The following is a 56,814-nucleotide window of genomic DNA, read 5'->3' on the forward strand; positions in this document are numbered from 1 at the left end:
ACCTGGGTAATGAGCTGGAAGGTCTTTTCCGCCGCCCGGAAATCGGGCATGTTCAGGCCACCGTCGGCCCACACCACCCCGACCAGGGTGACATGGGGAAAGTGGTGGCCCTTGGCGATCATCTGGGTGCCGACCAGGACATCGATCTCCCGGTCGTGCATCGCCCGCAGCAGCTTCAAAAAGACCTTGCGGTCGGCGGCGGTGTCGGAATCGAGGCGGGCGATCCGGGCCGCCGGCAGCAGCAGCCGCGCCTCCTCCTCGACCCGTTCGGTGCCGAACCCGACCGGGACCATCGCCCCGGTCGACCGGCAGTGACCGCAGATCACCCGCTGGTCGATGCTGTAGCCGCAGTAGTGGCAGACCAGTCGGCCCTGGGCCCTGTGCAGCGTCAGGGCCACATGACAGTGCAGGCATTCGACCGGGGAGCCGCAGTCCTGGCACAGCAGGACAGGGGCAAAGCCACGGCGATTGAGCAACAGCAGGCTCTGCTGTCCCGCCGCCAGGTTGTCCACCAGCGCCTGGCGCAACTCCCGGCGGAACAGGCCTTTTTCCCCGCCGCCGCTCTTGCGGCTGAGGTCGACGACCGTCACCGCCGGCAGGCTCCGGTCCCCCACCCGTTCCGTCATCTGCAGCAGCGTGTACTTGCCGGTGCTGGCATGATAGTAGCTGGTCACCGACGGCGTCGCCGAGCCGAGCAGCACCACCGCGTCGTGGCAGCGACCGCGCAGCACCGCGAGATCGCGGCCGTTGTAGCGGAAGGCGTCGTCCTGCTTGAAGCCGCTGTCATGCTCCTCGTCGACGACGATCAGGCCGGGGTCGGCCAGCGGCGCGAACAGCGCCGAGCGGGCGCCGATGACGACCTTGGCCCGGCCGCTCAGGGCCAGATGCCACTGGTCGAACCGCTCCGCCCCGGTCAGCCCGGAATGGAGCAGCACCACGGTATCGCCGAAGCGGGCCAGGAACTGGGCCTCGATCTGGGTGGCCAGGGCGATCTCCGGCACCAGGACCAGGACGTCCCGCCCGAGGGCCAGGGTTCTCTCCGCCGCCCGCAGGTAGACCTCGGTCTTGCCGCAGCCGGTGATCCCATGGAGCAGGAAGGTCCGATAGGTCCGGGCCGCCAGGGCCGGTTCGATCACCGCCAGGACCTCCTCCTGCCCCGGCGTCAGGTGCTCCGGCTGCGGCGCCGGCGGCAGCGGCTCACCGAAGGGGGTGCGATACACCCGCCGGCTCAGCCGTTCGACCAGTCCTTTCTCCACCAGCAAGAGCACAGCCTTGCGGGCGCCGGCATAGCGCGTAAACAACTCCCGCGCCGGAACCTCGCTCGCCCCGGATTCGTCCATCAGAGCGGTCATGGCGGCCAGGGTCTGGCGTTCGCTGCGTTTGAGATCGCCCGGAAGAACCTGGCTCCAGTCGGCATCATCGAGCCCCGCTTCCGTTCCATGACGTTCAAGATCGGTCCGGAGCTGAGGCGCCAGGGAGAACAGGGTCTCGATCTTTTCCCGGACCGCATCCGCCTCGACCGTTTCCTGCAGTTCGAGCACGCCTTGATCGACCAGCCCCTCGATCCGCAGCCGCGTCGCCTTCACCCCCAGCAACCTGCCGCTGGCCGCCGCCGGCAACCGCCTCCCGCCCAGCAGGTCGCTGACCCAGGGCGGCGATGCCGCGGCGAAGACCTCCCGCAACTCCTGCTCCCGCCCGGGCGCCAGGAGGATCTCGCGCCCCGACTGCGGGGCCATCCCGGCCGGCAGGGCCGCCTTGATCACCTGCCCCAGCGGGTAATGGTAGTAGGATGCCGCCCAGCGGAAAAAGGGCAGCATATTGGAATGGAAGAGGGGACTGCGATCGAGGATCTTTTTCACCCGCCGGACGGTGTAGGCCGTTTCTTCAATCGCCACCACCGCCAGGACGTAGCCGGTGACGCCGCGCCCGCCGAGCGGCACCAGCACCCGCAGGCCGACCGGATCCGGGGCGGTTCCGGGCAGCGCCGGCATCAGCTCGTCATGAAGGTCGTAGACCAGGGGCTGGTCAAGGGGGGCGGCAACGGCTACTTCGACGCGAATCATGATGCTGACGTTTCCTGCTGCGTTGACTTCAATCTTTGAACTATGGTGCCGCCAATCCGTACTTTGGCGGTGGCGGCAGTGATCCGGATATGGTAAGATTGCCGGTTTCGGCCTCAGGAGAAATACCACAGATCCATGCCCACAGCCATCGTTTCCATGCAGATCCACTACCCGGAAAATCTCCCGGTCACCGCCCATCGCCGGGAGATTATCGATCTCCTGGCCGCGCACCAGACCATCATCGTCGAAGGCGACACCGGCAGCGGCAAGACCACCCAGATCCCCAAATTCTGCCTCGAGTTTGCCGGGCCGAAAGGACGGCTCATCGGCTGCACCCAACCGCGGCGCATCGCCGCGATCACCGTCGCCGCCCGGGTGAGCGAGGAACTCGGGGACATGAGCCGCCTCGTCGGCTACAAGATCCGCTTCCATGACGAGACCAGCCGCGACACCCGGATCAAATTCATGACCGACGGCGTCCTGCTCGCCGAGTCGCGGTCGGACCCGCAGCTGCGCCGCTACCAGACGATCATCATCGACGAGGCCCACGAGCGCAGCCTCAACATCGATTTTCTCCTCGGCTACGTCAAACAGCTGCTGCCGTCCCGTCCCGACCTGCGGGTCATCGTCACCTCGGCGACGATCGACACCGCCGCCTTCTCCCGCCATTTCGACGGGGCGCCGATCGTCCGCATCGCCGGCCGGACCTACCCGGTGACCGTGCGCTACCAGCCGCTCGAGGAGGACCCGAGCGAGGACAAGGACGGCTACATCGACCACGCGGTGCGGGCGATTACCGAACTGCACCACGGCGAGGGGCCGGGCGACATCCTCGCCTTCCTGCCGACCGAAAAGGACATCCGCCTGTGCTGCGGCCTCCTCGGCGAGCAGCTCAAGCAGGCGATGGTGCTGCCGATCTTCGGCCGCCTCCAGGCCGCCGACCAGAAGAAGATCTTCCAGAACTTCAAGCAGCGCAAGATCGTCGTCGCCACCAATGTCGCCGAGACCTCGATCACCGTCCCCGGCATCCGCTACGTGGTCGACACCGGCCTGGCCCGGATCGCGACCTACAACGCCCGCGCCAAGACCATCGGCCTGCCGGTCAGCAAGATCTCGAAGGCGGCCTGCGACCAGCGCAAGGGGCGCTGCGGCCGGATCGGGCCCGGCGTCTGTGTCCGCCTCTACGCCGAGGACGATTATCTCGGCCGGCCGGAATATACCCTGCCCGAGATCCAGCGCTCCAACCTCGCCGAGGTCATCCTGCAGATGATCGCCCTGGGGTTGGGCGACCCGGCGGTCTTTCCCTTCATCGACCCGCCGCACAGAAGCGCCATCCGCGACGGCTACGCCCTGCTGCGGGAACTGGGGGCGATCAGCGACCGCAACCATCTCACCGCCCATGGCAAGATCATGGCCGACCTGCCGATCGATCCCTGCATCTCGCGGATCATCCTCGAGGCCAGGGACAACAACTGCCTCAAGGAGATCAAGATCATCGCCACCGCCCTGGCGATCCAGGACCCGCGCATCCGCCCGGCGGAAAAGGAAAAGGACGCCGATGCGGCGCACAAGCTGTTTGCCCACCCTCACTCCGACTTCCTCGCCCTGCTCAATATCTGGAACCTCTTCCACCAGGTCCAGGACCAGGTCAAATCGTGGTCGCGGCTGAAGAAATTCTGTGCGACCCACTACCTGTCGTTCCAGCGGATGCGGGAGTGGCTCGACCTGCACGAGCAGCTCGGCCGCCTTCTCGACCAGCACGGCGGTTTTGCCGACAACCAGACCGATGCTCCCTATGACAGCATTCACAGATCGCTGGCCACCGGTTTCCTCCGCAATATCGCGATGAAGAAGAAAGAACGGCTCTACCAGGGGGCCGGCAACCGCGAGCTGATGATCTTCCCCGGCTCGCACCAGTTCCTCACCGGCGGCCAGTGGATCGTCGCCGCCTCCTTCCTCGAGACCAGCCGCCTCTACGCCCTGACCGTCGCCACCATCGAACCCCAGTGGCTGGAGGCCATCGCCGGGCCGCTCTGTTCCTATTCCTGGAGCAACCCGCACTGGGAGAAGAAGAGCGGCCGGGTCATGGCCGAGGAGCGGGTGTCGCTGTTCGGACTGCCGATCCTTCCCGGGCGCCGGGTCGACTTCGCCCGCAGGAGCGTAAAGAATCACGCCGAGGCCCAGGCGATCTTCATCGAGGCGGCGCTGTTGACCGGCGAGATCATCGGCGATTACCCCTTTCTCCGCCACAACCTGCAGCTGATCCGGGAATGGCAGGAGGCCGAGCACCGATTGCGCAAGCGGGATCTCCTGTGCGACGACTCCACCCTGCGGCAATTCTACGCCGACCGGCTGCCCGCCGATGTCTTTGACCGCAGTTCGCTCAACCGGTTGTTGAAAACACGCCGGGACCAGGGCTTTCTGATGATGATGACCGAAGACGACATCGTCCACCGCCGCCCCGAGGACCGGGAACTGGCCGATTTTCCCCCGACCCTGACGGTCGGTTCGTACGAGCTGCCGCTGTCCTACCATTTCGAACCGGGGGCCGACACCGACGGCATGACCGTCTCGATTCCGGTCGACCTCGCCGCCAGCCTCCCGGCCCAGGCCTTCGAATGGCTGGTGCCGGGGCTGTTGAAGGAAAAAAGCGCCTTTCTGCTCAAGGGCCTGCCGAAAAACCTGCGCAAGCGCCTGGTGCCGCTCAACAGCGCCATCGACGCCATCCTCGACGAACTGGCCACCAGAAGGGGCGCCTATCTCCCGGCCCTCGAGGCGGCGATCCTCAAGCTCTTCCGGTTCACCGTGCGCCGTTCGGACTGGCCGTCACCGCTGCCCATCCATCTGCAGCCCCGCTTTACGATCGTCGATGCCCAAGGCCGGGAGATCGCCGCCGGCCGCGACCTGGCCCTGCTGGTCGCCCCCGGTGCCGCCGGCGGCGATCGTGCCGTTCCGGCCGCCCTGTCGCCGGCCGATCGGGAGATCATGGCGCAGTGGCGGCAGCAGACCTTCACCACCTGGGATTTTGCTGACCTGCCGGCCGCGCTGACCCTGCAGACGCCCGGCCATGCCGTCGCCGGCCACCTCTATCCGGCCCTCGTGGCTGCCGGCACCGCAGTCGCCATCACCTTCGAGGCCAACCCGGAACGGGTCAGGCAGCTGAACGACGAGGGCATGGTGAACCTCTATCGCCTGCAGTTCGCCGATCACTGCAAATCGCTGAAGAACTTCTGCACCACCTCCCTTTCCGGCCCTTCGGCGCTGTGGCTGCTTGACAGCTATGCCACCCGCAAAGAGGCGGTCGACGGTCTGCTGGCCTTCGTCCTGCGGCAGATCTTCGGCCCCCTGGACGGCACCATCGCCAGTCGGGAACGGTTCGGCGAGGTCGTTGCCCGGGTGAAAAAGGAGGGTCTGTACGCCGGAGGACAGGAACTCTGCACCCGGATCATGGCCCTGCTGCGCCGGCGGCGGGAGGTCCAGGAACAACTGCAGCGCCTGATCGCCCTCGACCGCCGTCGGGCCATCTTCACCCCGCCAAAGCAGGAAGAGCTGGAGGGAATACTGGCTTCGATCATCCCCCCCGCTTTCCTCCGCACGATGGACAGCGCCATGCTGGAGGACTGTGACCGCTACCTGCGCAGCCTGCAGATCCGGCTGGAGCGGCTCCATGCCAACCCGGCCAAGGACGAGGCCAAGGCAACCCGGATCCGGCCGCACCTGCATCACCTGGCCGATCTGGCCCAACGACTGCCGGTCCCGCTGCCGGACGAACTGCGGCCGCTGGTCGAGGAATATCGGACGATGATCGAGGAATACAGGATCTCCCTGTTCTCCCCCGAGATCAAGACGAAGATGGTGGTGTCGGCGAAAAAACTCGAGCAGCAGTGGCAGGCCATCCATCAGCTGTGCTGAGTGAAGGGTGCAGGCGCTCCGTCTCGGATCAGCGGCACCGCTGTTCGTGGCCGGGCCGGGATCGCCCCGACTCCCCGGCGAACACCGCCTCCCGGAAAAAGGAGATGATGTTCTTCCGTCTCTCGACCATCTTCTGCTGCTCGGGGATCAGGTCGGAGCGGCGGATCTTCATGATGCTCATCTTGTACTCGATATGGCTGGCGAGCCGGTTGTCGAGGTACCAGGCGTACATCAGGCCCATGAACAGACCGGGAGGGGTGAACCCCTCCCGGCCGTTGACGAGCCGGGTGAAATGGCGGGGATCGTCGGTGGCCTGCATCCGGGCCAGGGCCAGGTAGCGGCGCAGGTCCTCGGGGCTGAACAGGCAGGTCCGCTCGCCCTCCGGCCTGAGGCGGAGATGGTAGACCTTGCCCAGCCGCAACCCGTCCATGACCACGTCCTCCACCCGCTTGTCCGCGGCGTAATCACCGAGCAGCGATTCACCGAGGGCGATCAGGAAGGCCACTTCCAGCCGTTTCGGATCGGCGAACTGGTCACGCCGGATCATGATGGCCCGACTGGGCGGATCGAAAAACGAATAGACATTGTCCCAGCGCTGATCGCGGCGCCATTCCTCTTCATGGACACAGCGGATCGAGACGAAGAAGCGGAGATGATGAAGGGGGATATCGCAGTGCCGCCAGATGATGTCGCCGATCTCGGACCGGATCTTCAACGGGTCCAGCCGGCAATCGCAGATGCCGTGATGCTGCACTGCGATTTTCTGAAGCTGGTCGTTGATGTTCCGATATTTGACACATGGAATCAGCGGCTCGCGGCCAAATCCGAAATTCTCGGCCAGTTCCTCTTCCCTCGGTCTTTTGTGGCCGTTTTGCCTCTCCCTGACAAAGCTTCCGGCCAGGTGCACGGTCTTGATCGCCTGGGCCAGAATCGCCGGGTCGTGCTGGATGACGCCATGCTCGATCAGGGCCTCCTTCGAAAACAGGCCGCACTCCAGCGGCACGAAGCCCTGGTCCTTGACCACCTGGCGGTCGAGATAGATCGGGACCTTGCCCTCGACCGCATACCGCTGCAGGACCGAGGCCGGGACATCGCGCAGGGACAGGCACAGAACCTCGTGGAACAGGCCGGCGATACCGCCGGGGATGTTGCGCTCATAGGCCCGGATCATGTCCGAGACATGAAACTTCCGCTCGGGATCGGCGATGCTGAAATCGGTCTCGCCGGCCTGGACCCACAGGTTCGAGACCAGGACCTTCAGCGCATGGCGGTTCCGGCGGACGCAGTCGGCCAGGCCGGGGACGCTGAAGATCGGGATGATCGAACTGTAAAGACTGCCGGGGGCCAGGACCAGGATATCGGCCTCACGTATCGCGCGAAGTATTTCCTTATAGGTCCGTGGTTCATCGTGAAAATCAACAAACACCCGGTCAACCGGCACCCCCCTTCTGGCAAGGCCTGATTTATTCTCGCCCCGGATCTGCACGCCGTTGGTATAGATGAGCCGGAGCTGGGCCGGCGTGGAGGTGCAGGGCAGAACAGCCTGATCGGCCGCCCCGAGATGGGATGACAGAGACTGCAGCCCGGCAAGCAGGGCCTCATGCAGCAGTTCCTGGCGGGCACTCAGGTCGATGTTGTCGAAGGACGGATCGATCTCCCGGTAGACGGCCGCGGCGAGCAGCAGATTGCCGAGGCAGTGCGGCCGGCCGAGGACCCGATCGAAGCGGCGGTCAACGAACAGATGATTGATCAACCCATCGACAAAACCCCTGAGCGGCGGCGGCAGACGGAGCAACGCGTCACCACAGCCGCGCAGCAGGTCGGCGGCGTCGGTCGGGCGTCCGGCGAAGCGGTAATTGAAGATCGCGGCGAGGGCCATGGCGGTCTCACAGGCCGCATGGATCGACAGCGCGTACAGTCGCTGCAGCCGCCCGAGCTGGATCGACGAGAGGAGGACGTGGCGCAGGTCGCCGAGGGCAACCAGGGGCAGGTCCTTCATCAGTTCGCCGGTCGAACCGCCGTCATCGGTGACGCAGACCACCGAACGGGTCAGCGGGAAAATCTCCTTCAGGCCGCTGAACGGGCGGCGCTGCCAGGTCTCGCGGCGGCTGTCGCCGCCGATGATATTCGACAGCCCCGTGCCGCCACCGAAAACAACGACCTTCGTTTCATCGACCGAATGATCGGCCAGTGATTTCCGCAACTGGCTGAACAGGGTCGCGGTCTCCCGGTCGCACCCCCGCGGCTGGCCGTTGAGGACAAGATCGACGAGCTTTTCGCGGAGGTCCTCGTGGGGGAGCAGATCAAGGGGGGAAATGCGCCGCGCCGAGAGATCGGTCAGATGCCTGCCGAGGTCCGCTCCTTCGTTTTTCCGTGTGCCGCCGTGCTTTGCCATCGTCGCCTTCAGTCCCGGAGGCCGGGCGTTCACCCGTTCCGCCCGGCGAGAAACGCCTCCACCCGGAGCAGCTCCTCGGGGGTGTCGACCTCGATCGAATCATGCTCGGTCAACACTACCCTGATCCGGTAGCCGAATTCAAGGGCGCGCAGCTGTTCGAGCTTCTCGAACCGCTCCCACTCCCCTTCCGGCAGGGCGACGAAGGTCAGCAGGAACCCCTTGCGGTAGGCGTAGAAACCGAGGTGCTTGTAATAGGTCGGGGTGATGCCCTCCTCGGGGTTGCGCTGGAACGGGATCGGCGAACGGGAGAAATAGAGGGCGTTGTGGTTGCGATCGAAGACCGTCTTGACATGATTGGGGTCGTTGATCTCCTCCGGCCGGACGATCTTGTAGATCAGGGTCGACATCGGCAGCGACGGGTCGTCGAGCAGGGGCCGGGCGACCTGCTCCACCACCTCCGCCGCAAACAGCGGCTGATCGCCCTGGATATTGACGACGACATCGTGCTCGGAGATCCCCAGCCGTTCCGCCGCCTCCGCCAACCGGTCCGAGCCCGACACATGGTCGCTGCGGGTCAGCACATATTCGCCGCCGAAGGATTGAACACAGTCGCAAATTCGATTATCATCGGTGGCAACGATGACCCGGGAGAGCAGTTCGACCTGCTGAGCCCGCTCGACCACGTGCTGGATCATCGGTTTACCGGCGATTGCGGCCAGCGGCTTGCCCCTGAACCGGTTCGACTCGTAGCGTGCCGGGATGATGGCGATGACCTGCGTCTTCTGGTGCTCCATATCTCAGAATTCCCTGGTGGTGGTTCACGTACCCGGCACCCTGCCGGTATATTCTCCCGATAGCCTCAGGCGTCCATGGCAGAAGCACCGACTCTCCCGCTCTCATGTACCGCAAGCTCCGCCGCTTTGCTACAAAAAGCCGCGACGCTGGCAAAAAAGCTGCAGATCCCCTGCCCACCGGGGCCGGCGGCGCCGCCCCAGCTGGTCTACACCGAGCGGGGACTGGAACTGCGCCTGCAGCTCGGCGGACCGGACACGGTCGGAACCAGCGTCCTCCATATCGATTTCATCGGTGGCCGGTCGGGCTACCGCCACGCCCGCAACTGCACCATCAACCAGCCGCTGGCGCGGGCGGTCGGTATCAGGCCGGGGGTGCGGCCGACCGTCTTCGACGCCACGGCCGGGATGGGCGCCGATGCCTTCGTCCTCGCCTGCCTCGGTTGCCGCGTCACCATGAACGAACGGTCGCCGGTGGTCGGCGCCCTGCTGGCCGATGCCATCGACCGGGCGCTGCAGGACCCGGACATCGCGCCGATCTTCCGTGACCGGATCCGCCTCGTCATCGGCGACGCCCAGGCGGCGCTGCGGACGATGAGCGATCCCCCTGATACGATCTATATCGACCCGATGTACCCCCACGGCGGCACCTCCGCCCTCAACAGCAAGGAGATGCGGATCATCCGGGCCATCGTCGGCGACGACGTGGATGGCGGAGAACTGCTGGCCCAGGCCCTGCTGACGGCAGCGCAACGGGTGGTCGTCAAACGCCCCAAGGGGGCGCCGCTCTTGGGCGAGCGGCCGCCCAGCCACCAGGTGCTGATGAAGAACAGCCGCTTCGACGTCTATCTCCGTCGTCACTTGTGATACTTTTCCCCGGCCTTGATGGTGTAGGCGCGGTACAGCTGTTCGAGCAGGAGCAGCCGCACCATGTCGTGGGTGAAGGTCATCCGCGACAGCGACAGCAGCAGATCGGCCCGCCCCAGGACGTCGCCCGAGTGGCCGCAGGGCCCGCCGATCAGGTAGCAGACCTGCTTGATCCCCCGCTGTTCCCAGCCGCTGATCAGGGCGGCGAACTGCTCCGAGGTGTACTGGCCGCCGCCGGCGTCGAGGACGACGACAAAGGCGCCGGGGGGGACGGTCTTGAGCAGCAGCCGGCCTTCGCTCTCCACCAGATCCTCGCTTCGGCCCCGGGTTTTGCCCGGGTCCTTCAACAGCCGCACCGACAGGGTGGTATAGTGGCGCAGCCGCCGGCAATAGTCGTCGATCCCCTCCCCCAGCGCGGCATCCTTGGTCCGGCCGAGCAGCGGCAACTCATGAATCATGCAGTGTTCTCCGAACGGTCTCCCTGGCGTCGACCCCTGCCGGCGACGGTCGCCGGACCGGCCGATATCGGCAGAGATCCGCGTCCCTGCCGGGAAATATCACTTTGGAATTGCACCCGAGTGGTGTATTACTAGTCGCGAATTTGCAGGCCCGCTTCCGGCCCCTGCCGGCCGAACAACTTTAGCATCAAAGTCCCACATGACAAACAAGGAAATTCTGCGCAGGATCTATGCGGTCATCCGGCCCTACCAGTCACGGCTCTTCATCGCCATGGTCGGGATGATCTTCGTCGCCGCCCTGACCGGGGCCCAGGCCTATCTGGTCAAGGATCTGCTCGACAAGATCTTCATGGAAAAGAACGTCTTTTTCCTCAACGTCCTGCCGCTGGTCATCGTCCTGATCTTCCTCCTCAAGAGCCTCTGCTACTATGCCTACTACTTTCTCCTCGAAAAGGTCGGCCAGTCGGTGATCCGCGACCTGCGGGTCCAGGTGTTCGAGCACATCCACCGCCAGCCGCTGTCGTTCTTCCATTACATGCCGACCGGGACCCTGATCTCGCGCATCATCTCCGACATCACCCTGATGCAGCAGGCGGTCTCCAACGCCCTGGTCGGCACCCTGCGCGACTTCTTCCAGGTGATCGTCCTCCTCGGCGTCGTCTTCTACATGAACTGGAAGCTGGCGATGTTCTCCTTCATCATCCTGCCGATCGCCGCCTACCCGATCGTCAAGTTCGGCCGGATCTTCCGCAGTCTGAGCACCAGGACCCAGGAGGAGACCGCCCATGTCACCAACATCCTCTACGAGACCATCACCGGCAACCGCATCGTCAAGGCCTTCGGCCGCGAACAGTACGAGGGCCGGCGCTTCCGCGACCGGATCGGCACCCTGTTCGCCGTCATCATCCAGGACGCCCGCTTCCGCAGCATGCAGCACCCGCTGATGGAGTTCATCGGCGGCGTCGCCATCGCCCTGATCATCTGGTTCGGCGGCAACGAGGTCATCCACGGCGGCGCCACCCCCGGCACCTTTTTCGCCTTCCTCACCGCCCTGATCTCGGCCTACGAGCCGGTCAAGGGGGTCAGTCGGATCAACTCCACCATCCAGCAGGGCATGGCGGCCGCCACCCGGGTCTTCGCCCTGCTCGACATCGAGCCGGCGATCGCCGACCGGCCGGGGGCGACGATCCTGCCGCCGTTCAAAAAGACGATCGAGTTCAACAACGTCACCTTCAGCTACGACAACGAGGGACCGGTCCTCACCGGTATCAACCTGGTCGTTCCGGCCGGCCAGGCCCTGGCCATCGTCGGCCCGAGCGGCGGCGGCAAGACGACCCTGACCAACCTGATCCCCCGCTTCCTCGACCTCAGGCAGGGGGCGATCCTGATCGACGGCGTCGACATCCGCGATGTCACCCTCCAGTCGCTCCGGGGCCAGATCGCGATGGTCACCCAGCAGACGATCCTCTTCAACGACACCGTCCGCAACAACATCGCCTACGGCGATCTTGACTGCAGCGAGGAGGAACTGATCCGGGCGGCGACGGCGGCCCATGCCCTCGACTTCATCACCAACCTGCCGCAGGGGTTCGACACGGTCATCGGCGAGGGCGGCGCCCGCCTCTCCGGCGGCGAACGCCAGCGGGTATCGATCGCCCGGGCGATCCTCAAGAACGCCCCGATCCTGATCCTCGACGAGGCGACCTCGGCCCTCGACACCGAATCGGAACGGGAGGTCCAGAAGGCCCTCGAAAACCTGATGAAGGACAAGACCACCTTCGTCATCGCCCATCGCCTGTCGACCATCATCAATGCCGACCGGATCATCGTCATCAAGGACGGCGCCATCGTCGAGGAGGGCACCCACGACCAGCTGCTGGCCCTCGGCCGGGAATATGAACAACTCTACAACCTGCAGTACCGGTAGGACGGCGCGGAGGAAGGCCGGCAGATGACGCCCAAGCGAATACAGGCCGTATGCCTCAGGTGGGGCGGGTTCGCCGTCATCGCCACCTGCTTCTGGATCCCGCTCTCGACCTCACTGATGGATCTGTGCTCGGCCCTTGTCGTCCTTCTCTGGCTTGGCTCGGGCCGGGCGACGGTCGCGCTGCGCCTGCTGCGCCAGCATCCGGCTGCCGCGCTCGCCGCCCTGCTGTTTCTGTATTTCCTCGTCGCCGTCAGCTATTCCCCGGCCTCTGCGGGCGAGGCCTTCCCGGTCCTGATGAAATACCGGGAACTGCTCCTGCTGCCGCTGGTGCTGTCGCTGGCCTTCGACGACCAGGCGCTCATCCGGCGGGCGGAGAACGGGTTTGTCGCCGGGGCCGTGGTCCTGATGCTGGTCTCCTACGCCATGGGCCTGGCTCTCATCCCGGCCGCCAAGTACGGCAACTCGCTGCTCTTCCACATCACCCACAGCTTCTTCATGGCCCTGCTGGCCTTCTGGGCCCTGCAACGGGCGATCGACCGGCCGCGGCAGCGCCTCCCCTGGGCGGTCGTCTTCCTCCTGGCCACCGCCAACATCATCTTCATCGCCCCGGGCCGCACCGGGATGTTCACCTATGCGGTGCTGATGGGGTTCGCCACGCTGCAGCGTCTCGACCTGAGGAAGAGAATCGCCGGCTGCCTGGTCTTTATCCTGCTGCTCCCGGCTGGTTTCATGATCTCGACCAACATCTCGTCGCGCGTGCAGCAGGCGCTGCAGGACATCATCCATTACGAGCCGGGGACCTCCCGTTCGTCCCTGGGGATGCGGCTGGACTGGTGGGGCAACAGCATCGACCTGATCAGGGAACGACCGGTGTTCGGGCACGGTACCGGCTCGTTCGCCGTCCGGCAGCAGCAGTTGATCGCCGGCGGCGACACCATGCCGAGCGACAACCCCCACAACGAGTACCTGTTCATCGGCGTCCAGCTGGGGTTGACCGGGCTGGCCCTCTTCCTCGCCCTGCTCGCCAGCCAGTGGTTGGCCGCCGCCGGCCTCAACCGCCACAGCCGGTTCCTGCTGCAGGGCATCGTCCTGACGATGGCGACCGGCTGCCTGATGAACTCCTTTCTCTTCGATTCCCACCAGGGCCATTTCTACGCCTTCCTCTCGGCCCTGCTCCTGGCTTCCCCGCCTCAGCACCCGGCTCAGTGATTTCTGTGCTCCAGGATATGGCGGTAATAGGCACAGTATTGCTCGACAATCAACGGTAAGGAGAAATCAGCCCTTCGACGATCGGCAATCACCGCGAAGATGTCCCGGTAGCGATCGTAGTCGGCATGGACCTCGGTGATCCTCGCCGCCAGCCTGTCCTGCTCGACCTGCAGCATCGCCGGCAGGACCTCCGGCACCGCCCCGACCGGGGTGGCGATCAGCATGTCGGCACAGTACAGCGCCTCGATCATGACCTTCGGTCCACCCTCCTGATACGAGGAGATGACCACGAGGTGGGCCCTTTTCATCCACCGGGGGATGTCGTCATGGAACCCCTCGAGGCTCACCTTGCCGTCCAGCCTCCTGGCCTGGATCTGTTGCTCCAGATGCCGCCGCTCCGGCCCTTCGCCGACGATCCGCAGCCGGAATTCGAAGGGCAGACGGGCCACCTGGTCGATCAGGACATCGAATCCCTTGATCCGGTCAAGGCGGCCGACCGCGAGAATGGTGAAGATCGTATCCTTCTCCGTTGAACCGCAGTCCTCGACGGTGACTCCGTTGTGGATGACCCGGACCTCCGCCCCCGGGCGAGGCAGGACCGAGGCCGCAGCCTTCTCCGACACCGCGCTGACCCAGCGGAGATGATTGAAGATCCGCCCCTTTCGGTCGTTGTGCTTGGTGCCGAGGTGGCAATAGCCGAGCAGGCGGTTGACCCGGGCGACCAGGGTCGTTCCCTTGGCGGCATGGGTGTGGATGATGTCGGGGGCGATTGTCTTCAGCCGGGAATACAGTTCGATATGGAGGAAGGGGTTGTTGCTCGTCGGGTGAGAGCGGAGCGTGACCTGCCGCACCCGCGGCGAAAACCGCCCCTGGATGACGGCATCGCGCAGCAGCAGGACGATCACCTCGTGCCGTTCGGCCAGGGCGTTGGAGAGTTCGATCAGCACCTGTTCAGCCCCGCCATATCCCTCCGAGGCCATGAACTGTACGACCCGCATCCGCTTGTCGTCGCCGGCTTCGCCCGACAGGGCCGGCCGGCCGGGGACCTGCCGCCGCCGCTTCATCCCTGCCAGGCCGGCAGCGCCACGACCACCGTCGTCCCCTGGCCGGGGGTGCTGCTGATGTCGATGCGGCCGCCGTGCTCCTCGATGATCTTGACCGACATCGCCAGGCCGAGACCGGTGCCGCCGCTCTTGGTCGTCACATAGGGATCGAAGACCTTCGGCAGCAGTGCCGCCTCGATGCCGCAGCCGCTGTCCTCGATCCGGCAGAGCAGCTGGGCCGGTTCGCGGACGGTGGCGACCCGCAGGGTGCCGCCGCTGTTCATCGCCTGGATGGCGTTGAGCAGCAGATTGAGAAAGACCTGGCTCAGCTTGTCCTGATCGGCATGGACCAGATCCGGCTGCGGACTGTACTCGGTCACGATCGCGATCCCGGCCGCATCGGCATCGACCTTAAGCAGCGATATCGCCTTATCGACGATCTCGTTGAGCGAGACCTTTTCCTTCTCCAGGCGATCGGGCCGGGCATAATCCAGCAGCTCGCCGATGCTGCGGTTGAGCCGTTCCACCTCGCGGACCAGGATATCGGCGACCTCGCGATCGGATGAGCTGTCGGTGAATTTCGATTTCAGCAGCAGCGCCAGGCCCTTGATCGAGCTGAGCGGGTTCCGCAGTTCATGGGCCACCCCGGCGGCCATCTCCCCGAGCGCCGCCAGCCGCTCGTTGCGCTTCAATTCCTCTTCGAGCTGCTTGACCTCGCTGACATCCTGCATCAGCAGCATCGTCCCGGCGTGCCGCTGCTCGCCGTCGATCACCGCCAGGGCGGCAAGGACCAGGGACCTGGACCGCCCCTCCCCTCTCTCCAATAGCAGGTCACGCCGCTGCGGCCGATCCGGCTCCGCCTCCGATTGGCCGATCAGGACTGCCAGCGGCGGCGGCAGGACGTCACCCGGCCGTTTGCCGACCAGCTGTTTCTCGGTCTTTTCGATGAGTTCCTCCGCCGTCCGATTGCAGAGCCGGATCCGGCCCTCGCTATCGGTGGCGACCAGGCCGATCGGCAACGATGAGACCAGGAGATCGTTGAAGGCCCGCATCCGCCGCAGACTCAGCTGGCTCCCCTTGTACCCCTGCAGGGTGAACAGCGACAGCCCGCCGCCGGCGCCGACCAGCAGCAGGACGACGGAAAGTATGACGATCTGCAGTAGTTGCCGTTTGACGGCGGCGTTGTACTGGTCGATCTCCAATTCGACCAGCAGGACGTATCTCGCCGCCTGCACCTGCTCCGCCACCTCCCGCCACCTCCGGAACCCCTGCTGCATCTGCAGCATGTGCTCCCGCATCCCGCCGTTGCCGCGCCCCATCCGCATCATCGGCGGGTGGCCGTCGCCGGCCGGCCCGCGCGGCCCGAGCGGGGCATAGTAGGCGGCTATCTGAAATACTTCGCTGTCCCCCCTGGCCTCGCGACCGATCCGGTAGATGACGTTGCCGATCTCCTCCTGTTGCAGCGTCCCGAAGAAGGAATCGGTCTCCTTTTCGACCCTGCCGCCGATCTTTTCCCGGTCCGAACTGACCAGGATCTCGCCGTCCCGGTTGACCAGCATCGCCAGATGAATGTCCGGCTGCTCGGTGGCATGGTCGAGGGTCTGCTGCACCTGTTCCATCCACTGCAGCTCCATGCCGGCAGGACTGTCGGGAGCGGTGCGGAATCGGGTACGCGGACCGGCGTTGATGAAGCGGATGATGGTGATCCCCTTCTGCAGCAGGATCTCCATCATCAGCTGTTTTTCGCGATGGTAGTTGTTGACGGCGAAGACGGCGATGATGATGGCGAGGAGGGAACAGGCCGCGGCCAGAATCCACGGCGACACGTTGACCAGTCGGAATTTCATCGGCATGAACCTATTCCGGGTAATTGAGGATCTTCTGCAGGATGACCTTGGTGATCATGTAGGTCGGGACGATCCCCTCCTCCCCCATCGGCCCGGAGGCGAGGGTCTGGCCGCTCTGCAGCGGATTGTCGGAGGCATAATAGGCGTACCGGGTCTTCATGTCCATCGGGATATGGCCCTGGATGATGGCGGCGCTGATCGCCCGCTGGTAATGGCCGCCCTCCATCTCGAGCCCGACCGCCTTCCAGCTCGACGAATGAAAGCGTTCGAGGACGTCGCGGTTCTGCAGCGAGGTGCCGAGGACGGTCACCATCGGGCCGCAGTAGACGTTGACGCCGGGGTCGAAATCGTCGACCGTCAGATCGTTGTTGACGATGTAGTTGTGCGGCGTCCCTTCCATCACATGCGCCGTGGCCAGCATGATGTCGCCCTTCTTGCCGGGCAGTATTCCGGCCTTGCCCATGACCGAGATCGATTCGATGCTGAAGGCAATGACCTTGTCCTGGATCTGGCACGGGCACAGCAGCTCGTCCATCAGCTCGAAGGCCTGGGTGCCGAAGGCGTAGTCCATCACCAGCAGCACCGGCTGCTGCTGCTTGATCAGCTCAAGGTTGAAGTGCAGGGATGGATGAAGGGTGGCGGCATCGATTCTGCTCGTGTCGATGATGTTGACGTCGATGTTCGAGCCCGAGGTATCCTTGTGGAAGATGTAGCCGAATTTCTCGGCGTATTCGCTGATCTTGCGGCCCTGGCTGCGGAGCTGCCCGACCATCTCGTAGAGGTCGGCGGGAACCGGCTCGCCCTGCGCCAGCAGCATGCCCGAACCGTAGAGGATGTTGCGGACGGAGTGCATGTTGGCGCTGATGACGTGCACCGGCCGGTCCTGGAAGCCCAGATCGTACAATTTCTCCTTGATCGAACCGGCCCACAGGGAGGCATACTTGTGATGGCCGATCATTTCCTGCAGGGAGGGGGTGAAGTAGATGGTGAGTTCCTCCTTGGCCGAGGTCTGCTCTTCGATCATCCGCCTGCCGAGGGTGTGGATGATGTTGAACAGGCCGCTGTTGGCGTTGTGCAGGCGCCGGTTTGCATCGAGATAGTCGTAGGTGTTGCGGGTCTCCTTGTAGGTCCGGCCGAGGATGATCGACAGGTTCCACAGGGCCTGATCGAGTTCATCGTCCTTGAGCTCCGATTCCCGTTCGATGATCCGTTCGAGCTCGATCCATTCGGTGCTGGTGCCGTCGACCCGGTTGCTGATCTGCTGCAGAATCTTCTGCGATTCGATGGTGAGAAAGGTGATATGGGTCAGGATATCGTAGATCTCGCTCTGCCCATGGGTGATGACGAAGCACATCTCCTTTGCCGAAACGGCATACGACACCCGGCGCCGTTTCAGGGGGATGATCTCCTCGAACGAGGTGTCCTGGAAATCTTCCTGGGCGGTGAGGATGATCCGGTTGCACTTCTCTATCCCCCGGGGCATCCGGTCGATCACATACTCCAGCCCCTTGAGCTCGACGATCCTCGGGTCGGCCATCGAGCCGTAGATCTCGGGGCTGAACATCTTCAGGGCCTCGGCCAGTTTCTCGCCGGCCTTGCCCGACGGCTTGTAGGAGCCTTGCAAGGTGAGGGCGTCGGCCAGGATCTTGAAGGTGCGGATGGCGTTTCTCGCCTTCTGCGATTTCGACAATTCCTGCATGGTCTTTTCTTCCGACTGGACTTGAAAAATGAAGGGGCGGTTGAAATCAGGATCCGGCACCAGATGAATGATTCATGGATTACGGCATGACAACCGGGACAATGGCCGTGGCATCTGCTGCTGCATTGTACCAGTTCACTGGAATTTTACTAAAAAATTATTTCAGGACAGACAGTGATGGCGCAGTGTTGAAGGATATGTTGTCATCTTCCGGAACAGGGGGAGGACCATGTCGTTTTCGACTTCGCCGGTTGTGTTTTTTCAGTATCGATCGAGGGTTTCAATCGCGGCAATAAGATCACCGTCCTGCAAAAGAAGAGAAAATTCACAGGGGATTCGTCGCATTCACCGCGCGCATCTCCCATCATTACGTTTTTAAATACAACGACAAGGCAACCGGCCGGCCTATGGCAGGTTGACGTCTGGAGGGTTGCCCAACCAAGCGGCCGGGATCATGCGATGATCGTCGATCTGCGCCTGCCCGGTATCGACGGCAATGAAACCATCGCGAGGGCGCATGGACTGCGGCCATCGATCCGTTTCTTCATTCACACCGGCTCGATGGACTACCATATCCCGGCTTTGCTTCGCGAGATCGGGATTGATCAGGCTGCCGTCTTCCTCAAGCCCCTGCCCGACCTCAGGCTCCTGACGAACGCCGTCCGCAGCGGCTGCAGTCGACAGCGGCCGCCCGAACAGGTCGGCGAATCCTGAGGCCCGGGTCTATTTCAGGGTTGCAGCAGAACAGCACAGTCCCTTGCGGGACAGGATTTCGACAATTTCCGCCGATGTCAGGCGGGAATCCCTGTTTTTCGCCACATACACCAGACAGTCCCTGCAGATATTGAAAGCGCAGGGGTCATGGGAACCGATGATTTCCCAGCACTCCACCGCCGGGTTGTCGTCCTTCGCAGGGCACCGGATATCCGGATCGCACTGCATTATCTGCCAGCATCGCCACTCTGCAATAAGCGTCATTGTCGCCCTTCACAGTTATCCCCCTTGCACGGGGGACCATTGAAAAACCTTGTTGCGGGACTGTCATCGGATCCTCAACCTTGTTTCTGTCCATCCAGAAAAGCCGCCATTGCCCGTAGCAGCTCTTCCCGCCCTTGCCCGGTCTTGGAGGAAAACAGCACCCTGCTCCCAGCCTGAATATCATGTCCACTGTCGAGCAACCGCGCGTTGTGGACGCGTTCGTTGCCGGACAGCTTGTCCATTTTCGTATACACTGGCAAATACGGTATCCCCTTGAGTTTCAACCAGGAAAGCAGTTGGGTGTCCTGGGTCTTGGGGGCATGCCGGATATCAATGATCACCACGACACATCGCAGCGTTGACCGGGTCTCAAGGTAGGACGTCACGAGGTCCTGCCATCCGTCCTGCATCGACTTGGACACGCGGGCAAAACCATAACCTGGGAGATCGACCAGGTAGAGGTCGTCGCCGGCCAGGAAATAGTTCAACCCCTGCGTCTTGCCGGGTCGGCCACTCACCTTGACGAGGGCCTTTCTTCCAATCAAGCAGTTGATAAGGCTTGATTTTCCTACATTCGAGCGCCCGGCGAAGGCGATCTCCGGCAGACCCGGGTCGGGAAGCTGCTTCAGAGAGTGAGCGCTTAGAATAAACTGTACCTCGGAAAAATTCATCGCCTTTTTCAGTCGGAGCAGAAGAGAGCGGTGGCCGAGGGCCCCGGCAACCGCAGAAAGTGAAGAAAATCAGACCGTAACCATGATCCCGGCCTGTTCAGATAACCTTGTTGAGCGAGTACTCGATGATCCCTTCCGCCCCGCTCTTCCTGAGCTTCGGGATCAGGTCGCGGACGACGTCCTCGGAAATGACGGTCTCGACCGAATACCACTCCTGATTGTACAGGCCGGCGATGGTCGGAGCGTTGAGGCTCGGCAGCAGGTTGACCACCGCATCGAGATTCGCCTTGGCGACATTCATCTTCATCCCGACGATGCGATCGGCCCGCAGGGCGCCCTGGAGCATCATGGCGATGTTTTCGATCTTTTCACGTTTCCAGTGATCATTCCACGATCCCCGATTGGCGATGAACTGGGTGTTCGAGGTCATCAGCTCATGGATGATGCGCAGCCCGTGGGCCCGGATCGTGCTCTCGGTCTCGGTGACCTCGACGATCGCATCGACCAGCCCGGAAACCACCTTGGCCTCGGTCGCCCCCCAGGAAAACTCGATCTCGACATTGATCTTCTGCTCTTCGAAAAAGCGGCGGGTCACATTCACCAACTCCGTCGAGATCTTCTTGCCCTCAAGATCCTTGATCGTCCTGATCTCGGAATTGCCGGCCACCGCGATGATCCAGCGGGTCGGCCGGCGGCTGACCTTGGAATAGATCAGGTCGCAGACGAGGACGGTGTCGGACATGTTCTCCATCGTCCAGTCCTTGCCGGTGATCCCGGCGTCAAGCATGCCGCTCTCAACGTAGCGCGACATCTCCTGCGGGCGGCAGATGGAACAGGCCAGTTCGGGATCGTCGATCTCCGGGAAATAATTGCGGGCGGCCGGCTTGATCAACCATCCCGCCTTCTCGAACAGGGTGATGGTGGCATTTTCGAGACTACCCTTCGGCAGTCCGAGTTTCAATTGTTTCATCGTGTGTTCTCCATCAAATTGCTCTGCACGGCATACCGGCAGCTGTTTTTTTATATTACGACTCTTTCCCGTAGACCTTTACCGGATCGAAGACCTTTTCCCCCTCGATCTGCAGAGCGTCACCGACCAGCCTGCGGTAAAAACAACTCTTATGGCCGGTGTGGCATGCCGCCCCCCCAAGCTGCTCGACCTGGAATATGACGGTATCGTCATCGCAATCGACCAGGATCCGGCGGATGAGCTGGACATGGCCGGAGGATTCCCCCTTGAGCCACAGGGATTGCCTGGATCGGCTCCAGTAATGGGCCTTCCCGGTCTCGAGCGTTTTCTCCCAGGACAGCCTGTTGATATAGGCCAGCATCAGGACCTGGCCCGTCGAATACTCCTGGACAATCGCCGGAATGAGACCATCCGCCGATTTTGCAAAGTTGAGCTGTACCATTTCCTCCAGCCTCATAATTGGCACACCATTCCCGAGAGAAGAAACCGGCAGGTCCGGACAAAGAGTATTCCCCCTGCAATCCGCTCCTCTGCATGTCTATCAATCAAAAAAATATGTATTCTATGCCCGCAACCCCGTTTTGTCAAGAAATGGCGCCTTCCGCCGTGGTTATCACCCCATAAACCTTGCCAATTCGCGCTCAATCGAGGTACAGTTCAACCCGTTGCAGATAGAATGAAACGCATATACCTGCCGGCGCCTGCGCCCAGGATACCCCCGTTCCCGACCTTCACCCAACAAGGAGTCAAGCACCGCATGATCCAGCAGAATGACACAGTTACCCTCTCCTTTACCGGCACTCTCGACAACGGCGAGGTCTTCATGGTTGTCAGCCCGGACGAGCCGCTCACGGTCAGGTTTGGCAACCTCGAGCTGCCGCCGAGCGTTGAACAGGCCCTCATCGGCATGAATAGCGGCGAGACCAGAAAGGTCAGGATTTCACCCGATGAAGGTTTCGGCCCCCGGCAGAAAGAACTGGTCCAGGTCATCACCAACAAGGAGATGATCGACAAGCTCAAGCCCAAACCGGGGATGGTCCTTTCCCTCAAAACGGAAAAGGACGGCCGGGAACTCATGGTGCCGGCAACCGTCCTCCGGGTAACCGACTCCGAGGTCGAAGTGGACTACAATCACCCCTTGGCCGGCCACCATCTCACCTACACCGTCACCGTCATCAACATCGAACGCTGATCCCGACCGCCACCGCCGCTCCCTTCCCGTGTTCAGCTGACCTGATCAGATCGTGTACCGGTACTGCGCCCCGAGGACCAGGCCGAGATCGAGCGCCCGTTGGTTCATGGCCAGGAAGTCCGGCGGGATGCGCTCCTTGAGGATCTCGAGCACCGACTCCGGGCGGACGATGCTGGTGATCCCGATCAGGGCCCCCAGCATGGTGATGTTGTAGACGATGGGTTTGCCGATCCGCTCCATGACCGTGTCGTACAGCGGTAGCTCGATATGCTTGGCGTCGGTCTTCTTGGCCGTCTTCACCGAGCGGGAATCGGTCAGCAGCAGGCCGCCGGGACGGATGATGGAGGCATACTGGCTGTAAGCCTCCTGGGTGAGGCAGACGAGGATATTGGGGCTGGTGACCCCGGGAAAGTTGATCTCTTCCTCGGAGATGATGATGTCGGTCCGGGTGGCCCCGCCGCGGGCGGCGGCACCGTAGCTCTGGGACTGGGTGGCGTTCAGCCCTTCAACGATGACGGCCGCCTCGGCCAGGATGATGGCGGCGGTAATCACGCCCTGGCCGCCGGAGCCGGAAAATACAAGTCGCACGCGTTTCATGATGCCTTCCTCTTCATTGCCCGGTCAATTATCTTGTTATACTCCTCGCAATATTCCGGTTTCTCGATGTCGACAAAGATGCCTCTGGGAATGAGATGAGGATTGTCGTCGAGGGCCTTGGAACCGATCCTGGCGGTACTGTCACGCTGGATCTCCAGCATGGCGGCGGCGTCCCCCTCCCTGTTCTTGCGGCCGTAATGGGTCGGACACTGGGAGAGGATTTCGACCACCGAAAAGCCCTTGTGGAGGATGGCCTGCTTGAGGTAGTTGGTGGCCTCCTGGCAGTGATAGGCGGTGGACCTGGCGACAAAGGTCGCGCCGGCGGCCTTCGCCAGTTCGACCACGTCGAACTCGTTGTCGATGGTCAGGTACGGGGCGGTGGTCGCCTTCTTGCCCGGTCCGGACAGGGGCGAGAACTGGCCGCCGGTCATCCCGTAGATCCGGTTGTTCATGACGATGGCGGTGATATCGATGTTCCGCCGCGCCGCATGGATGAAGTGGTTGCCGCCGATCGCCAGGGCATCGCCGTCGCCCATCGGGACGATGACGGTCAGTTCGGGTTTGGACAGCTTGACCCCGGTGGCGAAGGCCAGCGCCCGGCCGTGCAGGGTATGGAGCGAATGGAAATCGACATAACCGGAGATCCTCGCCGAACAGCCGATGCCGGAGGTCATGACGATATTCGATTTGTTCAGGCCCAGCTCTTCAACCGCCCGGAGCAGCGAGTTCAATACTGTCCCATGGCCGCAACCCGGACACCACATGTGGGGGAAGAATCTTTCCCGTAAATAATCCTTGATAGCCATTGTCATACCCCTTTTCCCTGGATGACCCGGAGAAGTCCCTTGATGTCGGATGGTGTGATAAGTTTGCCGTCGATGCGGTTGGCGAGGAACACCCGGTTCGGCTGGTCGACCGCCGCCTTGACCTGGGTCAGCACCTGGCCCATGTTCATCTCGACCACGATCACCGCCTTGGCGTTGGCGCATTTCGCCCGCACCATCTCCGCCGGGAACGGCCAGATCGACTGCAGTTCGAGGACCCCGAGCCGCTCGCCCTTCTGCCGCCGGTTCTTGGCCAGATGGATGGCCGAGCGGGCCGACGAACCGTAGGAGACGAGGATGTACTCGGCATCGTCGAGACAGTGCTCCTTGTAGCGGGTGATGACGTCGACATTGGTGTCGATCTTGTCCACCAGGTGACGGAGCAGGTCCTGCACCACGCTCGGGTTGTTGGAGGGGAAGCCCCACATGTCGTGGAACAGGCCGGTGACGTTGTAGCGGTGATGGCCGCCGAAGTCCGACATCGGCAGACGGCCGTCTTCCCGCGGCAGATAGGGGTGGTAATCGACATCCTTGGGCACCGAGGTGCGCAGCCGGTCGACGATCGGGACCACCCCCGGATCGGGCACGACCAGCCGCTCGCGCATGTGGCCGATGACCTCGTCGAACAGGAGGACGACCGGGGTGCGGTAGGTCTCCGCCAGGTTGAAGGCGTCGACGGTCATCCGGAAGACGTCCTGGTGGTTGGAGGCGGTCAGGGCGATGATGCCGTGATCGCCGTGCGTTCCCCAGCGCGCCTGGTTGATGTCGCCCTGGCTGACGTGGGTCGGGTTGCCGGTCGACGGCCCGCCGCGCTGGACGTTGACGATGACGCAGGGGATCTCCGCCATGCAGGCGTAGCCGATGGCCTCCTGCTTGAGGGAGAATCCCGGGCCGCTGGTCGCCGTCATGACCTTGTGGCCGGTCAGCGAGGCGCCGATGATCGCGCACATCGAGGCGATCTCGTCCTCCATCTGGATGAACTTGCCGCCCTTTTCCGGCAGCCTGGCCGCCAGCAGTTCGGCAATCTCGGTGGAGGGAGTAATCGGGTAGCCGGCGAAAAAATCGACCCCGGCATAGAGCGCCCCCTGGACACAGGCCTCGTTACCTTGGACAAACATCAGTTTTTCACTCATCGTTTTCATCCTCAACAACTATTTCGATTGCCAGATCGGGGCAGCGGAATTCACACAACCGGCAGCAAATGCAATCCTCGGGCCGGACTGCCACCGCCTTTTCCATGTTGTCCAGTTCCAACACGTTCTTGGGGCAGAACCGCACACAGATGCCGCAGCCCTTGCACCATTCACGATTAATCAGGTGTTCCTTGAGTTTTTTTCTCGCCATTATCCTGTCCTTGTTCCCCGAACGGGGGAAAATGTGAGGTTTTCCGTGCCGTAGAGGCACGGCATGTTCGCCATCTCGGCCATGCAGAACCGGAAAGAAACCTTTCCCCGCTGTCGCCGTGGTCCGTGACACCATTGACCGCCGCCCGGATCGGCCTTGGCCGGCAAGACCACCTCGCAGCCCCCACGCCATCGCCTTGCCGAACGGGCGGGCATCGTCTTCGGTGCCGACGATGAAGGCGGATTGCATCGGTATGGCCACCCTGGGCCGGATACGCCTTGCCGCGGTCACCGGTGACGGCAGAACCGTCGTGTCCCGACAGGACGAGAGTATCGCGAGCCGATCGCTCAGCATGGTGTCCATCCGGTGCTGGAATCGGCTCCTCCTCCTCTTACCAAACCTGCCTCATGGTCGGTTTGCGGCCGTCACCGGCGCCCTGATGACGCCCTTTTCCCGCAATTCCTCGATTTCGCCGGCGTTCATGCCTATGGAATGGAGAATCTCCACGGTGTCGTGACCGATGGCCAGGCGGCCGGGGTGACGGATGCGACCCGGTGTCCGCGAAAACCGCGGCGGGATATTGGCCATCCGAATCCGGCCGAGATCCTCATCCTCGAGTTCGATAATCGATTGGCGGGCCTTGTACTGCGGGTCATCCATGATCTGGCCGATATCGTAGATCGGGGCGATCGGCACCTCGAACTCCTCGAGGGTGGACAGCACCTCGCGCAGCGGACGGTTCCTGATCCAGTCGGCGACGATCGCATCGACCTCGTCACCGTTTTCCAGCCGCTTGGCCGGGGTGTTGTAGCGTGGGTCCTCGACCATGTCGGCGCGACCGATGGCCTTGAACAGGCGGAAGGCCATGTCGCTGGCGGAGGCCGAAATGGCGACCCAGCGGTTGTCGGCGGTCATATAGGCGTTACGCGGCACGCCGCGGGTCGAGCGGTTGCCGGCGCGGCCCTGGATCCTGCCCAGTTGGTCATACTCGATGGCCTGGGGACCGAGTACGGCGAAGATCGACTCGAAAATGCTCAGATCGATGACCTGCCCCGGCCGACCATGCGCGTCGCGGTGGTAGAGGGCCATCATCACCGAATAGGCCCCGACCAGCGAGGTGATGCCGTCGCCGAGGGCGAAACTGGGCAGGGTCGGCGGCCCGTCCTTCTGGCCGGTGATGTGGGCGAAGCCGCTGAATGCCTCGGACAGGGTGCCGAAACCGGGCCGGTCCTTGTAGGGACCGGTCTGCCCCCAGCCGGTGATGCGGACCATGATCAGCCCGGGGTTGTCCTTGGCGAGGGAGTCGTAATCGAGCCCCCACTCCTCCATCTTGCCCGGCCGATAACTCTCGATCAGGATATCGGTGTCGGCGGCGAGTTTGCGGATGATCTTCTGCCCTTCCGGCAGATTGAGGTTGAGCGACAGCAGTCGTTTGCCCCGGCCATGCGCCTTCCACGCCAGAGGCACGCCGTTCTTCTTATGTCCCCAGTTACGGATGTAATCGCCGCTCTTCGGGTGTTCGACCTTGATGACGTCGGCCCCGAAATCGGCCAGGATGGTGGAAATACCGGGGCCGGCGATGAGGTTGGAGAGGTCGAGGACCTTGACACCGCCGAGCATCTGCTCTGTCAGCTGTTCCATGTGCTTCATTCGATACAGTGCGATTGATTTGACCTCATTTCAATGGCCCGGCAGTGAAATCTTCCGTCTTCCCCCATTTGGCCGGGCCGGGAAGCCGCAGCCAGCGATGGAGAGGAACGATCCCCCTTGGCGATGCGGGAGATGATGGGCGGCCCTGGCCGGTCGAACCCGGCTCTTCCCGGCGGAACAACGCCGACCGCCTACGGCTCGGACAGCTCCTCCAGCGTGGCGCGGATGTCCTGGTTGCGGACGTCGCTGACGACCAGGGGCCGGCCGATCGCCCGCAGGAGGACGAGACGCAGCGAGCCGGCGAGCCGCTTCTTGTCCCGGCCCATGATCTTCTGGATAGCGGCAGGGGCAAAGCCCTGGGGGATACGCGTCGGCAGGCCGAGCCTGCCGCACAGCACCTCCACCCGCTGCTGCAGTTCGGCAGGGCAAAAGCCCAATCTCGCCGACAGGTTGAGCGACGCCACCAGGCCGATGGCGACCGCTTCGCCATGACGCATGGCGTGGCCGCTGACATGCTCGATGGCGTGGGCGAAGGTGTGGCCGAGGTTCAGGAGCGATCTTTTGCCGTACTCGAAGGGATCCTCCTGGACGATGGCGATCTTGACCTGGACGGACTGGGCGACGAGCAACCGGATCATCGACGATGAACGGAAAAATTCCGGGCCGAGCGCCCACTCCCCGCTTTCCAACCTTTCGAACAGGTCACTGTCGGCCAGCAACCCGTGCTTGATGATCTCCGCCATTCCCGATGCAAATTCCGGCGCCGGAAGGCTCTGGAGGGTGGCGACATCGGCGATGACCATGGCCGGCTGTTTGAAAATGCCGATGAGATTCTTGCCCTGCGGCACATCGATGCCGATTTTGCCGCCGATACTGGTGTCGGCCATCGCCAGCAGGCTCGTCGGACACTGGACGAAGTTCACTCCCCGCATGTACGTCCCGGCGACAAAACCGGCGACGTCGCCGACTATGCTCCCGCCCAGGGCGACGATCGTCCCGGAGCGGTCGAATTCCAGGTCGATCAGTCGGTCATAGATCGCTTGCACCGTGGCCATGGTTTTCTGCGACCGGCCTTCCGCTATCGTGATCACATGGTCGATGTCGCCGCAGCTCTGACCGTACAGCTGCCCCACCCTGGCATCGGTTATCACCACCATCATGCCGTCGGTCCCCGTCAACTGGCGGACGAACGGCAGGATGCCGTTGCCGACGATACATTCATACGGTTGCGCCGGGTTATCGACGGCGAAATGCTCCGGCGTCCTGGCCATCAAATCCAGCAGGTCCTCGACAACCTGGTCGGGTGACTTGTCGCTGGTCTTGATTTTCAGGAACCGCTGGTATCCTCTCTTTCTTACCTGCAGCAGTTCGACGATCTGCTCACTCGGGTCGGGGACCTCCAGCAACGGGCGGCGATGGCCCTCGTCTCTGGTTATTCTCGTCAGGATCTCCTGCGGGGTGGCTACCAGGCAGAACACCCTGCCGGTGCGGCTCAAGGCCTTGACATTCTCCGGATCGAGCATGAACCGGCCGCCGGTCGAGATGACCAGTCCTTGCCGTTGTCCCAGTTCCTTCGCCAGGTCCGCTTCCATCCGGCGAAAGGCCGACTCCCCCAGTTCGCTGAAAATCTCCGGGATAGTACGCCCCTGGCGCTGTTCGATCAGGGTGTCCGTGTCGATGAACTCGCGCTCCAGTCGGGTCGCCAGCACCTTCCCCACCGTCGTCTTGCCGGTACCCATGAACCCGGTCAAGATGATATTTTTCCTGTTTTTGTGCATAGTATCCATCCGCAACCGGAGTTTGGAAATTCAGGTCGGCCGAGCCCGGAAAACTGGAGATGTACCATTATTCCCGTAACTTAGTTCGAATATAGCATACTTCCCGCCGGGGCTCCAGCGATTCGTCCGGTATCGCCCCGGTCCGGCAGCGGGGATGGTCCTGCTCCGGCCGCCGCCCTTGGCCCTAGCGGTCGCCGAACAGGATCGCCATCCCGGTCCGCAGTTGGGCGATCGGGATCTGGCCCGGCGCCGAGGCTGCTCTGCCGATCGCGAAGGTGATGTCCGAACCGAACAGGCCGCCCGCCAGCCGGCTGATGGCCCCCTGTTCCCCCATGGACATCGTCACCAGCGGGCTGTCGATCGCGCTGTTCCTCGCCTTATTGGTCGCGCCCAACAGGATCAGGACATCGCCGTAATCCTTCGGCATCACCGCCAGTTTCGGGATATCGGCGCCGGCCTGCCAGGCGGCCAGCAGCTTGTTGCAGATGAAGGTTTCGTCCGGCGTTTCCTTGAAGTTGTGATAGGAGATGATCAGGGCGACGCGGTGCGCCTGCGTGTGTTTTCTGACCGCATCGATGAACTCGGGGCCGTTGCACAGCTCGATGTCGACGAGATCGATGGTGCCGGATGTTATCGCCGCCACGATCACCTCCAGCCGTTTTCCCTGCGCTAGGGTCCGCATTCCGCCCTCCTGGTCGATCCGGCAGGTGAAAATGAGCGGTATCTCCCCAATGGTGCGGCGCAGTTCGCCCAGGGCCGACAGGCAGGCGGCGACATCCTCGACCGCGCCGAATCCGTCGGCCCGCCATTCTATCAGATCGGGCTTCAGGGCCGCGAGTCCTGCGGCCTGGTCGATCAGTTCAGCTCCGGATTCAGCCACCAGGGGGAGACAGATCAGCGGCAGAGGTCCTCCGACCACGACGCCTCGTATCCTTATCTGCTTCCTGCTCTGTTGTCTCATAATCTTTTCCCCATTGTTTTGACTCTTTGTTCGACTGGTGCCGCTGCCACCGACGTCAACCGGCGCCCCCTGTCTCGGCGCTGCACGCCCGCTGAAACGCCAGGACCCGTTTCATCCGCCCGGGAAGCGCCCGGCCCAAGGTCGTTTCGAGGAATTCGACGGCCGGCATCAGCGCCGGCAGACTGATTCCTGTGGCAATACCCATCGAATCGAACATGTTGACCGCATCCTCGGTCGGAACATTGCCGGCGGCCCCCTTGACGAAGGGACAACCACCGAGGCCCCCGGCGCAGACGTCGAAGGTCCGCACCCCCGCCTCGTACCCGGCCAGCATGTTGGCCAACCCCAGCCCCCGCGTGTCGTGGAGGTGCAACGAGATCCGCACCCCGGGCAGGGCGGCGGCGACCAGGGCGATCAGGGACCGGATCGACGCCGGGGTCGCCATCCCCGAGGTGTCGGCGAGATTGATCTCGTTGGCACCGGCGCCAACCATCTGTTCCGCCGCCGCCAGCACAGCGCTCTCCTTGATCCCGCCTTCGTAAACACAGCCGAAGGCGCTCTGCAGACCTGCCCGCACTTCGAGACCCGCGTCCCGGGCCCTGCCGATCAGGCCGACCAGCTCCACCAATGCCTCCGACGCCGGTCGTTTGGCGTTTTTCCGGCTATGGCTGTCACTGATCGAGACGGACATCGACACATGCTCGACCCCACAGGCCAATGCCCGCTCGAGACCTCTGTCATTCAGGATCAGGACCGAGACCACCGTTCCCGGCTGTTTGCCGAGGGTCCGGATCAAGGCGTCGGTATCCGCCATCTGCGGCACGATCCGGGGATGGACGAAGGAGCCGACCTGGATCCGTTTCAGGCCGGCATCGCGAAGATAATCGAACAGTTCGATCTTCTCGCCAATGGTGAAAATTCTGGACTCGATCTGCAGTCCATCCCGCAGCGCCTCGTCCTCGAGCAGCAGATCCGCCACCGCATATGATTGCATAACCTGTCCTCCCTCGCTTGAATTTCCAGTCCCGCCGGCACCAAGCATCGCCGGAGCGGAAAAAACCGTGGCCGCCCCCTAAGGTGTCGACCTCAGACTGAAACGGAAAGTTGTGACATTCAGAGCGGAAGTCCAAAGGTGAAGACCGGAATGCCTTTGGACAACGGTGACGACAGAACGGACGGCGCAACAGAGAAAGGACCGGGAAAATCGGACCGTCAGTGGAGCAGCGGCGATCCGACTCCCTCCTGTACCAACATTCAATCTTTCTTGGTTGCCTCGCTCCGGCCGATCGCATCGGTGAAGACGGCGTCATCGGTCAAGGCCTTGTCCATATCGGCGTCGGTGAGGTCGGCACCGGTCAGATCCGCCCTGTACAGATCGGCGGCCTTCATGCCGGCCTTGTTGAGTTTGGCCCGGCGCAGTTTGGCCCCCTTGAGATTGGCACCGGCGAGATCGGCCCCGGCGAGGTTGCAGTCGGACAGGTCGGCCCCCTCCAGATCCGCCTTGCCGAGGCGCATATCGGAAAGATCGAGCCCCGACAGATCGCAGCCGAAACACCGTTTTGTATTCAGCAGGGTGGCAAGCCGATCCAGTTTTTCCTTGTCCGCCGGTACGGCCGGGGTATCCTCGGCCGCTGCCGGTTGTGCGGCCGTCTCTTCCTGCACGACCGCGGTGTCGGCGGCGGCAACTCCCGTCAGTTCAACCTGAGCTACAGGTTCGACCACCTTTCCCTGCTGTTCTTCGACGATCGCCTCCTCCTGGCGCGGTGCCTCAGTCGAGGCGGGGACCTCTGGTTCCGGCGGCGACGCATCGATCTCAATCGCTCCCATCGATGCGGCGGTCTTCACCGGCGGAGCTTCTCCGCCTGCAGCTTCGGCGGCCGGGAGCGGAACGGCCTGATCGTCGCCCCCGGCCGTTTCCTCGACGACCGGCCTGGCTGCACCGGAGGCCTCCGGCTCCTTGGCGATTGCCTCTTCCCTGACCGGGGCCATCGGTGCGGTCCCGGTCGCTGCCGCTGCGCTGTCGGCAAAGTCCTGGTGGCTCGGCTCCACCGCTTCCCGGGTCACCGGGGCCGGAACAGGCTCGGTTTTCGGAGCTGGGACAGGCTCCGCTTTCGTTTTTACGGCTGCCGGCGGATCGGCAGGAGTTGCCGGTTGACCGGTTTCGACCGCATCCTTCGCAGGGCCGGCGGAAGCCTTGCCGCCCTGTCCCAGGGCCGCGGCGATCGCCGGATCGAAGGCCGCTCCCTCATAGTATGCGCCGTTCAGGGCCGAGACCTCGATGTCCGCCCCCCTGAGATCGGCACCGGCGAGATCGGCCCCGCCGAACCTCGCCCCCCGCAGCCTGGCCTTCTGCAGATTGGCCCCGGCAAGATTGGCCAGGAGAAACCTGGCGTTGGTCAGGTCAGCTCCCTGGAGGTCGGCACCGGCAAGCTCGGCCCTGTTCAGGTTCACCCCGGCGAGATTGCAGGACGGGCAGATTCTGGTCTTGAGCAACTGTTCCCGGTTCCCTTCCACCGTCCCCGCATACGACAATACCGAAGCGCCGAATACGAGCGAGCCCGCCAGGAGGGCACATACAAGATTGTTGTTTTTCATCACTACTCCCTGCGCTGAGTTGTCTCCGAACGACAAAGGAAATATCTCCGATTTTCACGGACTGCCGGCGATGCCGGGAATCGTGAGCAAAGATAATACCGCATCCCCCGCCATTTTTCCATCAATCCGACCGAGATCTTCCGGACCGCTGCCGACCCTTCCATATCCACGGGGCGACAGGCGAATCGTCCCGCCACAGGCCGGTCCGCCTCACCCTCGCGACCTGCTCAAGCTCGTGCCACGTCTCGCAGACCCCTTCATCGCAATAGCGGTCATGGACCCAGGCCGTCCCCTGCCTTACCAGTTCTTCGTTCAGCAGCATCCCGTCAACCCAGACCATGGCGACGACCCGATCGTATTTGTCGAGGTATTTCCGCCGCAGGATGATCTTTTTCCCCTCGACGACCCGCCGACAATGGGATTTGGCCTCACCCGCATACGGCTGACCATGTTCGGGCGCATCGACCCCCCACAGCCTGATCTGAAACGATCTGTTGGGCTGACGAACCTTGAGCGAATCGCCGTCGACGACCCGGGCGACCACCGCATATTCCTCCCCGTAGGCAAAACTTCCGGCCTGGGGCAGAAAGACCACGCAAACGAGCGCGATGACCTGCATCGCCGCCTGTATCCACGAAATCACCATCGACCTCGACCTCGTCCGGACCTTATTTTTTCACCCCTTCAGCCTTCAGCGCCGCCAGGGCGGCAAGGTCGATGCCCTTCATCGCTTCCTTGAGCACCTCGATATCGACGGCCGGGCCGCTGATCTTGACGATGAACCGCTCGCCGGCGACCGTCCCGTACTCGCCGCTGTTGCTCTGGCTGTCCCATTGTTCATGGAAGAAATCCTTGCCCTTGCGATAGGTCCTCTCAAAGCCGGTATCCGTCGATTTCTCCTGCTCGACGCCGAACCAGCCGGCAAAGGCCATCACACCCTTGACGAGGCCCATGTCGGTAATCTCGACATCGAGGGTATCGCCGCTGCCGTTCTCGTAGGAAGCCGTCGCCGTCGAAATCTGGAAACCCATGGCGGCATGGCGTTCGGCCGATATCGACGACCGGGAATAGCCGGACAGCGTTTCCGGCAGGAAGCCCCGGATGCGCTCGGGGGCCAGGGTTTCGACCTGGCCGTCGTTGCCGAGGGCGGTCGCCATCATTTTGCCCATCGCCTCGCTCTGCTGCTGCGCATCGCCTGATTGCCGGGCCTTCTCCATTTCCTTGCCGGCGGACTCCATCTTTCTGGTCCACTCCTCCACCTTGCCGCCGGGGCTGTCCTTGTCGAAGCTGCCCTGGCTGGGCCCGTTCATCTGTCCGTCCGGCATCATCCCCATCCCGCCGAACAGACCGCCGACCACGGCCGAGATGACGAAGCTGACGATCATCGCCGCGATGATCGTAACCGCGGTGTAGCCCATCGCCTTCTGCGGCGGGCATTTCATCAGCACCGGCAGGCCGAGGTAGAGGAGATAGATGCTGTAGATCGACCCGGCCAGGGCGATGAACATGCCGATCCAGGGCAGGACCTGGGCGGCGCCGGCCACCCAGGCGGCGGTATACGAGTAGGCGACGACCTTCAGGGCCTGCATGTCGTCCTTCTCGCCACCGAAGGTCGGGGCCAGAAAATTGACCACCAGGCCGACCAGGTAGATGGCGGCCAGGCTCAGGACATAGCTGAACAGCATATTGCCCAGACCGGCGCCGATGCCCATCCGGTAGGTGCCCATCATCGGCACCCCGACCCCGAAAACGCTCAGCTTCAGGAAGCCGGCGATGGGGCTGATCGCCGCCAGCAGGAGGATATAGCCGACGTAGAGTTCTTTGACCGTCGCCGGCTCGCCGGCGATCACCGGCCATGTCGTCTTCGGATTTTTAAGAATGACCTGCACCCGCGTCATGATTCTGTTGAAATCCATGGTTCTCTCCTTCTCCTTACAAATGTCCCATCTCCGCCTTCATGGCCCAGCCCTGCCTTCATCAACTGCACCCACCGGAGAGGAGAATTATCTAAGCAAACAGAATTGTAATAATTCTCCGCACGCCCGCAATTCTGCCTTTCTTTATCAGGCATTGCCGAAAACTGCAAGGATGTTGCGGCGTCTTCCAGGTATTCGTACCGCCGAAAACGGCAGGATGGATCCGGAACAGCAGTGACCATCACCGCCGATCCTTCGGCGCACGGCTTGCCGCCGGCCGAAGCGTCAGGTTTACCGGGACGTTGAGTCGCCTCGACGCCCCCGCCGCTGGCGAAGATTACTCCGCCCGGCAGCGGTTAGCCATTGCCAAGCGACGAGAACCGGCTATTATCGTGCGATTCGTCCGGCCGACCGGGGAACGCGGTCGGGCCGGTTTCATCCATCGCTTTGTGAATACGAGGAGATCAATGTCCGTATTCGAACATGTAACGGTAGCACGAGAGGCCAATATCTACTTCGACGGCAAGGTCACGAGCCGGACCATCACCTTTGCCGACGGCACGACGAAGACCCTTGGCATCATCCAACCGGGCGAGTATACCTTCACCACCGCAGCGGCCGAACTGATGGAGATTATCAGCGGCGCCCTCGAGATGCGGATCGGCGACGACGGCGATTGGCGCGCGGTGCAGGGCGGCGAGGCCTTCGAGGTCCCTGCCGGCACCTCGTTCACGATGAAGGCGGCGACCCTCGCCGACTATTGCTGCTCATTTCTGCGCTAGCGGCTCGGCGCCGGGCCGGGTTCGGCCCAACCGGGTGCAGCCGGGTTCATTCGGGATTCGGAAGAAGGGCTCGGCGGTCGAAGCGGCGACCGATCCCTTTCAGCCGAGGAGAGGATCAGATCGGCGGCGCGATCGTCACCACCAGCCGCATGTCGCTCGCGGCCCGGACGCCGTGCGGCTCCCTGATCTCGGAGATCAGGATGTCACCGGTCTTGGCGGCGATCTCGGCCCCATCGGCTCCGAGAAAGACCCCGTCCCCCTCGATGACCTGGATCGAGAGTTGGCCGTCGAGATCGTGCGAATGGACAGGAAAGGTCGCGCCGGCGGCGAGATTGAAATTGATGATCTTGAAAAAGGGTGAATCCTCGACGAGGAAGAACCGCTTCATCCCGCCCTCGGTAAACTCACGTGTCTTGTCCAGTTCGATGACCTTCATGCCGTTTCTCCTCTGTTCGGGGACAATCTGCAGGCGCCGGCGACCGCTGCCCGGATCGCTCCAACCGCCACTCATGTTTCCACTATAGGCATTATCGGCGGCAGATTCCTTGACCTCGGTCAAAAGTCAGGGAAATTTTGTCATCGATCCGTCGCCGTGGCCATCGATGCGGCACCGGCGCAGACAACAAATTCTCGCAAAAATGATCGAATTGCCGTAATACAAAAACGGTTCACGAGGATGGCCGACTCGGTTATCCCCGACGAGAGGCGTCTCTGTCAGCCGTGACGAATTGGCCTTCTTCCCCGCGGCAGAGACGCCGGTCCTTCCAGCCATCCACCCCGGTACCCATTCCATGGCAAAAGACGACAGCAACGATACAGTTCCTTCAGGCCCTTCGGTGTCGGAAGAAAATCTGCTCAAGCTCAGCAAGGAGGTCGCGGTCAAGTTCATCGAGGTCGGCCGGATCACCCCGGCTTCCTTCCCGGAGGACTTCAAGCGCATCCACGCCGCCATCAAGGCCAGCATCGACAAGGAAAAACCATGATCGACCCAGAGCTCAACCGCGCGCCGGAACACATCGGCCACATCCATCTGATGGGCATCTGCGGCACGGCGATGGCGGCGCTGGCCGGCATGCTGCTGCAGTCGGGCTATCGCATCAGCGGCAGCGACCGCCAGGTGTACCCGCCGATGTCCGATTTCCTGGCCCGGCTGGGGATCGAGGCCTGCAGCGGCTACCGGCCGGAGAACCTCGTCCCCCGGCCCGATCTGGTCATCGTCGGCAACGTCATCACCCGGGTCAACCCGGAGGCGGTGGCCCTCGCCGAGGCGCGGATCCCCTACCTGTCGCTGCCCCAGGCCCTGGCCCACTTCTTCATCGGCAGCCGGACCTCGCTGGTGGTGGCCGGCACCCACGGCAAGACCACGACCGCGTCGCTGCTGGCCTCGTCGCTGTTTCGGGCCGGGCTCGACCCGACCTTCATGATCGGCGGCATCGTCCGCGAGTTCGAGGGCAATTTCCGCCTCGGCCACGGCCCGTACTTCGTCGCCGAGGGTGACGAGTACGACACCGCCTTCTTCGACAAGGGATCGAAATTCCTCCATTATCAACCAAAGATCGCGATTCTCACCTCGATCGAGTTCGACCATGCCGACATCTTCACCGATCTCGAGGCGATCAAGGCGACCTTCCGCCGCTTCGTCCGCCTGATCCCGGCCGACGGCCTGCTCGTCGCCTGTCTCGACGACCCCAATGTCGCCGCCATCGCCGCCGAGGCCCGCTGTCCGGTCGAGGGCTACGGTCTTCACCGCAGTCTCCCCTGGTCACTGGCCGACGTCCGCGTCGAGGAAGGACTGACCCGCTTTGCCGTCTGGCGCCATGACCGTAAATGGGCCGACCTGACCGTGCGCCTGCCCGGCCGTCACAACTGCCTCAACGGGCTGGCGGTCGCCGCCGTCCTGCACCATCTCGGCCTCGATGCCGGTCGGATCGAGGCCGGACTGTCGACTTTCGGCGGGGTCAAGCGCCGCCAGGAGGTGCGGGGGGTCGAGGCCGGGGTCACCGTCATCGACGATTTCGCCCATCACCCGACAGCGGTGCGCGAGACCCTGGCGGCGTTGAAGGCGGCCTATGCCGGCCGGAGGCTGGTGGCGGTGTTCGAACCGCGGACCAACTCGTCGCGCCGGGCGATCTTCCAGCAGGACTATGTCAGGGCCTTCGACGCCGCCGATGCGGTCCTGCTGCGGGAACCGCTGCCGCTCCCCAACGTCGCGCCCGAAGATTTGTTTTCCTCGGCCCAGCTCGCCGAAGACCTGCGCCGCAACGGCCGGGATGAGGCCAGGGCCTTTGCCGACACCGACACCCTGCTCGCTCACCTGGGGGCCGTGCTTACCGCCGGCGATGTAGTGGCGATCCTGTCAAACGGCGGTTTCGACAATATCCATGTCAGGCTGCTGGATATCCTGCGGGAGAGAAGCCGCCGGGTATGATCGGGGCAGTAGATGTGATGAACAAAGGGAAAAAAGACGGGCTGAGGTCGGTTTAGCCTAGCCGATCAGAGGTGTAATAAGGCGCCGCAGGTTGGCGACGAGAGCCTTGTAATCAGCACTGCGGTCCCCGCCTTTGCCCATTTTTTCGATAGCATAGGCCAGTTCGGCATAATCGGTGAGGCCGAGATTGAGAAGGGCGCCCTTGATCGTGTGACCCGCCTTGCCGATGACCAGCGGATCATCGGCTGCGAGACTCCGTTCCAGATTTTCCATGTGAACGGACAGCGTGGCGATGAAATTCGGCATCATTTCCGCCACCTGGTCGGGCGTAAGCTGAAACTGCTCGCAGAGAAAGAGTCTGATCCGGTCGCTGAGCTGGCGCGCGGACATCGGTTGCCCCTCTGTTTTCTCAGAAGCTGTAGCCATGGGCCGGTTCACCAATCAACTGCATATAACGGAGATGCGACAACAGCTTTTCGCTATCGATCGGCTTGGTCAGATAGGCGTCGCATTGTCCATCGAGGAATGCCTTGATGATATTACAGGAATCATCCAGAGCGGTGGTGATGATGACCCTGGTCGCATCGCGGCCGCCGATACCCCTGCTCGCTTCCATGCGGCGGATTTTTTTCAATACTTCCTGGCCATCGATATCCGGTATCATGATGTCAAGACAGACCAGATCATAGTGGCTGTCCACTGAGTATGCCCGGTCAAGTACATCGACAGCCTCGCAACCGGTGGTTGCAGTATGACAGACTCCGTAAGGTTTGAGAATCTCGACGAGCAAGGTTCTGCTGATGAATTCGTCTTCGACGATGAGCATTTTCACGGGGGGCTCCCTGGCGCGACGGCCTTGATGTTGACGGCTTTCCACTGCATCGGCAGTGTGGTATATCGATCATCAAGAGACCAATATACCGAAAATTTTCAAAAAAAATGAATTTCCCCCCGGAAAAACAACGTGACTGGAAAGATTATATCACAAGTTATCATCAGGAACAAGCTCTTCAAAGCGAAAGACAAAGTTGTTGTCGGCGTCTCCGGCGGACCGGACTCGACGGCCCTTCTCGTCCTCCTGACCGAATCCGGCCTCGACCTCGACTGCATCGCCGCCTATATCGATCATGGCCTGCGTCCCGGCGAAACCGAGGCCGAACAGCAAATGGTCGCCGGGCTGGCACTGAAGACCGGGGCCCGATTCTGCTGCCGTGCCGTCCCGGCCCGCGATTACGCGACAGCCCATGGCCTCTCCCTCGAGGAGGCGGCCCGCATCCTCCGTTACCAGGCCCTCGAGGCCATCCGTCTCGAATATGATGCGGCCCTCATCGCCGTCGCCCACACGGCCGACGACCAGGTCGAGGAATTCCTGCTGCGGGTGGTGCGCGGCTGCGGCAAAAAAGGACTGACCGGCATGCGCTCTCGCCATGGGCGGATCATCCGTCCGCTGCTCGAGCTGCGGAAGCAGACCCTGCTTGATTTTCTTGGTGCACGGGGAATCCCTTTCTGCGTCGATTCGTCGAACCTCGATCGGCGATTTCTCCGCAACCGGGTGCGCCTCGACCTCTTGCCGACGCTGGAACAACAGCTCAATCCATCGGTCAGGCGAACGATCCTGCAGACCATGGAGATCCTGCAGGGGGAAGAGGACCTTCTCACCCGATTGACCGAGGAGGCGCTGCCGTTGATTGAAAACAAGGGCCTCGACCATCTCGCGATCCCGATTGCCCCCCTGCGCGCCATCCACCCGGCGATCAGGCGGCGGATCATCGAACGCTGCTGCTGGACGCTCGACGCCCGACCGACCTTCCGCCAGATCGACCATATCCTGTCGTTGATCGACGGGGAAGGACCCGGTCGCGAGGTCCACCTGGGCGGGGGACTGCGAATGAGGACAACCACAGACAGCCTCGATTTCCGCTATCCCATGGGCAGAAAGGCCTTTCGCGGCAGCGGCATGGCCGCCGTCAAAATCGATACGCTGATTCCGGGCCCCGGGGTCTATCCCATCGCCGAAATCGGAGCCGTACTGGAACTGAGCCTGGAGGAGATCCCATCCGGCCGGGACGACCGGCTCTATGCCGATGCCGACCGGATCTCGTTCCCCCTGCGCCTGCACTCGGTCGTCGCCGGGCAGCGCTTCCGCCCCTCGGGCCGAGGCGGCAGCAGAAAGGTCAACCGCTTTCTCAATGATCGCGGTATATCATCGGAAATGCGCCATTATTATCCAGTGCTGATGATGCAGGAACAGGTCGTCGCCCTGCCGGGAGTGGCCGTCGATGAATCGTTTCGACTGGACCCGGACAGCCGCATCGTTCTGGCGATCGCCTGGCGGCATCCGCAGGCGGGAGACGATCCGGGCGACCGCTAGGACCCGACCGGGGCAGGGCCTCTTCAGGCCTTCTTCCGCAGGATGCGCTTGTCGCCGATCCGGATCGTCAGCTTGATGCGATCGAGGTATTCGAGGATCGGAATGGAGAATTTCCGCGTCAGACCGGTGAGGTTCTTGAATCCGGGGGCATCGATCTCCCCTTCCTTTTTGATGAATTCCTCGACCGAGGCGATCAGCTGCTCGATCGTCCGTTTCGAGTAGTAGAGCGATTCGCTGATCTTCACCAGCTTGCCTTCCCGGAGCTGGAGGTCGATGACCTCCTTGACCTGGCTCTCCGGATAGGCGGCGAAGTGCTCCATGGTCTCCTTGAAGGTCGGGGTGAACAGCCCCTTGTCGTGGTACCACTGGATGATCTCCTGCTGCAGCTTTTCCTCGTCGGCCTTCAGGGCCACCCGATGGGTGGCCAGACGCACCAGCGATTCCTCCTGGACCACGATCTCCTTGCGCAGCAGGTCGCCCAGGCAGAAGCCGAACACCTTCTGGTCGACCTTGCGGCCGAGCCCCGAACGCAACTCTTCCTTCGACAGGCCGAGTTGCAGCGGGTTGTCCCGATGATAGGCGGTGAGGTTGTCGACCAGGGTCTGGCGGATGGCATCGGCGATATCGGCGGCCAGGTAGCGCTGCGTGGTCGAATCGACGACCACGATCCTGCGGGTTGACAGCGGCGGATCGATGATTTTTTTGAGGTGCTTGCCGAACAGGCCGAAACGGATCGCCAGGTCGTCGAAGGTCAGGCCCCTGGCCCCGCTCTCCCGCAGATAGAGGAGGGCCCTATCCTCGGGACTGCCATGGCGGAGGACCTGGAAGACCTCGCGGTTGTACTGCCGGTCCGCCTCACCCAGCCGTTTGCGCTTGCGCGGCGACACGTTGCCGAGGATCGCCCCGCCGCCGATGGTCGTCACCGGCGAATAGCTGCGGATGACATAACGGTCGCCCGGCCACACCGCAATCGGTTGCTCGAGCAGGAGCTGAACCCCGGTTTCCCGGCCCGGCTCGAGTTCGTCGCGGTCGAGCAGCGACACCCGGCCGATGATCTCGGCGGTGCCGACATGGAACCGGATCCGGGTGCGGTGCTTGAGGTTCTTGGCGTTCGAGCCGAGGTAGAGCAGTTCGCAATCGAGCATATAATTGGGCTGCAGCGAACCGGGGGGGGCCAGCACCATCCCCCGCTCGACCTGGGCGGTATCGACCCCCTGCATGTTGATGGCGGTGCGATGACCGGCCTCGACCTCGTCCACCGACTGGGAGTGCACCTGGATGCCCCGCACCTTGGCGACCAGCTCACTGGGATAGAACCGCAGTTCCTCGCCCAGCGAGGTCCGGCCGGAGATGGAGGTGCCGGTGACCACCGCGCCGAAGCCCTTCATCGCGAAGACCCGGTCGACCGGCAGGCGGAAAGGACCGAAGACCTCCTGGAAACGATGCTGGCGGACAAAGCCGTCGATGACCTCGATGACCTTGTCGATGCCCTCACCGGTGATCGATGACACGAAGACCAGCGGCGCCTCCTCGAGAAAGCTGCCGACGAAGAACTGGCGGATCTCGTCCTCCACCATCTCCAGCCAGTCTTCCTCGACCAGGTCCTTCTTGGTGACGATGATCATCCCCTGCTTGACCCCGAGCAGGCGGCAGATCTCGAAATGCTCCTTGGTCTGGGGCATGATCCCCTCGTCGGCGGCGATGACGAAGGCGAGCAGATCCATGCCGGTGACCCCGGCCACCATGTTCTTGACGAAGCGCTCGTGACCGGGGACATCGACGATGCCGATCCGGTGGCCGCAGGGCAGATCGAGAAAGGCGAAACCGAGCTCGATGGTGATCCCCCGTTTCTTCTCCTCTTTCAATCGATCGGTCTCGATGCCCGTCAGGGCCCTGACGAGGCTGGTCTTGCCATGATCGACATGGCCGGCGGTTCCGAGGACGATTTCACGCATAATAAACTGATGGGAAGAGAATCATGGGATCAGAGATAGGGATTGGTCTTCAGTTCTTCGCCGAGGGTCGAGCGACTGCCGCCATAGCCGTGCCCGGGCCAGACGACCGTGTCATCGGGCAACACCATCAGCCGATTCTTGATCGAGTTCATCAGTTCCTGGTGCGAACCGCCGGGAAAATCGGTACGGCCGATCCCGCCGACGAACAGCGTGTCGCCGGTCAGCAGGTCGTGGCCGCAGAGCAGACAGATCCCGCCCGGGGTGTGGCCGGGGGTATGAATCACCTGCAGCCGCTCGTTGCCCAATTCGATGATATCCCCGTCCTCGACCAGTCGATCGGGAGGGGGGGATGGTTCAAGCCCCAGCATCGAAAAATAATGCTGGGTGTCCGGCTGCCAGAAAAAGGCGGCGTCGGCGCGGTGCATGACGATCTCGGCGCCGGTCGCCTCCTTGATCCTGCGGTTGCCGCAGACGTGATCGGGATGGCCATGGGTGGCGATGATCAGCCGGACATCGAGCCCGGCCTTGGCCACCTCCGCCAGAATGAGCTCCTCGCTGCCGCCGGGATCGACGACCGCGGCCAGGCGGGTCTGGGGACAACTGACAATGTAGCAGCACACCGCCATGTTCCCTACCGTCAACTGTTTGATTACCATGCCTGCATAACCCTTTTGTGCTGAAAAGTTAGCCGGGGGACAGGCGCCGCCTCTCCCCCGCAACTATGGCCCGCCGCCGGTCAGGTGGCGGTGGCCGTTATCTGGAACTGCCGCAGCCGCAACCGCAGCCGCTTGTCATGTTCAGGGATACCGGGGCCTTGACCGGCGGCAGCCGGGTCTCGATCGCCTTCAACACCCCGGCAAACGCCCTGGTGGCCGGGCTGTCTTCGCTCGACGACAGGTAGGGCGTGCCGTCATCGCCGGCAACGACGATCCGCGGGTCCATCGGAATGCGGCCGAGGAAAGGCAGCTCGAATTCCCGCGCCACCTCCTCGCCGCCGCCGGTCTTGAAGATATCGACCGTCTCGTTGCAGTGCGGACAGACGAAGCCGGACATGTTCTCGATGACGCCGGTGATCTCGACCTTGACCGTCTTGCAGAAGTTGATCGACTTGCGGACATCGGCCAGGGCCACCTTCTGCGGCGTGGTCACCACGATCGCCTTGACGTTGGGGATGGTCTGGGCGACCGACAGCGGCTCGTCGCCGGTGCCGGGGGGGGCATCGATGATCAGGTAGTCGAGCTCGCCCCAGTCCATATCGGCGACAAACTGCCTGATCGCCTGGATCTTCAGCGGGCCGCGCCAGATGATGGCCTGGTCGCGATCCTTGAGCATGTATTCGAGGGAGACGACCTTCAGATTGTCGTTATAGCGCAGCGGCGGGACCAGGCCGCCCGCTGTCGCCGGCGGTTCGAGGGTTCCCTTCAGGTTCAGCATGCGGATGACATCCGGACCATGTATATCGACATCCATCAGACCGACCATGTGTCCCCTCTGGGCCAGGCCCAGGGCGAGATTGACGGACACCGTCGACTTGCCGACGCCGCCCTTGCCGCTCATGACGAGGATCTTGTTCTTAATCTTTCCCAGTGATCGGGTAATTGCGTTTTCCTGCTGGGCCAGCGCCGCATCCTGCGCCTCCCTGGTGGTGCCGCAGCCGCTTGCCTTGGCGCTTGAGCAGGAACTTCCACAAGAATCTGCCATCGTACTTCCTCCTGTTTCGACAAAAAAACAAAATGCCCTGAAGGGCACAAAGAGAGTGACTGTGCCCGGGCTTCACCATCCCTCCGGGCAACACCAACTACAGTAATGCCGATGTCGGGAAATGCAAACGATTTCCGCCCGGTCAGGCGGCGATCGTCGCGGATCCGCCGAAAAACCACGGCATGCCGCACCGTCTCCATTGTCCTCTTTTTGTTGATTTCTTCCGATCCAGTTCGTACTATGATGAATTCGCACGACGAGCGATGCTGCTTCGCACCTGCCATCCTCACTCTTCCATTCTGCTTAAAGGTATCCCATGCTGGGCTGGTTCAAGAAAAAATTCTCGAAGAAGGAGGATGCTCCCTCAGCACCACCGGACACTCAGGCCCCCGTCGCGGCGACAGCGGAAACGTCTCCGGATCATCCGCCAGCACCCGCGGAGCCGGAACCGGCGGTCGAAGCGGCGCCTGCGGCGACGGACGCGGTCGCCGAACTCCCCGTCGGTGCCGAACCGGCGGCAGAACCGGTGACGGAGGCGGCAACAGCGATGGAACCTGTCCCCGCCACCGACGAAAAGGATGAACAAGAGGGAGAGGAAGAACCGGCGGCGGAAGAAGCTGGAGCGGCCACAACCAGGCCATCGTTTCTGCAGCGGCTCGCCGAGAGGCTGTCGAAGACCCGGGAGGCCTTCACCTACCAGCTCGACCGCCTGTTCCTCGGCAAAAAGGAAATCGATGCCGAACTCTTCGACGATCTCGAGGAACTGCTCATCACCGCCGACCTCGGCGTCGCCACCACCCGGGAACTGCTCGACCACGCCCGGCGCAAGGTCCACCGCAAGGAACTGTCCGATCCGGAATCGCTCAAGATCGCCCTCAAGGACAAGATCAAGTCGTTCATCACCGATTACCAGCGCGATGCCGAACTGGTGATGCCTCAGAGCGGCCCCTTCGTCATCATGGTGGTCGGCGTCAACGGCGTCGGCAAGACCACCACCATCGGCAAGATCGCCCACAAGTTCGTCAAGGCCGGCCGCTCGGTGATGCTCGTCGCCGGCGACACCTTTCGCGCCGCCGCCGTCTCCCAGCTGCAGATCTGGGGCGAACGCAACGGCGTTTACGTCGTCGCCCGCGCCGATGGCGCCGACCCCTCGTCGGTGGCCTATGACGCCATGGATATCGCCAAGGCGAAGAATTACGATGTCGTCCTGGTCGACACCGCCGGCCGGCTTCACACCCAGACCAACCTGATGGAAGAGCTGAAGAAGATCAAGCGGGTGATGGGCAAGCGCCTCGAGGGGGCGCCGCACGAGGTGATGCTGGTGATCGACGCCACCACCGGCCAGAACGGCATCTCCCAGGCCAAACTGTTCAACGAGGCGGTCGGTATCACCGGCATCACCCTGACCAAGCTCGACGGGACCGCCAAGGGCGGCATCGTCGCCAATATCTGCCGGGAGATGCAGACCCCGATCCGGTTCATCGGCGTCGGCGAGAAGATGGAAGACCTGCGCGATTTCGATCCCGACGAATTCATCGAGGCCCTCTTCGAGAGCCGGCTCCCCGAGCGCTAGCGGACGGATAACCACAACAATCCCATGAATTATCAACGACACGAACAGCCGGGATGCGGCGGATGCCTGCTGATTCTGATGCTCATCATCCTGGTCACCGGCGGCGCTCCAGCCCTGTTCAATTTCCTCGGCGCCCTGATCTTCTCCGGCTTCGCCGGAATCCTGCTGTTCATCGCCCTGTTCTGGGGCTTTTCCTATTGGGTGCAGAAACGGGTCGCCACCTACGAACAGTCGCAGACCGAGAGCCACAACCGCTTTGTCTGGCTGCTGGTGCAGATCCTGATCCGGATCGCCAGGATCGACGGCGAGATCACCCGCGACGAGGTCCAGACCATCCAGCGCTTCTTCCAGTACAATCTGCGGTATTCCCAGACCCAGATGATGTGGATCAAGGAGCTGATCAAGGAGGCGACCTCCTCGCCCCAGACCCTCGACAGCCTGCTGCTGGAGTTCAAGGCGAGCTTCGCCTACGAGCCGCGGTTGATCCTGCTCGAGCTGATCTACCAGATCCTCACCACCAAGGGCCAGATCCCGCCGCCGGAACTTGAAATTGCCCGTAATATTGGTATATTCCTGGAAATCTCGGAGTATGAGCGGCGGACCATCGAGGCCAAGTACACCCGCCGTCGGGAAGCGGGGGCGACCGCGACGCCCCGGGATACGGCGGCCCACCACTACGGCGTCCTCGGTCTCGAGCCCGGTGCCGACATGGAGGCGATCAAGAAGGCCTACCGGACCCTCAGCATGCAGTACCATCCGGACAAGGTCGGCCATCTGGGCGAGGAATTCCGGGCCGTGGCCGAGGAAAAGATGAAGGAAATCAACCAGGCCTACGATTATTTCAAGAAGGCGATGTAGGGCCGCGCCGGCAGGCCCGGCAGGGCCGTCCGGCGGCAAAGCATATCCCGCGAGGGAAAAGGAGTGTATCGATGGCTATTTCCGAGAAGATGCGGCTGTTCGGCCGAAAATCCTCATGGATCCGCAAGATGTTCGAGGAAGGGGCAAGAATGAAGGCCGAGTTCGGGGCGGACCAGGTCTGCGATTTCAGTCTCGGCAACCCCGATCTGCCGCCGCCGCCCCAATTCACCGAGGTGATCCGCCGGATCACCGTCGACGAGCGCCCGGGCGCCCACGGCTACATGCCGAACGGCGGCTATCCGTGGGTGAAGGAGGCCCTGGCGGCGAGGATGTCGGCCGAGCAGGGGGTGACCATCGCCGGCAGCGACATGCTGATGACCTGCGGCGCCGCCGGCGGCCTCAACGTCGTCTTCAAGGCCCTGCTCAACCCCGGCGAGGAGGTCATCCTGCTCGCCCCCTATTTCGTCGAGTACAACTTCTACCTCGACAATCACGGCGGGGTCGGCCGGACCGTCAACACCGACGGCGACTTCAACCTCGACCTGGCGGCGATCGAGGCCGCGATCTCGGCCAGGACCAAGGCGATCGTCATCAACTCGCCCAACAACCCGACCGGCCAGATCTACGACGCCGCCTCGCTGGCTGCCCTCGGCGAGCTGCTGGAGACGGCCGGACGGCGCTTCGGCACGGTCATTTACCTGATCGCCGACGAACCCTACCGCAAGATCGTCTTCGACGGCAGCACCGTACCGGGCGTCATGGCCGCCTACCGCAACAGCATCGTCGTCTCTTCCTACTCCAAGGACCTGTCGCTGCCCGGCGAACGCATCGGCTACCTCGCCGTCCACCCGGAGATCGACGCCAAGGCCGAGCTGGTCGATGCGATGACCCTGGCCAACCGCATCCTCGGCTTCGTCAACGCCCCGGCCCTGATGCAGCGGGTCGTCGCCGAACTGCAGGGGGTGTCCGTCGATACCGCGATCTATGCCCGGCGGCGCGAGAGCTTCTGTTCGATCCTGCGCGAGGCCGGCTACCGGTTCTCCGCTCCCAAGGGCGCCTTCTACATCTTCCCCCAATCGCCGCTGGCCGACGATGTGGCCTTTATCGCCCTGCTCCAGGAACAGCGGATCCTCGCCGTCCCCGGCGTCGGCTTCGGCGCCGCCGGTTATTTCCGCCTCGCCTTCTGCGTTGAGGACGAGGTCATCCGCCGTTCGGCCGAGGGTTTCCGGGAAGCGATGGCCAGGGCCAAACGTTTGAGCGTTTGAACGTTTAATCGTTTGAACGTTTAATCGTTTGAACGTTTAATCGTTTGAACGTTTAATCGTTTGAACGTTTAATCGTTTGAACGTTATTTCTCCCTTTGTTCCGTCTTGTCCCGGAAAAAGATCCGGATCGGGACCTTGTCCAGCCCCAGTCCCTGGCGGAAGCGGTTGACCAGATAACGCTCATAGGAGAAATGGACGCCCTTCGAGCTGTTGGTCATGATGACGAATTTCGGCGGACAGGTGCCGATCTGGGAGGTGTAGTAGAATTTCAGCCGCTTGTTCTTGTAGATCGGCGGATTATGCTCCTCGACCGCCTCCCGGAGCAGGCGATTGAGGGCGGCGGTGGCAAACTTGGCCTTGAACTGGCGGAAGACCGAACCGATCACCGGAAACAGCCGTTTGATGCCGTAACCGGTCAGGGCGGACACGGTCAGCAGCGGGGCGAACCCGAGGAACGGCAGGGCCTGCCCGACCTCGGCCATGATCTCCTCCTGCCGCTTCTTGTCGCCGGCGACCAGGTCCCACTTGTTGACCAGGACGATCATCCCGCGGCCCTGCTCGAGGGCATAGCCGATGATCCTGGTGTCCTGCTCGGTCATGCCCTCGCCGGCATCGATCAGCACCACTGCCACATCACAGCGCTCGAGCGCCGCCAGCGACTTCAATATGCTGAATTTTTCCAGTTTCTCCGTGGTCTTGCCCCTGCGACGGATACCGGCGGTGTCGATCAGCAGATAGCTGTAATTGCCGTGGACCAGCAGGGTGTCGACCGAATCCCGGGTGGTGCCGGAGATCTCCGAGACCACCATCCGCTCCTTGCCGACAATCTGGTTGATCAGCGACGACTTGCCGACATTGGGACGCCCGAGGAAGGCCACCTTGACGGTGTTCTCCGGCAGATCGATGGCGACCTCGCCGGCGGTGCGTTCGGCCAGGATCGCGCCGAGATCCTCCATCAGGGTGCGGAAACCGTAGGTATGCTCGGCCGACAGCGCCCACAGCTGCTCGATCCCCAGTTCGTAGAACGGCGCCAGCAGTTCCTGCTCCTGCTCCGGCCCGTCGATCTTGTTGACCACGTGCAGGATCGGTTTGTCGGTGCGGCGGAGGATATCGACCACCGCGTGATCGGCCGGAGTGAGGCCGGCCCGGCCGTCCATCAGGAAGAGGATGATATCCGCCTCGTCAATCGCCGCCAGGGCCTGCTCGCGGATATGGGAGACGAGGGCGTCATCCGGGTTGTCGTCGATGCCGCCGGTGTCGACCAGGATGAAGGGGTGGTCTTCCCACACCACCCGGTCGTAATGGCGGTCCCTGGTCACCCCCGGGGTGGGATCGACGAGGGCCTTGCGGGAGCGGGTGATGCGGTTGAAGAGCGTCGACTTGCCGACGTTCGGACGGCCGACGAGGGCGACGATGGGGCATGAAGAAGTAGGCATGATTCTATCCTTTGGTGGAGATACAGGCTGTATGTACCCGATCAGGACAGAATGTGCACGGTTTTCAGTGCCGGGACGAGGGAGAGGCCACGGCCGCGGTCATGATCGTTCCCGCCGCTACTCCAAGTCCCTGCAGGCAGGCGGCCGGGCGGCACAGAGTTTTTCCAGCTGCGCCTTGGCCTCGGCATGCCCCTGGTCCGCCGCCTTGTCATACCACTTGGCCGCCTTGTAGAAGTTCTTTTTCAGGCCGCTCCGGCCCCTGGCATACATGGCGCCGACATGGTACTGGGCATCGGCACTGCCGTCATCGGCGGCGGAGAGGAACAGCAGTTTGGCCTTCACCTTGTCCTCTTCCGTGCCCAGACCGGAAAAGGTGTGGCGGGCCAGTTCGTAGCGCGCATCGGCGTGGCCCTTATCGGCCGCCTTGGAAAACAGCACCACCGCCTGGCGGTAGTCCTGCCGGACGCCCTCGCCCTTGCTGTAGGCCATGCCAAGCGTATACTGGGCCTGGACATCGCCTCTCTCGGCCCTGGCCATGAGCTCGGCCAGGCTGGCGGCCGTAGCCGTTGTCCCGCCGGCAAGAGCAACGCACATTACAACCAGCATGCCGACTTTCATCCATTGTAACATCATACACCCTCCTTACCCTATCCGTTCGACTGCCTCATCGGCCATCGCCCGCAGAATCCGTTGTCCTGCAAAGATCGGCTCCTGCAGGCGAGCCCGGAGTTTTTCGACCGCGGGCCGGATATAATCGGCGAAAAACAGCTTGCCGCGGACTCGTGAGAGAAAGGCGAAGGCGCCGATGATCTGCAGGTTGCGCTGCAGCGCCAGCAGGGAGTAGTGGCGGCGGAAATCCCGGGGATCGAAGATCATCCTCTCTCCCAGCCGATCAAGGTAATAATGGAACAGATGGCCGCTGAAATCAAGGGGCAGGTCGGCGTAGGGATCGATCAGCAGCGAGGCCAGATCGTAGCCGAGCGGGCCGAACCGGCCGCCCTGGTAATCGATGATCCGGATGCGCCCATCCTTGATCATGATATTGCGGCTCTGGAAGTCCCGGTGGAGAAAGAAACCGGCGGGGGCCTGGGCCGCCATCCCGGCGATGGCGGCAAATTCATCATCGATGCCGGCAGGAACGGGGAGAGCGAGCAGATCCTGCCAGAAGGCGCGGAGGAAATAGCCGGATTCCCGCTCCAGCATCAGCTGGCGGTCATAGCGGGGGGCGTCCCGGCACCACCCGTCATCCAGGCCGGCGCCGCCGTCGATCTGCATCGCGACGAGACGATCGATCGCCTGCCGGTACATCCCCAGCAAGCGGTTGCGGGGCCCGGGAGCGGCGAAATCGGTGGCCTGGACCAGATCGTGCAGCCGGGTGTCGCCCAGGTCCTCGAACAGGATCAGGCCGCGGCGCTCGTCCCAGCCGTACAGCTCCGGCACCGGCACCCCCTGCCGCTGCAGATGCCGGCCGATCCGCCAGGCGGCGACGGCCTCGGCCAGCATCGAGCCCTCGGCCACCTCGGGAAAGACAGCGAGACAGAGCGGCCGGCCGTGAAGGCTGATCCGGGCAAAGCGCCGGGTCGACCCGTCGGCGGCGAGCATGGTGACCGCCAATCCCGGTTCCTGGCCGCCCTCGATCAGGCCGGCATCCTTCAGGATCGAAACCAGGTCTGCAGGCAGCTGTGCTTCACCGATCATTCGTGGCCTCCCTGCCGCCTCACGCCGACAACAGCACGTCGGCCATTCGGCGGCCGCTCGCAATCCGCACCCCATCCCAGGCAACGACCCGGGCCAGATGGACATCGGTTCCGATCTCGACATCACCGAGACAGCACCAGTCCTCCCACTCCGGCTCGGCCTCCATCCTGGTCCCCGCTCCGGACAGAAACGGCGTTGCCACATTTCCTCCGAGCTCCGGCCAGCGGGGGATGGCGCCGGTCAGCAGGCCGCCGTGGAGAGCAAGATAATCCTCCGCCGTCCCCATGTCGGTCCAGTACCCTTCCACCCTGACGGCGGCGATTTCCTCCCCCAGCGCCAGCATGCGCCGGTAACGGTCGAGGATGCAGGAATAGCGGCCGGGGGCGATGTCCTCGAGGACCTCGGGATCGATGACATGGAGACCGGTGAAGGCCAGGCAGTTCTCGCCGCTCGTGCCGATGTCGGTGACGCCCCGGCCCGCCTCCACCCGCACGGTGTTGAAGCGCGGATAGTCATGGACCGCCAGCGACACCCGGTTGCCCCGCTCCCGATGCCCGGCATAGAGCCGTCTGAAATCGAAATCGTGGTAGATGTCGCCGTTGGTGACCAGCAGCGGCGCGTCGTGAAGGTGGGGCAAGGCACCGCGCAGACCGCCGCCGGTGCCGAGGATGGTCTCCTCGAGCAGCACCGTGACCCCGGCCATGCCGTGAAGCAGGTCGACGATCTGCTCCCCCAGGTGATGGCAGTTGACGACGATACGGTCGAAACCGGAGTTGCGCAGGCGGCTGATGGTCAGCAGCAGCAGCGGCCGGTTGAGGATCGGGAACAGCGGCTTCGGCCGCAGCAGGGTGTGGGGGAGCAGACGGGTGCCGAAACCGGCGGCCAGGATCATCGCCTGCATGCGTTCAAAAGTCCAGGGTGCCGTCTTCCCGCTCGGTGACGCCGATGACCACGATGCCGGCGGCATCGGCCTCCCGGATCATCGCCTCGGGGTCGAAGAGCAGGGACTGGCCGGCCTCGACCGCCAGCACCGCCGCCCCGACACTGCGCAGGGTGGTGATCGTGGCCAGCCCGGTGGCGGGCAGGTCGAAGCGGAAATCCTGGCCCGGCTTGCGCACCTTGACCACCACCGCCTTCTCCTTGGCCAGCAGACCGCCACGGCGGATCGTCGCGTCGGTCCCGTCGATCGCCTCGACCGCCAGCACCGTCCGGTTGCGGACGACCACGCACTGGCCGATGTCGAGGGTGCCGATGGCCCGGGCGTTGCGCCAGCCGAATTCGATGTCCTGCCGCTGTTCCTTCGTCGGTTTACGCCGGGTGAGGACGCCTTGCGGGAACAGCAGGTGGCGGAGATAGAGCGTCGATTCGCGCACGGTGATCCCCTCCTGCTCCAGGGCGCCGGCCACGGCCCGGAGGATGGCGTCGTCCTGCTTGCGGTCGATCTTGTTCCACAGCGTCAGGCCCTTGAGGTCGGGGAGGACATCGCGAAAGATCCGGGTCTTGGTGATCGAGCCGAGAAACACCGCCTCGGACACCCGGTTGGCCTTGAAAAACGAGATGACCTTGCCGAGTTGGCCGAGTTTGACCCAGCACACCGCGTCGGCGGCGGTGGCGACCTCCGGTGCCGTTTCACCCTTGTGGGCGATCACCATGACCGTGCGCCCCGCCCGGCGCGCCGCCTGAAGAAAGAGCAGCGGGAACTGGCCGCCGCCGGCGATGATGCCGATATTGCCCGGGTCGTTCCCCATCACCGGTCAGTCTTCCACCGTCCGCTTGACGACGCCGCGCTTCGATTGCTCGAAGAATTTGATCAGGTACTGGACCTCGGGACAACTGGGGAATTCGCTCCGCGCCTGTTCCAGGGCGTCCTTCATCAGCAGTTCCGGGGTGCGGAAGATGATGCGGAAGGCGTTTTCAAGATTACTGATGGTCTCGCGGTCAAAACCGTTGCGTTTGAGGCCGATCTTGTTGATCCCCGAAATCCGGGTGCGGTTGCGGGTGCCGGCCAGGATCACATAGGGCGGAACGTCGAGACTGATGCCCGAGACCCCCCCGATGTAGCTGAATTTGCCGATGCGGCAGAACTGGTGGACGGCGACCAGACCGCCGATCGAGGCCCGGTCGCCGACCTCGACATGACCGGCCAGGGTCGCGACATTGGCCATGATGACATGATTGCCGATCCGGCAGTCATGGGCGACATGGGTGTAAGCCATCAGCAGGTTATGGTCGCCGATGATCGTCTTGCCCTCGTCATGGGTCGTCCCCCGGTGGATGGAGGCGTACTCGCGGATCTGGTTGTCATCGCCGATGATGAGCTCGGTCGGTTCCCCCTTGTAGCTGAGGTCCTGGGGGGCGCCGCCGACCGTGGCGAACGAGCTGATCAGGTTGCGCCTGCCGATGGTCGTCGGACCGTTGACGACGGCATGGGCCTCGACCCGGCTGTCGGCGTCGATGCGGACCCCCGCCTCGATAACTGCATAGGGGCCGACGGTGACGGAGGAGTCGAGTTCGGCCTTTTTGTCAATAACTGCTGTGGGATGGATAGGCATATCTTCTCAAATTCTCTTCAGGGGATGGGGACAGGCCAGGGGACAAAAAGGCTTTCCTTACCGTCTTCTGACCATCGGTGCAAGGAGTTTTTCATCGGGGCGCAGCTCCCGATCGCCGCTATCAACCGATATCAGGAGAACGAGGCCTTCAACTCGGCCTCGGCCACCAACTGGTCGTCGACGAAGGTCTGGCCGTGCATGATCATGATCGAGCGCTTGTGTTTCACCATTTCCAGTTTCATCCTCAGCTGATCGCCCGGCGTCACCAACCGGCGAAACCGCGCCTTGTCGATACCGGCGAAATAGATCAGTTTCTTGCCGATCGCTTCGGGATAGGCGTAGTAGGCAAGGACCCCGCCGGTCTGGGCCATTCCTTCCAGGATGAGGACGCCGGGGTAGACCGGTCGGCCGGGGAAATGACCCTGGAAGAACGGCTCGTTGATCGTTACGTTCTTGAGCCCGACAACCTCCCTGCCGGGATCGATCGATACGATCCGGTCGACCAGCAAAAAGGGATATCGATGAGGGAGAAACCTCATGATTTCGACTATATCAATGTTTTGTGGCACCACCGTTTCCATCATCTCCCTCCTCCTTCACTATCCTCTTTGTTCCGGCCCAGCAGCTGGGCCAGATCCTTTTTCAGTTCCTTGATCTCGGCGCAGATCTCCGGCAGCTTGACAAAGAGCGCCGCCGACTTGGTCCATTTGCGGATCGGGATCGCCGGATAGCCGCCGATCACCGCCCCCGCCGGCTGGTTGTCATGGACCCCGCTGCCGCCCGCGACCATCACCCGGTCATCGAGGTGGATATGGCCCTTGACTCCGGCCTTGCCGCCCAACACGACATTGCGGCCGAGAGTCGTCGAGCCGGCGATCCCCGCCTGGGCGACGAGGATCGAATTGTCGCCGACCACGACATTATGGCCGATCTGGACCAGGTTGTCGATCTTGACCCCGGACTTGATCCGGGTGACGCCGTAGGCGGCCCGGTCGATGCAGGTATTGGCGCCGATCTCGACATCGTCGTCGATCCGGACGATGCCGACCTGGGGCCGCTTGACATGGCAGCCGCGTTCATCGGTGGCAAAACCGAAACCGTCGGAACCGACCACCGCTCCGGGATGGATGATGACCCTGGAGCCGACCAGCGATCCCGAGGAGATCACGGCATTGGCCTTGATGATGGTCTCCTCGCCGATTTCCACATCATCGCCGATCACGACCCCGGCCTCGATCCTGACCCGGGGGCCGATCCCGACCCGGTCGCCGATCACTGCCAGCGGGGCGATGCTGACCTCGGCATCGATCAGGCAGTCACGGCCGACATGGGCCCGGGGGTGAATGCCGTCGGCCCGGAATGGAGTCGCCAGGAAGGCGCTGTGGATGATCGCCCCGGCCAGGTTCGGGTCCCTGACCCGGATCACGGTGACCCCGGGCAGATCCCCGATATTCATCGGCACCAGGAAGGCCGCGGCCCGGCTCGTCTTCAGGGCATCGATCTTCGCCTTGTTGACCAGAAACGAGATCTCGCCCGGGCCCGCGGCCTCGAGCGGGGCGAAACCGCTGACCATCAATCCGGGATCGCCGGACAGGGTTCCGCCGACCAGCCGCGCCAGTTCTTCTATCTTCATCGCCTGTATGTTCATATTGCCACCGATCGGAAATTGTGCAGGGGACTGACCTCATGCACGCTCAGTGATAGAGAAAATATCGCCGCCGCCGCTCCTCGAACGCCTCGAGTTCCCGGCGCCAACCATCCTCGAGCGCCAGGACCGGCGTCCCGGCCTCGAGCTGCCTCCGGACCTCGCCGTCTCCCAGGATCAGATCGAGCGGCAGGCGTTCGAATTCATACTCATAGGGAGGCTGCTTATAGTGAAATTGATCGGGGTACAGCTGGAGAACGGCCTGCAGCAGGGCCAGACTCGTCCGGTACGGCCTGAAGGCGGCGCCGTCCGTCACATGCAGCTGGAACCCGGCACAGGCCTGCCCCGCCCATTTGCCCGAGGTCGGCTCGAACACCAGGGGGCGGAGGCTGCAGCCGGGCAACGGCGTCGCTTCCAGGGCTTCAACGATCGGGCGGCAGTCCCAGTACGGGGCGCCGACCAGTTCGAAGGGCAGGGTCGTCCCCCGCCCTTCCGAGACGTTGGTCCCCTCCCAGATCACCTGCCCGGGATAGACCAGGGCCGTCTCCGGCGTCGGCATATTGGGCGAGGGGAAGACCCAGGGAAAGCCGGTGTCGCGGAACCGCATCGACCGCTGCCAGCCCTCCATCGGCACGACCTCGAGGTCGCAGCCGAGCCCCGCCTCGCCGTTGATGAAAAGCGCCAGTTCGCCGAAGGTCAGGCCATGGCGCATCGGCAGCGGATACAGGCCGACGAAGGACGCACATTCCGGGCGCAGGATATTGCCTTCGACGGCCTCGCCTCCCGTCGGGTTGGGCCGGTCGAGGACGACCACCCGGATGCCGCGGCGGGCAGCCTCCTCCAGACAGTAGGCCATGGTGTAGAGAAAGGTGTAGACCCGGGTGCCGACATCGACCAGGTCGATCAGCAGGACGTCGATTCTCTCGAACATCTCGGCCGTCGGCCGGCGGCTGTCGCCGTAGAGACTGAAGAGCGGCAGCCCGGTCTCCGCATCGACCGAGTGCCCCGACTCGACCATGTTGTCCTGTTTTTCCGCGAAAAATCCGTGCTGCGGCGAAAAGAGACAGCTCAGTCCCCGGCCGAAGCGCCACTGCAGCAGCAGCCGGGCATGGCGGAGCCGACGGTCGGTCGAGGCCTGGTTGGACAGCAGGCCCAGGCGCCGGCCGGCAAGAGACCGGTCGCCGCCGGCCAGTAAGTGTTCAAGTCCGATACTGATCATGTCCGATGCTTAACGATTGAGGAACACACACATAGTCCACAGGAGACTGCCATAGTAGCTGGCACCGGGGAAAAAGTCAAAAGCCGGATTGAACGGAGGCCGTCGTCCCCTCAGGGATCGGGGGTCAGCGGCGAATCCTGGTTGTCGCTGAAGAGATAGCGGACGGTTTCGGGGATATCCCCTTTCGGGGCCAGCGTCCTGGTTTCGGGCACAACCTCATAGATGCCGAACCATTCCTCCGGGTCCTGGCGTTCATGGCGAGTCGAATCGGCCGGGTCCTCGCCGCTCTTCCACCACTCGTCCTGCAGCTGGAAGAAGACGAGACCGGCGAATTTCTCCCGGCCCCAGGCGGTACGGATATCGTTCCATACGGCACGGAAGGTGTCCGGCACATCCTCGACCCGGTGGCCGCCGAACCCGGGGACCCATGGTTTGGGCTCGAAGGGCGAGGTTGACAGGCCGACCTGGGTGATCAGGATCGGCTTTCCGGCGTTGGCCGCCAGGTCTTCGAGATAGCCCTGGTAGGTGGTGCCGGTGATCGAACCGGGGGGCGAGGTCCGGACGCCGCGGGCGTAGGTGTAGACGTTGAGACACATGAGATCGCCGAGATCCGGGGTGATCATATGCTCGCGGGGGACCTCCAGATCAGGCCGGTCGCCGATCGGGCCGATATGGGTCCAGCTGGTATGGCAGTAGAGATGGCGGCGGCCGTAGCGCTGCAGCTCGTACTCCATCGCCCCGTCGATCAGGCGGGCCAGGGCGATCTCGGTCGGGGTGCGGTTGCGGACGACGATATGGCGGCCGGTGAAGTCCCGCACGTCGGGATGGCGGGCGTCGGTCCGCATCACCGCATCGGCCTGCAACTCGTCGCCGATGGAGAAGAATACCAGGCGGTCGGGACGGCCGACCGCATAGGTGTGATCGATGACATCGTAGATCTGCTTCAGGGTCTTGTTGAGGAACTGCTCGTCGAGGAAATCCTCCTCGTAGGCCCAGACCCAGATATCCTGACCGTAGAGAAGGTCGGTCTTGTCCATCTCCTCGAAAAATTTCGCCGGCATCTTCAGCGGGAAGACATGGATGTAATTCAGCCCGAGATCGCGCATCAACGGCACATGCTCGGCATAGCGGCCGTCGTTGCCGGGACTGGCGCCGTAGATCGGGGTCTCCCCCGGCAGGTAGGGGGAGTAGCCGATCCCCTTGAAGAAGACCGGGGCCTCGCCCCGGGCGAGGTCGATGATGGAAGTGCCCTTGACGATGAAACGTTCCGGGGCCGGGGTGTCCGCCGTCATCGCTGAGGTCTTCACCGTAGAGGAATCGGCGGCGGCCGTGAGCGGCACGATAAGGAACAGGGCGAATATCAGAATCTGGTTCAGATGCATGCGAAAAACCTGTCGGATCCCGGCCACTGTCTGTTCGCAGGTGCCGGATTGGTTATAGGACTCCAGATAGTATCAGGAAATGACGAGGGCGTCCACCACGATGACCGGCAGCCGCCAGGATTCTTCGTCTTTATCGATTTTATTCGATGATTAGATTATCTTGACAGTCTAAACTGAAGTTTGGAGTTTCATAACCAAATCGTTCTCGAAACGGTGGACGACGTATTCTTGGTCATTTTGTTCTTTGATACGACACAATCTG

At 63.0% G+C, this 56,814-nt stretch carries 52 protein-coding genes (2 of these 52 cut by a window edge); 13 read left to right on the top strand and 39 right to left on the bottom strand.

Going from position 1 to position 56,814, the window contains the following annotated elements; translation table 11 throughout:
• Positions 1-2,063, bottom strand: partial view of a replication restart helicase PriA gene (gene priA, locus ACWGKN_RS07130; RefSeq protein ID WP_452094946.1) — the 5' portion only. It extends 460 nt beyond the left edge of the window; 2,063 of the gene's 2,523 nt are visible here — the first part of the coding sequence; the start codon lies at positions 2,061-2,063; its stop codon lies beyond the left edge, outside the window.
• Between the two features lie 135 nt (positions 2,064-2,198).
• On the opposite strand from priA, the gene hrpA reads away from it, so the two are divergent.
• Entirely contained in the window at positions 2,199-5,975 is a 3,777-nt protein-coding gene (hrpA, locus tag ACWGKN_RS07135) for an ATP-dependent RNA helicase HrpA (protein ID WP_452094947.1), read from the top strand.
• A gap of 28 nt (positions 5,976-6,003) precedes the next feature.
• Here hrpA and ACWGKN_RS07140 read toward each other — a convergent pair whose 3' ends face one another.
• Positions 6,004-8,403 (bottom strand): gluconeogenesis factor YvcK family protein, encoded by a 2,400-nt coding sequence (locus tag ACWGKN_RS07140; RefSeq protein ID WP_052160030.1) that lies wholly within the window; start codon positions 8,401-8,403, stop codon positions 6,004-6,006.
• The gene (gene kdsB / locus ACWGKN_RS07145) at positions 8,400-9,164 is read right to left on the bottom strand and encodes a 3-deoxy-manno-octulosonate cytidylyltransferase (protein WP_035230316.1); all 765 of its coding nucleotides are present in this window, start codon (positions 9,162-9,164) and stop codon (positions 8,400-8,402) included. Before kdsB ends, ACWGKN_RS07140 begins: the two co-directional genes overlap by 4 nt.
• Positions 9,165-9,290: 126 nt before the next feature.
• On the opposite strand from kdsB, the gene ACWGKN_RS07150 reads away from it, so the two are divergent.
• Complete coding sequence (locus ACWGKN_RS07150; RefSeq protein WP_452094948.1) at positions 9,291-10,028, top strand: class I SAM-dependent methyltransferase; 738 nt, start codon at positions 9,291-9,293, stop codon at positions 10,026-10,028.
• Here the strand turns inward: ACWGKN_RS07150 and ACWGKN_RS07155 are convergent.
• Entirely contained in the window at positions 10,019-10,486 is a 468-nt protein-coding gene (locus ACWGKN_RS07155) for a 23S rRNA (pseudouridine(1915)-N(3))-methyltransferase RlmH (RefSeq protein ID WP_035230321.1), read from the bottom strand. The two genes, ACWGKN_RS07150 and ACWGKN_RS07155, sit on opposite strands and share 10 nt — an antisense overlap.
• Before the next feature lie 199 nt (positions 10,487-10,685).
• Between ACWGKN_RS07155 and ACWGKN_RS07160 the strand changes: the two genes are divergently transcribed.
• Together ACWGKN_RS07160 and ACWGKN_RS07165 are read left to right on the top strand one after the other, a co-directional pair.
• Positions 10,686-12,413, top strand: coding sequence for an ABC transporter ATP-binding protein (locus ACWGKN_RS07160; protein ID WP_035230322.1), 1,728 nt, complete (start codon positions 10,686-10,688; stop codon positions 12,411-12,413).
• Between the two features lie 24 nt (positions 12,414-12,437).
• Positions 12,438-13,622: an O-antigen ligase family protein gene (locus tag ACWGKN_RS07165; protein WP_424253703.1), complete on the top strand. Its 1,185-nt coding sequence runs from the start codon at positions 12,438-12,440 to the stop codon at positions 13,620-13,622.
• On the opposite strand, the gene ACWGKN_RS07170 is transcribed toward ACWGKN_RS07165, so the two are convergent.
• From ACWGKN_RS07170 to ACWGKN_RS07180, 3 genes are read right to left on the bottom strand one after another with little or no spacing between them, the layout of a single operon-like run.
• Complete coding sequence (locus tag ACWGKN_RS07170) at positions 13,616-14,686, bottom strand: glycosyltransferase (RefSeq protein ID WP_452094949.1); 1,071 nt, start codon at positions 14,684-14,686, stop codon at positions 13,616-13,618. The genes ACWGKN_RS07165 and ACWGKN_RS07170 overlap by 7 nt on opposite strands.
• Positions 14,683-16,518: an ATP-binding protein gene (locus tag ACWGKN_RS07175; protein ID WP_035230328.1), complete on the bottom strand. Its 1,836-nt coding sequence runs from the start codon at positions 16,516-16,518 to the stop codon at positions 14,683-14,685. Before ACWGKN_RS07175 ends, ACWGKN_RS07170 begins: the two co-directional genes overlap by 4 nt.
• Before the next feature lie 4 nt (positions 16,519-16,522).
• Positions 16,523-18,271 carry a DUF6909 family protein gene (locus ACWGKN_RS07180; protein WP_452094950.1) on the bottom strand — a complete coding sequence of 583 codons (1,749 nt, stop codon included), beginning with the start codon at positions 18,269-18,271 and terminating at the stop codon, positions 16,523-16,525.
• A gap of 399 nt (positions 18,272-18,670) precedes the next feature.
• On the opposite strand from ACWGKN_RS07180, the gene ACWGKN_RS07185 reads away from it, so the two are divergent.
• Positions 18,671-18,925 carry a response regulator gene (locus ACWGKN_RS07185; RefSeq protein WP_052160032.1) on the top strand — a complete coding sequence of 85 codons (255 nt, stop codon included), beginning with the start codon at positions 18,671-18,673 and terminating at the stop codon, positions 18,923-18,925.
• A 9-nt stretch (positions 18,926-18,934) separates the two neighbouring features.
• Here the strand turns inward: ACWGKN_RS07185 and ACWGKN_RS07190 are convergent, their stop codons facing one another.
• From ACWGKN_RS07190 to hisI, 4 genes are all read right to left on the bottom strand, one after another.
• On the bottom strand, positions 18,935-19,189 hold the full coding sequence (locus ACWGKN_RS07190) for a hypothetical protein (protein ID WP_452094951.1): 255 nt from the start codon (positions 19,187-19,189) through the stop codon (positions 18,935-18,937).
• Positions 19,190-19,263: 74 nt separating this feature from the next.
• Positions 19,264-19,860 carry a ribosome biogenesis GTP-binding protein YihA/YsxC gene (gene yihA, locus ACWGKN_RS07195; RefSeq protein WP_035230334.1) on the bottom strand — a complete coding sequence of 199 codons (597 nt, stop codon included), beginning with the start codon at positions 19,858-19,860 and terminating at the stop codon, positions 19,264-19,266.
• 97 nt (positions 19,861-19,957) lie between these two features.
• A complete protein-coding gene (hisG, locus tag ACWGKN_RS07200; RefSeq protein ID WP_035230336.1) occupies positions 19,958-20,830 on the bottom strand; it encodes an ATP phosphoribosyltransferase in 873 nt (290 codons plus the stop codon).
• Positions 20,831-20,885: 55 nt separating this feature from the next.
• A complete protein-coding gene (gene hisI, locus ACWGKN_RS07205) occupies positions 20,886-21,272 on the bottom strand; it encodes a phosphoribosyl-AMP cyclohydrolase (protein WP_035230400.1) in 387 nt (128 codons plus the stop codon).
• A gap of 315 nt (positions 21,273-21,587) precedes the next feature.
• On the opposite strand from hisI, the gene ACWGKN_RS07210 reads away from it, so the two are divergent.
• Positions 21,588-22,022: an FKBP-type peptidyl-prolyl cis-trans isomerase gene (locus tag ACWGKN_RS07210; protein ID WP_035230338.1), complete on the top strand. Its 435-nt coding sequence runs from the start codon at positions 21,588-21,590 to the stop codon at positions 22,020-22,022.
• A gap of 45 nt (positions 22,023-22,067) precedes the next feature.
• On the opposite strand, the gene ACWGKN_RS07215 is transcribed toward ACWGKN_RS07210, so the two are convergent.
• The 11 genes from ACWGKN_RS07215 to ACWGKN_RS07265 all read right to left on the bottom strand — a co-directional run bounded on the left by ACWGKN_RS07215 (position 22,068) and on the right by ACWGKN_RS07265 (position 33,687).
• Positions 22,068-22,619 (bottom strand): 2-oxoacid:acceptor oxidoreductase family protein, encoded by a 552-nt coding sequence (locus tag ACWGKN_RS07215; protein WP_035230342.1) that lies wholly within the window; start codon positions 22,617-22,619, stop codon positions 22,068-22,070.
• Positions 22,616-23,425 (bottom strand): 2-oxoacid:ferredoxin oxidoreductase subunit beta, encoded by an 810-nt coding sequence (locus ACWGKN_RS07220; protein ID WP_035230344.1) that lies wholly within the window; start codon positions 23,423-23,425, stop codon positions 22,616-22,618. Before ACWGKN_RS07220 ends, ACWGKN_RS07215 begins: the two co-directional genes overlap by 4 nt.
• A 2-nt stretch (positions 23,426-23,427) precedes the next feature.
• A complete protein-coding gene (locus tag ACWGKN_RS07225) occupies positions 23,428-24,576 on the bottom strand; it encodes a 2-oxoacid:acceptor oxidoreductase subunit alpha (protein ID WP_035230345.1) in 1,149 nt (382 codons plus the stop codon).
• On the bottom strand, positions 24,569-24,787 hold the full coding sequence (locus ACWGKN_RS07230) for a 4Fe-4S dicluster domain-containing protein (RefSeq protein WP_035230402.1): 219 nt from the start codon (positions 24,785-24,787) through the stop codon (positions 24,569-24,571). Before ACWGKN_RS07230 ends, ACWGKN_RS07225 begins: the two co-directional genes overlap by 8 nt.
• 405 nt (positions 24,788-25,192) lie before the next feature.
• The gene (locus ACWGKN_RS07235; protein WP_452094952.1) at positions 25,193-26,428 is read right to left on the bottom strand and encodes a CaiB/BaiF CoA transferase family protein; all 1,236 of its coding nucleotides are present in this window, start codon (positions 26,426-26,428) and stop codon (positions 25,193-25,195) included.
• Between the two features lie 200 nt (positions 26,429-26,628).
• The gene (gene aroB, locus ACWGKN_RS07240) at positions 26,629-28,215 is read right to left on the bottom strand and encodes a 3-dehydroquinate synthase (RefSeq protein WP_452094953.1); all 1,587 of its coding nucleotides are present in this window, start codon (positions 28,213-28,215) and stop codon (positions 26,629-26,631) included.
• 184 nt (positions 28,216-28,399) lie between these two features.
• Positions 28,400-29,176, bottom strand: a complete 777-nt coding sequence (gene aroD / locus ACWGKN_RS07245) for a type I 3-dehydroquinate dehydratase (protein ID WP_035230351.1) — start codon at positions 29,174-29,176, stop codon at positions 28,400-28,402.
• 55 nt (positions 29,177-29,231) lie between these two features.
• On the bottom strand, positions 29,232-30,170 hold the full coding sequence (locus tag ACWGKN_RS07250) for a hydroxymethylglutaryl-CoA lyase (protein WP_452094954.1): 939 nt from the start codon (positions 30,168-30,170) through the stop codon (positions 29,232-29,234).
• Between the two features lie 260 nt (positions 30,171-30,430).
• Complete coding sequence (locus ACWGKN_RS07255; RefSeq protein ID WP_052160033.1) at positions 30,431-31,771, bottom strand: pentapeptide repeat-containing protein; 1,341 nt, start codon at positions 31,769-31,771, stop codon at positions 30,431-30,433.
• 121 nt (positions 31,772-31,892) lie between these two features.
• Entirely contained in the window at positions 31,893-32,417 is a 525-nt protein-coding gene (locus tag ACWGKN_RS07260; protein ID WP_052160034.1) for a thermonuclease family protein, read from the bottom strand.
• Between the two features lie 22 nt (positions 32,418-32,439).
• Positions 32,440-33,687, bottom strand: a complete 1,248-nt coding sequence (locus tag ACWGKN_RS07265) for a Yip1 family protein (RefSeq protein ID WP_452094955.1) — start codon at positions 33,685-33,687, stop codon at positions 32,440-32,442.
• A 467-nt stretch (positions 33,688-34,154) separates the two neighbouring features.
• Here ACWGKN_RS07265 and ppnP point away from each other — a divergent pair, with 467 nt between their 5' ends.
• Positions 34,155-34,469 (top strand): pyrimidine/purine nucleoside phosphorylase, encoded by a 315-nt coding sequence (gene ppnP, locus ACWGKN_RS07270; RefSeq protein WP_452094956.1) that lies wholly within the window; start codon positions 34,155-34,157, stop codon positions 34,467-34,469.
• Between the two features lie 115 nt (positions 34,470-34,584).
• On the opposite strand, the gene ACWGKN_RS07275 is transcribed toward ppnP, so the two are convergent.
• Entirely contained in the window at positions 34,585-34,905 is a 321-nt protein-coding gene (locus ACWGKN_RS07275) for a cupin domain-containing protein (protein ID WP_035230408.1), read from the bottom strand.
• A 355-nt stretch (positions 34,906-35,260) separates the two neighbouring features.
• Here ACWGKN_RS07275 and ACWGKN_RS07280 point away from each other — a divergent pair, with 355 nt between their 5' ends.
• Entirely contained in the window at positions 35,261-35,452 is a 192-nt protein-coding gene (locus ACWGKN_RS07280; RefSeq protein WP_052160035.1) for a hypothetical protein, read from the top strand.
• The gene (mpl, locus tag ACWGKN_RS07285) at positions 35,449-36,897 is read left to right on the top strand and encodes a UDP-N-acetylmuramate:L-alanyl-gamma-D-glutamyl-meso-diaminopimelate ligase (RefSeq protein WP_452094957.1); all 1,449 of its coding nucleotides are present in this window, start codon (positions 35,449-35,451) and stop codon (positions 36,895-36,897) included. The genes ACWGKN_RS07280 and mpl overlap by 4 nt, the downstream gene beginning before the upstream one ends.
• 57 nt (positions 36,898-36,954) lie before the next feature.
• Here the strand turns inward: mpl and ACWGKN_RS07290 are convergent, their stop codons facing one another.
• A complete protein-coding gene (locus tag ACWGKN_RS07290) occupies positions 36,955-37,287 on the bottom strand; it encodes an Hpt domain-containing protein (RefSeq protein WP_035230362.1) in 333 nt (110 codons plus the stop codon).
• A gap of 19 nt (positions 37,288-37,306) precedes the next feature.
• Positions 37,307-37,723 carry a response regulator gene (locus ACWGKN_RS07295; protein WP_424253747.1) on the bottom strand — a complete coding sequence of 139 codons (417 nt, stop codon included), beginning with the start codon at positions 37,721-37,723 and terminating at the stop codon, positions 37,307-37,309.
• Between the two features lie 138 nt (positions 37,724-37,861).
• Here ACWGKN_RS07295 and tilS point away from each other — a divergent pair, with 138 nt between their 5' ends.
• Positions 37,862-39,268, top strand: a complete 1,407-nt coding sequence (tilS, locus tag ACWGKN_RS07300) for a tRNA lysidine(34) synthetase TilS (protein WP_452094958.1) — start codon at positions 37,862-37,864, stop codon at positions 39,266-39,268.
• A 23-nt stretch (positions 39,269-39,291) separates the two neighbouring features.
• Here the strand turns inward: tilS and selB are convergent, their stop codons facing one another.
• From selB to ACWGKN_RS07315, 3 genes are all read right to left on the bottom strand, one after another.
• Positions 39,292-41,223 (bottom strand): selenocysteine-specific translation elongation factor, encoded by a 1,932-nt coding sequence (gene selB / locus ACWGKN_RS07305; RefSeq protein WP_035230366.1) that lies wholly within the window; start codon positions 41,221-41,223, stop codon positions 39,292-39,294.
• Positions 41,224-41,252: 29 nt separating this feature from the next.
• Positions 41,253-41,879, bottom strand: a complete 627-nt coding sequence (locus ACWGKN_RS07310; protein WP_035230368.1) for an MBL fold metallo-hydrolase — start codon at positions 41,877-41,879, stop codon at positions 41,253-41,255.
• A gap of 97 nt (positions 41,880-41,976) precedes the next feature.
• The gene (locus ACWGKN_RS07315; RefSeq protein WP_035230369.1) at positions 41,977-42,924 is read right to left on the bottom strand and encodes an Mrp/NBP35 family ATP-binding protein; all 948 of its coding nucleotides are present in this window, start codon (positions 42,922-42,924) and stop codon (positions 41,977-41,979) included.
• 316 nt (positions 42,925-43,240) lie between these two features.
• Between ACWGKN_RS07315 and ftsY the strand changes: the two genes are divergently transcribed.
• The 3 genes from ftsY (at position 43,241) to ACWGKN_RS07330 (ending at position 46,620) form a co-directional block, all read left to right on the top strand.
• Positions 43,241-44,497 carry a signal recognition particle-docking protein FtsY gene (ftsY, locus tag ACWGKN_RS07320; protein ID WP_035230371.1) on the top strand — a complete coding sequence of 419 codons (1,257 nt, stop codon included), beginning with the start codon at positions 43,241-43,243 and terminating at the stop codon, positions 44,495-44,497.
• Between the two features lie 24 nt (positions 44,498-44,521).
• Positions 44,522-45,355, top strand: a complete 834-nt coding sequence (locus ACWGKN_RS07325) for a J domain-containing protein (RefSeq protein ID WP_035230372.1) — start codon at positions 44,522-44,524, stop codon at positions 45,353-45,355.
• A gap of 71 nt (positions 45,356-45,426) precedes the next feature.
• Entirely contained in the window at positions 45,427-46,620 is a 1,194-nt protein-coding gene (locus ACWGKN_RS07330) for a pyridoxal phosphate-dependent aminotransferase (protein ID WP_452094959.1), read from the top strand.
• Positions 46,621-46,703: 83 nt separating this feature from the next.
• Here ACWGKN_RS07330 and der read toward each other — a convergent pair whose 3' ends face one another.
• The 11 genes from der to ACWGKN_RS07385 all read right to left on the bottom strand — a co-directional run.
• Positions 46,704-48,056 (bottom strand): ribosome biogenesis GTPase Der, encoded by a 1,353-nt coding sequence (gene der / locus ACWGKN_RS07335; RefSeq protein ID WP_035230376.1) that lies wholly within the window; start codon positions 48,054-48,056, stop codon positions 46,704-46,706.
• Between the two features lie 117 nt (positions 48,057-48,173).
• Positions 48,174-48,689: a tetratricopeptide repeat protein gene (locus ACWGKN_RS07340; protein WP_452094960.1), complete on the bottom strand. Its 516-nt coding sequence runs from the start codon at positions 48,687-48,689 to the stop codon at positions 48,174-48,176.
• Between the two features lie 9 nt (positions 48,690-48,698).
• The gene (locus tag ACWGKN_RS07345) at positions 48,699-49,754 is read right to left on the bottom strand and encodes an aminoglycoside phosphotransferase family protein (RefSeq protein WP_452094961.1); all 1,056 of its coding nucleotides are present in this window, start codon (positions 49,752-49,754) and stop codon (positions 48,699-48,701) included.
• A 19-nt stretch (positions 49,755-49,773) separates the two neighbouring features.
• Positions 49,774-50,655, bottom strand: a complete 882-nt coding sequence (locus ACWGKN_RS07350) for a nucleotidyltransferase family protein (RefSeq protein WP_035230379.1) — start codon at positions 50,653-50,655, stop codon at positions 49,774-49,776.
• A gap of 4 nt (positions 50,656-50,659) precedes the next feature.
• Entirely contained in the window at positions 50,660-51,502 is an 843-nt protein-coding gene (locus tag ACWGKN_RS07355; protein WP_035230381.1) for an LpxI family protein, read from the bottom strand.
• Positions 51,503-51,508: 6 nt separating this feature from the next.
• Positions 51,509-52,306, bottom strand: a complete 798-nt coding sequence (lpxA, locus tag ACWGKN_RS07360) for an acyl-ACP--UDP-N-acetylglucosamine O-acyltransferase (RefSeq protein WP_035230383.1) — start codon at positions 52,304-52,306, stop codon at positions 51,509-51,511.
• Between the two features lie 131 nt (positions 52,307-52,437).
• The gene (gene fabZ / locus ACWGKN_RS07365; RefSeq protein ID WP_452095317.1) at positions 52,438-52,887 is read right to left on the bottom strand and encodes a 3-hydroxyacyl-ACP dehydratase FabZ; all 450 of its coding nucleotides are present in this window, start codon (positions 52,885-52,887) and stop codon (positions 52,438-52,440) included.
• Positions 52,887-53,954 (bottom strand): UDP-3-O-(3-hydroxymyristoyl)glucosamine N-acyltransferase, encoded by a 1,068-nt coding sequence (gene lpxD / locus ACWGKN_RS07370; protein ID WP_452094962.1) that lies wholly within the window; start codon positions 53,952-53,954, stop codon positions 52,887-52,889. The genes fabZ and lpxD overlap by 1 nt, the downstream gene beginning before the upstream one ends.
• Before the next feature lie 46 nt (positions 53,955-54,000).
• On the bottom strand, positions 54,001-55,170 hold the full coding sequence (locus tag ACWGKN_RS07375; RefSeq protein WP_035230390.1) for an exo-beta-N-acetylmuramidase NamZ family protein: 1,170 nt from the start codon (positions 55,168-55,170) through the stop codon (positions 54,001-54,003).
• 110 nt (positions 55,171-55,280) lie between these two features.
• Positions 55,281-56,552, bottom strand: coding sequence for a hypothetical protein (locus ACWGKN_RS07380; protein WP_052160039.1), 1,272 nt, complete (start codon positions 56,550-56,552; stop codon positions 55,281-55,283).
• 188 nt (positions 56,553-56,740) lie between these two features.
• Positions 56,741-56,814 carry the 3' end of an IS701 family transposase gene (locus ACWGKN_RS07385; RefSeq protein ID WP_424255516.1) on the bottom strand. Its footprint extends 1,111 nt past the window's final position, so 74 of the gene's 1,185 nt are visible here — the last part of the coding sequence; the start codon falls outside the window, past its right edge; the stop codon is at positions 56,741-56,743.

The sequence above is a fragment of the Desulfoprunum sp. genome (assembly GCF_053613775.1).

Bases quoted from the DNA above. Each gene is read 5' to 3' on its own strand.
- hrpA (WP_452094947.1), top strand. From the start codon at position 2,199: ATGCCCACAGCCATCGTTTCCATGCAGATCCACTACCCGGAAAATCTC.
- kdsB (WP_035230316.1), bottom strand. From the start codon at position 9,164: ATGGAGCACCAGAAGACGCAGGTCATCGCCATCATCCCGGCACGCTAC.
- ACWGKN_RS07155 (WP_035230321.1), bottom strand. From the start codon at position 10,486: ATGATTCATGAGTTGCCGCTGCTCGGCCGGACCAAGGATGCCGCGCTG.
- ACWGKN_RS07160 (WP_035230322.1), top strand. From the start codon at position 10,686: ATGACAAACAAGGAAATTCTGCGCAGGATCTATGCGGTCATCCGGCCC.
- ACWGKN_RS07165 (WP_424253703.1), top strand. From the start codon at position 12,438: ATGACGCCCAAGCGAATACAGGCCGTATGCCTCAGGTGGGGCGGGTTC.
- ACWGKN_RS07170 (WP_452094949.1), bottom strand. From the start codon at position 14,686: ATGAAGCGGCGGCGGCAGGTCCCCGGCCGGCCGGCCCTGTCGGGCGAA.
- ACWGKN_RS07175 (WP_035230328.1), bottom strand. From the start codon at position 16,518: ATGCCGATGAAATTCCGACTGGTCAACGTGTCGCCGTGGATTCTGGCC.
- ACWGKN_RS07185 (WP_052160032.1), top strand. From the start codon at position 18,671: ATGATCGTCGATCTGCGCCTGCCCGGTATCGACGGCAATGAAACCATC.
- ACWGKN_RS07190 (WP_452094951.1), bottom strand. From the start codon at position 19,189: ATGACGCTTATTGCAGAGTGGCGATGCTGGCAGATAATGCAGTGCGAT.
- yihA (WP_035230334.1), bottom strand. From the start codon at position 19,860: ATGAATTTTTCCGAGGTACAGTTTATTCTAAGCGCTCACTCTCTGAAG.
- hisG (WP_035230336.1), bottom strand. From the start codon at position 20,830: ATGAAACAATTGAAACTCGGACTGCCGAAGGGTAGTCTCGAAAATGCC.
- hisI (WP_035230400.1), bottom strand. From the start codon at position 21,272: ATGGTACAGCTCAACTTTGCAAAATCGGCGGATGGTCTCATTCCGGCG.
- ACWGKN_RS07210 (WP_035230338.1), top strand. From the start codon at position 21,588: ATGATCCAGCAGAATGACACAGTTACCCTCTCCTTTACCGGCACTCTC.
- ACWGKN_RS07215 (WP_035230342.1), bottom strand. From the start codon at position 22,619: ATGAAACGCGTGCGACTTGTATTTTCCGGCTCCGGCGGCCAGGGCGTG.
- ACWGKN_RS07220 (WP_035230344.1), bottom strand. From the start codon at position 23,425: ATGGCTATCAAGGATTATTTACGGGAAAGATTCTTCCCCCACATGTGG.
- ACWGKN_RS07225 (WP_035230345.1), bottom strand. From the start codon at position 24,576: ATGAGTGAAAAACTGATGTTTGTCCAAGGTAACGAGGCCTGTGTCCAG.
- ACWGKN_RS07230 (WP_035230402.1), bottom strand. From the start codon at position 24,787: ATGGCGAGAAAAAAACTCAAGGAACACCTGATTAATCGTGAATGGTGC.
- ACWGKN_RS07235 (WP_452094952.1), bottom strand. From the start codon at position 26,428: ATGGAACAGCTGACAGAGCAGATGCTCGGCGGTGTCAAGGTCCTCGAC.
- aroB (WP_452094953.1), bottom strand. From the start codon at position 28,215: ATGCACAAAAACAGGAAAAATATCATCTTGACCGGGTTCATGGGTACC.
- aroD (WP_035230351.1), bottom strand. From the start codon at position 29,176: ATGAGACAACAGAGCAGGAAGCAGATAAGGATACGAGGCGTCGTGGTC.
- ACWGKN_RS07250 (WP_452094954.1), bottom strand. From the start codon at position 30,170: ATGCAATCATATGCGGTGGCGGATCTGCTGCTCGAGGACGAGGCGCTG.
- ACWGKN_RS07255 (WP_052160033.1), bottom strand. From the start codon at position 31,771: ATGAAAAACAACAATCTTGTATGTGCCCTCCTGGCGGGCTCGCTCGTA.
- ACWGKN_RS07260 (WP_052160034.1), bottom strand. From the start codon at position 32,417: ATGGTGATTTCGTGGATACAGGCGGCGATGCAGGTCATCGCGCTCGTT.
- ACWGKN_RS07265 (WP_452094955.1), bottom strand. From the start codon at position 33,687: ATGGATTTCAACAGAATCATGACGCGGGTGCAGGTCATTCTTAAAAAT.
- ppnP (WP_452094956.1), top strand. From the start codon at position 34,155: ATGTCCGTATTCGAACATGTAACGGTAGCACGAGAGGCCAATATCTAC.
- ACWGKN_RS07275 (WP_035230408.1), bottom strand. From the start codon at position 34,905: ATGAAGGTCATCGAACTGGACAAGACACGTGAGTTTACCGAGGGCGGG.
- ACWGKN_RS07280 (WP_052160035.1), top strand. From the start codon at position 35,261: ATGGCAAAAGACGACAGCAACGATACAGTTCCTTCAGGCCCTTCGGTG.
- mpl (WP_452094957.1), top strand. From the start codon at position 35,449: ATGATCGACCCAGAGCTCAACCGCGCGCCGGAACACATCGGCCACATC.
- ACWGKN_RS07290 (WP_035230362.1), bottom strand. From the start codon at position 37,287: ATGTCCGCGCGCCAGCTCAGCGACCGGATCAGACTCTTTCTCTGCGAG.
- ACWGKN_RS07295 (WP_424253747.1), bottom strand. From the start codon at position 37,723: ATGCTCATCGTCGAAGACGAATTCATCAGCAGAACCTTGCTCGTCGAG.
- selB (WP_035230366.1), bottom strand. From the start codon at position 41,223: ATGCGTGAAATCGTCCTCGGAACCGCCGGCCATGTCGATCATGGCAAG.
- ACWGKN_RS07310 (WP_035230368.1), bottom strand. From the start codon at position 41,879: ATGGTAATCAAACAGTTGACGGTAGGGAACATGGCGGTGTGCTGCTAC.
- ACWGKN_RS07315 (WP_035230369.1), bottom strand. From the start codon at position 42,924: ATGGCAGATTCTTGTGGAAGTTCCTGCTCAAGCGCCAAGGCAAGCGGC.
- ftsY (WP_035230371.1), top strand. From the start codon at position 43,241: ATGCTGGGCTGGTTCAAGAAAAAATTCTCGAAGAAGGAGGATGCTCCC.
- ACWGKN_RS07325 (WP_035230372.1), top strand. From the start codon at position 44,522: ATGAATTATCAACGACACGAACAGCCGGGATGCGGCGGATGCCTGCTG.
- ACWGKN_RS07330 (WP_452094959.1), top strand. From the start codon at position 45,427: ATGGCTATTTCCGAGAAGATGCGGCTGTTCGGCCGAAAATCCTCATGG.
- der (WP_035230376.1), bottom strand. From the start codon at position 48,056: ATGCCTACTTCTTCATGCCCCATCGTCGCCCTCGTCGGCCGTCCGAAC.
- ACWGKN_RS07340 (WP_452094960.1), bottom strand. From the start codon at position 48,689: ATGATGTTACAATGGATGAAAGTCGGCATGCTGGTTGTAATGTGCGTT.
- ACWGKN_RS07345 (WP_452094961.1), bottom strand. From the start codon at position 49,754: ATGATCGGTGAAGCACAGCTGCCTGCAGACCTGGTTTCGATCCTGAAG.
- ACWGKN_RS07350 (WP_035230379.1), bottom strand. From the start codon at position 50,655: ATGCAGGCGATGATCCTGGCCGCCGGTTTCGGCACCCGTCTGCTCCCC.
- ACWGKN_RS07355 (WP_035230381.1), bottom strand. From the start codon at position 51,502: ATGGGGAACGACCCGGGCAATATCGGCATCATCGCCGGCGGCGGCCAG.
- lpxA (WP_035230383.1), bottom strand. From the start codon at position 52,306: ATGCCTATCCATCCCACAGCAGTTATTGACAAAAAGGCCGAACTCGAC.
- fabZ (WP_452095317.1), bottom strand. From the start codon at position 52,887: ATGGAAACGGTGGTGCCACAAAACATTGATATAGTCGAAATCATGAGG.
- lpxD (WP_452094962.1), bottom strand. From the start codon at position 53,954: ATGAACATACAGGCGATGAAGATAGAAGAACTGGCGCGGCTGGTCGGC.
- ACWGKN_RS07375 (WP_035230390.1), bottom strand. From the start codon at position 55,170: ATGATCAGTATCGGACTTGAACACTTACTGGCCGGCGGCGACCGGTCT.
- ACWGKN_RS07380 (WP_052160039.1), bottom strand. From the start codon at position 56,552: ATGCATCTGAACCAGATTCTGATATTCGCCCTGTTCCTTATCGTGCCG.